The sequence below is a fragment of the Cytobacillus luteolus genome, assembly GCF_017873715.1.
Lineage (GTDB): Bacteria > Bacillota > Bacilli > Bacillales > Bacillaceae_L > Bacillus_BV > Bacillus_BV luteola.
This window is the reverse complement of sequence record NZ_JAGGKM010000007.1, coordinates 173,015-229,945: the sequence shown is the minus strand read 5'-3', so window position 1 is coordinate 229,945 and position 56,931 is coordinate 173,015. Positions and strand designations below refer to the sequence as shown.

56 protein-coding genes (1 of these 56 running past the window's edge) are annotated in these 56,931 nt (G+C 38.8%); 7 read left to right on the top strand and 49 right to left on the bottom strand.

Annotated elements, in window-relative coordinates:
* Positions 1-1,034: 1,034 nt before the first annotated feature.
* Entirely contained in the window at positions 1,035-1,430 is a 396-nt protein-coding gene (locus J2Z26_RS19145) for a hypothetical protein (RefSeq protein WP_193535252.1), read from the bottom strand.
* Between the two features lie 55 nt (positions 1,431-1,485).
* Positions 1,486-2,031 carry a GNAT family N-acetyltransferase gene (locus J2Z26_RS19140; RefSeq protein ID WP_193535251.1) on the bottom strand — a complete coding sequence of 182 codons (546 nt, stop codon included), beginning with the start codon at positions 2,029-2,031 and terminating at the stop codon, positions 1,486-1,488.
* A gap of 166 nt (positions 2,032-2,197) precedes the next feature.
* Between J2Z26_RS19140 and J2Z26_RS19135 the strand changes: the two genes are divergently transcribed.
* A complete protein-coding gene (locus J2Z26_RS19135) occupies positions 2,198-2,596 on the top strand; it encodes a GNAT family N-acetyltransferase (protein WP_193535250.1) in 399 nt (132 codons plus the stop codon).
* Positions 2,597-2,632: 36 nt separating this feature from the next.
* Here the strand turns inward: J2Z26_RS19135 and J2Z26_RS19130 are convergent, their stop codons facing one another.
* The 25 genes from J2Z26_RS19130 to prfA form a co-directional block, all read right to left on the bottom strand.
* Positions 2,633-3,400, bottom strand: coding sequence for a DUF4931 domain-containing protein (locus J2Z26_RS19130; protein ID WP_193535249.1), 768 nt, complete (start codon positions 3,398-3,400; stop codon positions 2,633-2,635).
* A gap of 442 nt (positions 3,401-3,842) precedes the next feature.
* Positions 3,843-4,247: a F0F1 ATP synthase subunit epsilon gene (locus J2Z26_RS19125; RefSeq protein WP_193535248.1), complete on the bottom strand. Its 405-nt coding sequence runs from the start codon at positions 4,245-4,247 to the stop codon at positions 3,843-3,845.
* A gap of 24 nt (positions 4,248-4,271) precedes the next feature.
* Positions 4,272-5,684 (bottom strand): F0F1 ATP synthase subunit beta, encoded by a 1,413-nt coding sequence (gene atpD / locus J2Z26_RS19120; protein WP_193535247.1) that lies wholly within the window; start codon positions 5,682-5,684, stop codon positions 4,272-4,274.
* A 37-nt stretch (positions 5,685-5,721) separates the two neighbouring features.
* The gene (locus tag J2Z26_RS19115; protein WP_193535246.1) at positions 5,722-6,579 is read right to left on the bottom strand and encodes a F0F1 ATP synthase subunit gamma; all 858 of its coding nucleotides are present in this window, start codon (positions 6,577-6,579) and stop codon (positions 5,722-5,724) included.
* A gap of 113 nt (positions 6,580-6,692) precedes the next feature.
* A complete protein-coding gene (gene atpA / locus J2Z26_RS19110) occupies positions 6,693-8,201 on the bottom strand; it encodes a F0F1 ATP synthase subunit alpha (RefSeq protein WP_193535245.1) in 1,509 nt (502 codons plus the stop codon).
* Positions 8,202-8,216: 15 nt separating this feature from the next.
* Entirely contained in the window at positions 8,217-8,762 is a 546-nt protein-coding gene (locus tag J2Z26_RS19105) for a F0F1 ATP synthase subunit delta (protein WP_193535244.1), read from the bottom strand.
* On the bottom strand, positions 8,759-9,289 hold the full coding sequence (gene atpF, locus J2Z26_RS19100; protein WP_319638030.1) for a F0F1 ATP synthase subunit B: 531 nt from the start codon (positions 9,287-9,289) through the stop codon (positions 8,759-8,761). Before atpF ends, J2Z26_RS19105 begins: the two co-directional genes overlap by 4 nt.
* A 161-nt stretch (positions 9,290-9,450) precedes the next feature.
* A complete protein-coding gene (atpE, locus tag J2Z26_RS19095) occupies positions 9,451-9,663 on the bottom strand; it encodes a F0F1 ATP synthase subunit C (protein ID WP_193470725.1) in 213 nt (70 codons plus the stop codon).
* A gap of 89 nt (positions 9,664-9,752) precedes the next feature.
* On the bottom strand, positions 9,753-10,493 hold the full coding sequence (atpB, locus tag J2Z26_RS19090; protein WP_193535242.1) for a F0F1 ATP synthase subunit A: 741 nt from the start codon (positions 10,491-10,493) through the stop codon (positions 9,753-9,755).
* Between the two features lie 22 nt (positions 10,494-10,515).
* A complete protein-coding gene (locus J2Z26_RS19085) occupies positions 10,516-10,884 on the bottom strand; it encodes an ATP synthase subunit I (RefSeq protein ID WP_193535241.1) in 369 nt (122 codons plus the stop codon).
* Between the two features lie 3 nt (positions 10,885-10,887).
* Positions 10,888-11,109, bottom strand: a complete 222-nt coding sequence (locus J2Z26_RS19080; protein WP_193535240.1) for an AtpZ/AtpI family protein — start codon at positions 11,107-11,109, stop codon at positions 10,888-10,890.
* A 377-nt stretch (positions 11,110-11,486) separates the two neighbouring features.
* A complete protein-coding gene (locus J2Z26_RS22340; RefSeq protein WP_193535239.1) occupies positions 11,487-13,730 on the bottom strand; it encodes a S8 family serine peptidase in 2,244 nt (747 codons plus the stop codon).
* Between the two features lie 163 nt (positions 13,731-13,893).
* Positions 13,894-14,523 (bottom strand): uracil phosphoribosyltransferase, encoded by a 630-nt coding sequence (upp, locus tag J2Z26_RS19070; RefSeq protein ID WP_193470730.1) that lies wholly within the window; start codon positions 14,521-14,523, stop codon positions 13,894-13,896.
* A 396-nt stretch (positions 14,524-14,919) separates the two neighbouring features.
* Positions 14,920-16,161 carry a serine hydroxymethyltransferase gene (locus J2Z26_RS19065; protein ID WP_193535257.1) on the bottom strand — a complete coding sequence of 414 codons (1,242 nt, stop codon included), beginning with the start codon at positions 16,159-16,161 and terminating at the stop codon, positions 14,920-14,922.
* A gap of 95 nt (positions 16,162-16,256) precedes the next feature.
* Positions 16,257-16,730, bottom strand: a complete 474-nt coding sequence (locus tag J2Z26_RS19060; RefSeq protein WP_319638032.1) for an anti sigma factor C-terminal domain-containing protein — start codon at positions 16,728-16,730, stop codon at positions 16,257-16,259.
* A gap of 63 nt (positions 16,731-16,793) precedes the next feature.
* Entirely contained in the window at positions 16,794-17,366 is a 573-nt protein-coding gene (locus J2Z26_RS19055; protein ID WP_193535237.1) for a TIGR01440 family protein, read from the bottom strand.
* A 26-nt stretch (positions 17,367-17,392) separates the two neighbouring features.
* Positions 17,393-17,839 (bottom strand): ribose 5-phosphate isomerase B, encoded by a 447-nt coding sequence (gene rpiB / locus J2Z26_RS19050; RefSeq protein ID WP_193535236.1) that lies wholly within the window; start codon positions 17,837-17,839, stop codon positions 17,393-17,395.
* Positions 17,840-18,207: 368 nt separating this feature from the next.
* On the bottom strand, positions 18,208-19,497 hold the full coding sequence (locus J2Z26_RS19045) for a methyl-accepting chemotaxis protein (RefSeq protein ID WP_193535235.1): 1,290 nt from the start codon (positions 19,495-19,497) through the stop codon (positions 18,208-18,210).
* 38 nt (positions 19,498-19,535) lie between these two features.
* Positions 19,536-19,976 (bottom strand): low molecular weight protein arginine phosphatase, encoded by a 441-nt coding sequence (locus J2Z26_RS19040; protein WP_193535234.1) that lies wholly within the window; start codon positions 19,974-19,976, stop codon positions 19,536-19,538.
* A 154-nt stretch (positions 19,977-20,130) separates the two neighbouring features.
* Complete coding sequence (locus J2Z26_RS19035; RefSeq protein ID WP_193535233.1) at positions 20,131-20,691, bottom strand: manganese efflux pump MntP; 561 nt, start codon at positions 20,689-20,691, stop codon at positions 20,131-20,133.
* A 107-nt stretch (positions 20,692-20,798) separates the two neighbouring features.
* Positions 20,799-21,842: an L-threonylcarbamoyladenylate synthase gene (locus J2Z26_RS19030; protein WP_193535232.1), complete on the bottom strand. Its 1,044-nt coding sequence runs from the start codon at positions 21,840-21,842 to the stop codon at positions 20,799-20,801.
* 185 nt (positions 21,843-22,027) lie between these two features.
* Positions 22,028-22,477: a GNAT family N-acetyltransferase gene (locus J2Z26_RS19025; protein WP_193535231.1), complete on the bottom strand. Its 450-nt coding sequence runs from the start codon at positions 22,475-22,477 to the stop codon at positions 22,028-22,030.
* A 79-nt stretch (positions 22,478-22,556) separates the two neighbouring features.
* Positions 22,557-23,189, bottom strand: coding sequence for a stage II sporulation protein R (spoIIR, locus tag J2Z26_RS19020; protein WP_193535230.1), 633 nt, complete (start codon positions 23,187-23,189; stop codon positions 22,557-22,559).
* A 684-nt stretch (positions 23,190-23,873) separates the two neighbouring features.
* Complete coding sequence (prmC, locus tag J2Z26_RS19015; protein ID WP_193535229.1) at positions 23,874-24,740, bottom strand: peptide chain release factor N(5)-glutamine methyltransferase; 867 nt, start codon at positions 24,738-24,740, stop codon at positions 23,874-23,876.
* Entirely contained in the window at positions 24,740-25,807 is a 1,068-nt protein-coding gene (gene prfA, locus J2Z26_RS19010) for a peptide chain release factor 1 (protein WP_193535228.1), read from the bottom strand. Before prfA ends, prmC begins: the two co-directional genes overlap by 1 nt.
* A 252-nt stretch (positions 25,808-26,059) precedes the next feature.
* On the opposite strand from prfA, the gene J2Z26_RS19005 reads away from it, so the two are divergent.
* Complete coding sequence (locus J2Z26_RS19005; protein ID WP_406565546.1) at positions 26,060-26,578, top strand: MerR family transcriptional regulator; 519 nt, start codon at positions 26,060-26,062, stop codon at positions 26,576-26,578.
* Between the two features lie 28 nt (positions 26,579-26,606).
* Here J2Z26_RS19005 and J2Z26_RS19000 read toward each other — a convergent pair whose 3' ends face one another.
* Complete coding sequence (locus J2Z26_RS19000) at positions 26,607-27,053, bottom strand: hypothetical protein (protein ID WP_193535226.1); 447 nt, start codon at positions 27,051-27,053, stop codon at positions 26,607-26,609.
* Between the two features lie 160 nt (positions 27,054-27,213).
* Here J2Z26_RS19000 and J2Z26_RS18995 point away from each other — a divergent pair, with 160 nt between their 5' ends.
* Positions 27,214-27,627, top strand: coding sequence for a VanZ family protein (locus J2Z26_RS18995; RefSeq protein WP_227413657.1), 414 nt, complete (start codon positions 27,214-27,216; stop codon positions 27,625-27,627).
* 50 nt (positions 27,628-27,677) lie between these two features.
* Here the strand turns inward: J2Z26_RS18995 and J2Z26_RS18990 are convergent, their stop codons facing one another.
* The 8 genes from J2Z26_RS18990 to J2Z26_RS18955 all read right to left on the bottom strand — a co-directional run bounded on the left by J2Z26_RS18990 (position 27,678) and on the right by J2Z26_RS18955 (position 36,036).
* Complete coding sequence (locus tag J2Z26_RS18990) at positions 27,678-28,289, bottom strand: thymidine kinase (protein ID WP_193535224.1); 612 nt, start codon at positions 28,287-28,289, stop codon at positions 27,678-27,680.
* A 200-nt stretch (positions 28,290-28,489) separates the two neighbouring features.
* Positions 28,490-28,690, bottom strand: a complete 201-nt coding sequence (gene rpmE / locus J2Z26_RS18985) for a 50S ribosomal protein L31 (RefSeq protein WP_193535256.1) — start codon at positions 28,688-28,690, stop codon at positions 28,490-28,492.
* Positions 28,691-28,845: 155 nt separating this feature from the next.
* Complete coding sequence (rho, locus tag J2Z26_RS18980) at positions 28,846-30,129, bottom strand: transcription termination factor Rho (protein WP_193535223.1); 1,284 nt, start codon at positions 30,127-30,129, stop codon at positions 28,846-28,848.
* A 595-nt stretch (positions 30,130-30,724) separates the two neighbouring features.
* Positions 30,725-31,687 carry a class II fructose-bisphosphatase gene (glpX, locus tag J2Z26_RS18975; protein WP_193535222.1) on the bottom strand — a complete coding sequence of 321 codons (963 nt, stop codon included), beginning with the start codon at positions 31,685-31,687 and terminating at the stop codon, positions 30,725-30,727.
* Between the two features lie 99 nt (positions 31,688-31,786).
* Positions 31,787-33,073 carry a UDP-N-acetylglucosamine 1-carboxyvinyltransferase gene (locus J2Z26_RS18970; protein WP_193535221.1) on the bottom strand — a complete coding sequence of 429 codons (1,287 nt, stop codon included), beginning with the start codon at positions 33,071-33,073 and terminating at the stop codon, positions 31,787-31,789.
* Between the two features lie 445 nt (positions 33,074-33,518).
* The gene (fsa, locus tag J2Z26_RS18965; protein ID WP_193535220.1) at positions 33,519-34,163 is read right to left on the bottom strand and encodes a fructose-6-phosphate aldolase; all 645 of its coding nucleotides are present in this window, start codon (positions 34,161-34,163) and stop codon (positions 33,519-33,521) included.
* Between the two features lie 93 nt (positions 34,164-34,256).
* Positions 34,257-35,120, bottom strand: coding sequence for a class II fructose-bisphosphate aldolase (locus J2Z26_RS18960; RefSeq protein WP_193535219.1), 864 nt, complete (start codon positions 35,118-35,120; stop codon positions 34,257-34,259).
* Between the two features lie 547 nt (positions 35,121-35,667).
* The gene (locus tag J2Z26_RS18955) at positions 35,668-36,036 is read right to left on the bottom strand and encodes a response regulator (protein ID WP_193535218.1); all 369 of its coding nucleotides are present in this window, start codon (positions 36,034-36,036) and stop codon (positions 35,668-35,670) included.
* A 237-nt stretch (positions 36,037-36,273) separates the two neighbouring features.
* On the opposite strand from J2Z26_RS18955, the gene J2Z26_RS18950 reads away from it, so the two are divergent.
* Entirely contained in the window at positions 36,274-36,828 is a 555-nt protein-coding gene (locus J2Z26_RS18950; RefSeq protein WP_193535217.1) for a DUF2529 domain-containing protein, read from the top strand.
* Between the two features lie 42 nt (positions 36,829-36,870).
* Here the strand turns inward: J2Z26_RS18950 and J2Z26_RS18945 are convergent, their stop codons facing one another.
* The 9 genes from J2Z26_RS18945 to J2Z26_RS18905 all read right to left on the bottom strand — a co-directional run bounded on the left by J2Z26_RS18945 (position 36,871) and on the right by J2Z26_RS18905 (position 51,196).
* The gene (locus J2Z26_RS18945) at positions 36,871-38,478 is read right to left on the bottom strand and encodes a CTP synthase (protein WP_193535216.1); all 1,608 of its coding nucleotides are present in this window, start codon (positions 38,476-38,478) and stop codon (positions 36,871-36,873) included.
* Between the two features lie 229 nt (positions 38,479-38,707).
* Positions 38,708-39,319 carry a DNA-directed RNA polymerase subunit delta gene (rpoE, locus tag J2Z26_RS18940; protein ID WP_193535215.1) on the bottom strand — a complete coding sequence of 204 codons (612 nt, stop codon included), beginning with the start codon at positions 39,317-39,319 and terminating at the stop codon, positions 38,708-38,710.
* Between the two features lie 786 nt (positions 39,320-40,105).
* Complete coding sequence (gene icmF, locus J2Z26_RS18935; RefSeq protein WP_193535214.1) at positions 40,106-43,372, bottom strand: fused isobutyryl-CoA mutase/GTPase IcmF; 3,267 nt, start codon at positions 43,370-43,372, stop codon at positions 40,106-40,108.
* Between the two features lie 25 nt (positions 43,373-43,397).
* Positions 43,398-44,036 (bottom strand): TetR/AcrR family transcriptional regulator, encoded by a 639-nt coding sequence (locus tag J2Z26_RS18930; protein WP_193535213.1) that lies wholly within the window; start codon positions 44,034-44,036, stop codon positions 43,398-43,400.
* A 125-nt stretch (positions 44,037-44,161) separates the two neighbouring features.
* Positions 44,162-45,301: an acyl-CoA dehydrogenase gene (locus tag J2Z26_RS18925; RefSeq protein WP_193535212.1), complete on the bottom strand. Its 1,140-nt coding sequence runs from the start codon at positions 45,299-45,301 to the stop codon at positions 44,162-44,164.
* Between the two features lie 281 nt (positions 45,302-45,582).
* Positions 45,583-46,722, bottom strand: a complete 1,140-nt coding sequence (locus J2Z26_RS18920) for an acyl-CoA dehydrogenase (protein ID WP_193535211.1) — start codon at positions 46,720-46,722, stop codon at positions 45,583-45,585.
* A gap of 42 nt (positions 46,723-46,764) precedes the next feature.
* Complete coding sequence (locus J2Z26_RS18915; protein WP_193535210.1) at positions 46,765-47,616, bottom strand: 3-hydroxybutyryl-CoA dehydrogenase; 852 nt, start codon at positions 47,614-47,616, stop codon at positions 46,765-46,767.
* A gap of 67 nt (positions 47,617-47,683) precedes the next feature.
* Positions 47,684-48,862, bottom strand: a complete 1,179-nt coding sequence (locus J2Z26_RS18910) for an acetyl-CoA C-acetyltransferase (protein ID WP_193535209.1) — start codon at positions 48,860-48,862, stop codon at positions 47,684-47,686.
* Positions 48,863-49,075: 213 nt separating this feature from the next.
* Positions 49,076-51,196, bottom strand: a complete 2,121-nt coding sequence (locus tag J2Z26_RS18905; protein ID WP_193535208.1) for a (Fe-S)-binding protein — start codon at positions 51,194-51,196, stop codon at positions 49,076-49,078.
* Between the two features lie 223 nt (positions 51,197-51,419).
* Here J2Z26_RS18905 and cls point away from each other — a divergent pair, with 223 nt between their 5' ends.
* Positions 51,420-52,619 (top strand): cardiolipin synthase, encoded by a 1,200-nt coding sequence (cls, locus tag J2Z26_RS18900; RefSeq protein WP_193535207.1) that lies wholly within the window; start codon positions 51,420-51,422, stop codon positions 52,617-52,619.
* Positions 52,620-52,887: 268 nt separating this feature from the next.
* On the top strand, positions 52,888-53,841 hold the full coding sequence (gene uvsE, locus J2Z26_RS18895) for a UV DNA damage repair endonuclease UvsE (protein WP_193535206.1): 954 nt from the start codon (positions 52,888-52,890) through the stop codon (positions 53,839-53,841).
* A gap of 51 nt (positions 53,842-53,892) precedes the next feature.
* On the opposite strand, the gene J2Z26_RS18890 is transcribed toward uvsE, so the two are convergent.
* Positions 53,893-54,045: a hypothetical protein gene (locus J2Z26_RS18890; protein WP_193470764.1), complete on the bottom strand. Its 153-nt coding sequence runs from the start codon at positions 54,043-54,045 to the stop codon at positions 53,893-53,895.
* A gap of 134 nt (positions 54,046-54,179) precedes the next feature.
* Between J2Z26_RS18890 and J2Z26_RS18885 the strand changes: the two genes are divergently transcribed.
* Positions 54,180-54,731, top strand: coding sequence for a DUF3231 family protein (locus tag J2Z26_RS18885; RefSeq protein ID WP_193535205.1), 552 nt, complete (start codon positions 54,180-54,182; stop codon positions 54,729-54,731).
* Positions 54,732-54,760: 29 nt separating this feature from the next.
* Here J2Z26_RS18885 and J2Z26_RS18880 read toward each other — a convergent pair whose 3' ends face one another.
* The 3 genes from J2Z26_RS18880 to J2Z26_RS18870 all read right to left on the bottom strand — a co-directional run.
* Positions 54,761-54,931 carry a XapX domain-containing protein gene (locus J2Z26_RS18880; RefSeq protein WP_193535204.1) on the bottom strand — a complete coding sequence of 57 codons (171 nt, stop codon included), beginning with the start codon at positions 54,929-54,931 and terminating at the stop codon, positions 54,761-54,763.
* A gap of 119 nt (positions 54,932-55,050) precedes the next feature.
* Positions 55,051-56,721, bottom strand: coding sequence for an arginine--tRNA ligase (gene argS / locus J2Z26_RS18875; protein ID WP_193535203.1), 1,671 nt, complete (start codon positions 56,719-56,721; stop codon positions 55,051-55,053).
* Positions 56,718-56,931, bottom strand: partial view of a YwiB family protein gene (locus J2Z26_RS18870; protein WP_319638029.1) — the final stretch only. The gene runs 233 nt beyond the window's last position; the window shows 214 of its 447 coding nt (coding positions 234-447); the start codon falls outside the window, past its right edge; the stop codon is at positions 56,718-56,720. Before J2Z26_RS18870 ends, argS begins: the two co-directional genes overlap by 4 nt.

Here is a 56,931-nt window from a genome sequence, read left to right as displayed (position 1 = left end):
CGCTAGTTTCCTCAAGGGAGGCAAATTCCGGACCAGTATAGAAATGCACACCACTCTGTCGACACTTCGTCCCCCACACCACTAGCTAGATTGCGTGAGCAATCTAGCGTACCTACACCAAGGTGGAGAAAGAAAAGCGACTGGAAAAAACTCGTTTTTTCAAAGGAGTATTTATTCCTTTGCTTGTTTTCAGCGCCAGCTGAAAATGAGAAAACGCCAGTTTCCTCAAGGGAGGCAAATTCCGGCCTCATTCAGAAATGCACACCCCTCTGTCGACACTTCGTCCCCCACACCACTAGCTAGATTGCGCGAGCAATCTAGCGTAACTTCACCAAGGTGGAGAAAGAAAAGTGACTGGAAAAAACTCGCTTTTTTCAAAAGGAATGTTTATTCCTTTGCTTGTTTTCAGCGCCAGCTGAAAATGAGAAAACGCCAGTTTTCTCAAGGGAGGCAAATTCCGGCAACATACAGAAATGCACACCATACTGTCGACACATGGCCCCCACCCTACTAGCTAGATTGCGCCAGCAATCTAGCGTACCAACACCAAGGTGGAGCATAAAAAGTCCTCCCCCACCTAAGAAACGAAGTTTCCAAACTGACACTCACGAACTATCTACCTACCACAAACCACAAAACCAGACTCAGATTCCGCTATTCCTACAAAACACCACTGATTCAATCCCAATAACGGACTCACAGACCGTTAAACACCAAAAATCATCCCAATCCGGCACCATTTCCACCAAATAACGTCCTCTCAGTCCACTTTCCACCCCAAACAGCCTCTTTTTCCATAAATAACGGAATCTGAGTCCAGTTTCCTCACCCATACCCAGACACTCCACCTCCACCAACAATAGTAAAAAATTAATTTAAATTCAATGACAATTATCACACTCTTCCTAGACTTATGAAATTCTTGAGAAAAACCATTTAGGGGATAAAAATGTAGTAATACTAGGGGGAAAAATGGGGGTTAACATATAACTAAAAAAAGCGCACAGACAAAAACCTCTCCTGAGCACTTCGACTTATACAGTTTTTCTTGTAAACATAAACAAAATAACTAATAACCCTAAAATAATAATAGCTATATGTGGTACTGCATAAATCCAGTGTGCTACAAAATCACTTGCTGGACTTCCATCAGATATACCACTCCCACTAAACATGAACCACAGAATAACAGCCGGTATTTGGATAAGCAATAATAAGAATGCAAAAACCGTTTTAATCAAGTTAGAAGTTTTCGTTGTGGATTTATTCATCCTAAAGTAGATCATGATTCCGCCTAATACAGCAGCAAAGAACCCCCAATCAGATACTTCTGCTTCGGTTGGTCCAAATACACCAAGTACATATGTAAATCCTGTAATGATTGCTAATGCACCTACAAAAATTTCTAATTTAGCAGTATTAATTACCAATGATACCCCTCCTATACAACTTACTTTAACACACCCATAACATTATTTTCCATTTTTATTTACGAAAAGAAATCCTATGAAACTTACCAATTTCATCAAAGATGTCTTCACCCTTAATTGTCACATCGTCCCCTTCTAACAGAAGATACATCCCTTTATAAGTTTCAGGCACCCACTTATATCTGTGTACATAGTTCGTTAACATAAAACCACATTTCTTCCAAAAGAGAATCCGCTCTAAATTCTCCACCGTTTCCTCACACTCTACCTCAATAAAAATTCTATTGATCTTCTTTTCATTTACTGCCCACTCCCCAATATAATTTACTAAATTACTTCCATAACCTCGTTGTTTGTAACTGCTACCCACAGCCAAGTAATCAATAATTAGTGAATTCTCACCTTTTAAATGACCAGTTATCGCCAGTGCTACCACTCTAGTTTCTACAAACATTACATGGAGCTGGGCAATACCCCTATCAAACATATTACGAATAATCTTTTCAGATTTTGCATCCTTATTTCCAAAAGCTTCATTATATATTCTTTTCGCTTGCTGCCACAGAACGTCATCCCAAGTTTCTACTGTAAAAATGTTCAAAGAGCTCACCTACATAGATTCGTTTTTAAAAGGAATTATCCAACTATTGTTGAATACCTTACAGATAACTATTATTTCCATAATAGGAGGCAAAAACAATGGGATTGCTATTTTATTAATAAATCCTTCTGATAAAAACTAGTTTAGATCAGAAAGGAGATTAGATATGATATACACAACTTCACTAGATAGTATTTCTTCGGAAATGCTTACAGGTTTTTTTGACGGGTGGCCGAACCCACCTTCCCAAGAGAAACATTTTCAGCTACTAAAAAACAGCTATAAAGTGGTTTTGGCTCTTGATGATAAACAAGTAGTAGGATTTATTACGGCAATAAGTGATGGAGTGCTCTCTGCTTATATACCACTTTTAGAGGTATTGCCAGCCTATAAAAATAAAGGGATTGGTAAGGAATTAGTTAGGCGTATGTTTGAGGAGTTACAAGATCACTATATGATCGATCTTATTTGTGATGATGAACTTCAACCCTATTATGAGAAATTCGGAATGAAAAAGGCTAAAGGTATGGTTGTTCGCAATTATGAATTTCAATCAGGACGCTAAGAAAAAAAGAACTCCATGTGTGAGTTCTTTTTTGCATTACTTATTAAAATAAATGTTACGTACCTTCTCAGCAACTTCATCAATGTTTCGCGCAACCTGGGGGATTGAATACCCAACAAACAAAGGTGATGTTGCAAACCTAGGAATCACCTTCACATAGATTTTTTCTTCAATATTATAAAAGAAAATATTATAACTATTACAGTTCGCACTGAAGTGATGTAAAACGTAATGGGTTGCAGTCTGTAAATAGTGCGTCAGTATCGATAAATCCTCAAGGTCCTCCATACATATATTGAATTCAAAGAACCCCATCCTTGGTTTCGTTGAGATATTAAACTCTACAGAATTTTTCTTGTGAATCTCTATCCCTTCAAATTGATTTAAAGAGACATGCTCCGTGTAATCCTGTTCTTCTAATCCAACAATTTGCATATGGGCATGATGGATTGACCCCCCAGAAAACGGACCATAGTTTTTAAAGAGTAAGACAGACTTATACTTACCACTATCAATCATCTCGTACCAATGCTTGATAGCAAAGCGTAGCAACTTCTCTATATGCTCTTTAGAGTAGGTAGAGAATTCATCTTCACAGTTATCAGTTTCAATCAATACTGTCTGAAACGTATTTTCTAGCGTAGGGTATTTGTTCATTAGAAGAATGATTGAGCCCTCTTCTGCTAGGATTTTCTCTAAATTATCTCTATCACAAAAGGGACAAGCTGCAGATCGATTCCGAATACTCTCCGGCTTTTGTCTGCCGATAGAAAGGTCAAAAACTAATGGTGAAATTGGGTTCATGATATCACTCCGTGCAAAAGTAAGAATTGGTATTACCTATTATATATAGTTTTGGTAGTAAAAACCTAATTAAAAGTATCGGATTGAGGGAAAAAGGGATATTTTTATGTAATACCTAGTGTAGAGACTTAATTTCCGTGGAGTTTCTTTAGTTTAAATTTCTAATTATTTGAAATACTTAACCCTTAACACGATTTACTTAACTTTAATCTAGATTTACTTAACATTTTCCCTTATATACTTAACAAATTCTCATAAATACTTAACCAAAAGTCAAATTTACTTAAATTTGACATAAATACACTTACGAATTACCAAACACTTCGACACTTCACCGCACCGGGGGTCAGGCCCCACAAGACACAATTCCCACTACAAAGTAAAAACCCCCACCGGAAGCGTCTAAGGCTCACGATGGGGGTTGTAAAAGTTGAAGATACGATTAGTATCTGTTTTCTGTTACATTTAAGCGGTTGATGGCACGTTTTAAAGCGAGCTCAGCACGTTTAAAATCAACATTGTCTTGTTTCGCTTGCAAGCGTTGTTCTGCACGCATTTTTGCTGATTTAGCGCGCTCGACATCGATGCGAGCAGGCGTTTCAGCAGCTTGTGCTAAGATCGTCACTTGGTCAGGACGTACTTCTAGAAAGCCTCCACTAACAGCCACAAGATCAGTGTTGCTTCCATTTTTAAATCGGACTGCACCAACTTGAAGTGGAGCAACCATAGGAATGTGTCCTGGTAGGATACCAAGCTCACCATTTTGAGCTTTAGCACTTACCATTTCTACGTCAGCTTCATAAACTGGGCCATCAGGGGTAACGACATTGACTTTTACTGTCTTCATTATAAACCCTCCTACGTCCGTTTATTAAGCCATTTGAGCAGCTTTTTCAACTACTTCTTCAATACGTCCTACTAAACGGAATGCGTCCTCTGGAAGGTCGTCATATTTACCGTCAAGGATTTCTTTAAAGCCTTTAACTGTTTCTTTAACAGGTACGTAAGAACCTTTTTGTCCCGTAAACTGTTCTGCTACATGGAAGTTTTGAGATAAGAAGAATTGGATACGACGTGCACGTTGTACCGTTAATTTATCCTCTTCTGAAAGCTCATCCATACCTAGAATAGCGATAATATCTTGTAACTCTTTATAACGTTGAAGCGTTTGTTGTACTGAACGAGCTACATTATAGTGCTCTTCACCAACGATCTCAGGAGATAGCGCACGAGATGTAGACGCTAATGGATCCACCGCAGGGTAGATACCCATCTCTGAAAGCTTACGCTCAAGGTTTGTTGTTGCATCTAAGTGAGCAAACGTTGTTGCTGGAGCCGGGTCAGTATAGTCATCGGCTGGAACGTAGATTGCTTGGATAGATGTAACAGAACCAACGTTAGTTGATGTGATACGCTCTTGAAGACGCCCCATCTCAGTTGCAAGTGTAGGTTGGTAACCTACCGCTGATGGCATACGACCTAATAGCGCTGAAACCTCAGAACCTGCTTGTGTGAAACGGAAGATGTTATCGATGAAGAATAACACGTCTTGTCCTTGCTCATCACGGAAGTATTCTGCCATTGTAAGACCAGTAAGAGCAACACGCATACGTGCTCCTGGTGGCTCATTCATCTGTCCGAATACCATTGCTGTTTTCTTGATAACGCCTGAATCAGTCATTTCATGATAAAGGTCATTACCTTCACGAGTACGCTCACCTACACCAGCGAATACAGAGATACCACCGTGCTCTTGAGCGATGTTATTGATAAGTTCTTGGATAAGAACCGTTTTACCTACACCCGCACCACCGAATAGACCGATTTTTCCACCTTTGATATAAGGTGCAAGAAGGTCTACTACTTTGATACCAGTTTCAAGAATTTCTACGTCTGTAGAAAGTTGATCAAATGTTGGAGCCTCTCTGTGGATAGAGTCACGACGTACTCCTGCAGGAATTTCCTCATCTAAGTCAATATTTTCACCTAGTACGTTAAATACACGACCTAAAGTTACATCACCAACTGGAACTGAAATCGGAGCACCAGTGTCCGTAACCTCAATGTTACGTACTAGACCATCTGTAGATGACATCGCTACAGTACGAACTGTGTCATCACCAAGATGAATTGCAACTTCAAGAGTTAAGTTAATATCAACTTCGTTTTCGTTGCGTGCTTTATGATTAATCACAAGGGCGTTGTAAATTTCAGGAAGATGTCCGCTATCAAACGTTACGTCTACAACCGGACCCATGATTTGGGTAACGCGTCCTTTTGTCATCGTTTTCCCTCCTAACTTGCTTTTCGAAAAGAATTTTTTATTCTAATGCCGCAGCTCCACCAACAATCTCGGTAATTTCTTGCGTGATTGCAGCCTGACGTGCACGGTTATAAGAAAGAGTAAGTGAGTTGATAAGCTCTTTCGCATTATCAGTTGCATTTTTCATCGCTGTCATACGAGCAGCGTGCTCACTTGCTTTTCCATCTAAAAGTGCGCCGTAGATGAGACTTTCAGCATACTGAGGAAGTAATACTTCAAGAATTTCGCCTTGTGATGGCTCAAATTCATAAGAAGTTAGCTGTTTCTCAGTGTTAATGTTTGTTAATGGTAAAAGCTTTTTCTCTGTTACTTCATGTTGAATCGCACTAATGAAATGATTGTAATATAAGTAGATCTCATCAAATGTTTCATCAGCAAACATGCTAACCGCTTTGTTCGCAATATCCTTAATATCAGCGAAAGAAGGTTGATCTCCTAAACCAGCGATGTCTAAAATAACGTGCGCTCCACGTTTTCTGAAGAAGTCACGTCCGACACGCCCAATCGCAATGATTGAATACTCATCTGTGCTTTTATGGCGCTTCTGAATGGTTTGATAAGCTGCACGAAGTATATTACTGTTATACGCACCTGCTAAACCACGGTCTGATGTAATAACCAAATAACCTGTTCTTTTCACTGGTCGTTTGACTAACATTGGGTGACTAACATCTGTGCTTCCAAGTGCGATACTAGCTACTACCTCTTGAATCTTTTCCATATAAGGGACGAATGCTTTTGCATTTTGCTCAGCACGGCTGAATTTAGATGCAGATACCATTTCCATCGCCTTAGTGATCTGGCTAGTTTTCTTAGTAGAGGTAATTCTATTTTTTATATCACGTAATGATGCCAAAGGTTCTCACCACCTTTTTCTCAAAAAGTCATTCGATTATGGGAATAACCGAGTTAATTTTACTATATGTTCATGCTAATCGGCGAAACGCCGTTCGCCGATTAGAGGTTTTATTATTCTGTAACAGCAAATGTTTTCTTAAAGTCGTTGATTGCTGCTTGCATATCAGCATCTTCTGGAAGTTTTCCAGTTGATTTGATTGTAGTAAGAATTTCTTTGCGGTTATGCTCTAACCACATATAGAATTCTGACTCAAAACGAGTGATATCTTCTACAGGAATTTCATCTAAGAATCCGCGTGTAAGTGCATAAAGAATCGAAACTTGCTTTTCAACTGCAATAGGCTTGTTTAATCCTTGTTTTAGTACTTCTACAGTACGTGCACCACGGTTAAGTTTTGCTTGAGTCGCTTTGTCTAGGTCTGAACCGAATTGAGCGAATGCTTCTAACTCACGGTAAGAAGCTAAGTCAAGACGTAATGTACCAGATACCTTTTTCATTGCGTTAATTTGAGCAGATCCTCCTACACGTGATACCGATAAACCTGCGTTTACTGCAGGACGTACACCTGAGAAGAAAAGATCTGATTGTAAGAAAATTTGTCCGTCAGTGATCGAGATAACGTTTGTAGGAATATATGCAGATACGTCACCAGCTTGTGTTTCAATAAACGGTAAAGCTGTTAATGATCCGCCACCTTTTGCATCACTTAATTTAGCTGCACGCTCAAGTAAGCGACTGTGTAGGTAGAATACATCCCCTGGATATGCTTCACGACCTGGAGGACGGCGAAGTAGTAATGAAAGTTCACGGTATGCAGACGCTTGTTTTGTTAAGTCATCATAGATAACTAAAACGTGCTTACCGTTGTACATGAATTCCTCACCCATTGTTACCCCAGCATAAGGAGCTAAGAATAATAATGGAGCAGGTTGTGATGCAGAAGCTGTTACAACGATTGTGTAATCTAATGCACCGTTTTTACGTAAAGTTTCTACAACTCCACGTACCGTTGATTCTTTTTGTCCAATTGCAACATAGATACAAATCATATCCTCATTCTTTTGGTTAAGGATTGTATCAATCGCAACTGCTGTTTTACCAGTTTGACGGTCACCGATGATTAACTCACGTTGACCACGACCGATTGGAATTAATGAGTCGATCGCTTTAATACCAGTTTGTAATGGCTCATGTACTGATTTACGGTCCATTACTCCTGGTGCTGGGCTTTCGATTGGACGAGTTTTAGTTGTTTCAATTGGACCTAATCCATCTACTGGTTGACCAAGTGGGTTAACTACACGTCCGATTAATGCTTCACCTACAGGAACCTCCATGATACGGCCTGTACGACGAACCTCGTCACCTTCACGAATGTCAGTGAAAGGTCCAAGTATTACGATACCTACGTTGTTTGCTTCTAAGTTTTGTGCCATTCCCATGACACCGTTCGAAAATTCAACAAGTTCTCCAGCCATGACATTGTCGAGGCCATGAGCACGCGCAATACCGTCACCTACTTGGATAACCGTACCCACATCACTCACTTTAATTTCAGACTGATAATTTTCGATTTGCTTTTTAATCAGCGCACTAATTTCTTCAGCTTTGATGCTCATGAATTTCACCCCTATCTACGATCTTTTCGCAATAAGTTCACGCTCTAAGCGTGCTAATTTTCCACTTACACTACCATCATATATACGATTTCCAATTCGAAGCTTTACGCCTCCAATTAGAGCTTTGTCTACGATATTTTCAATGCGTAAAGCACTTTTGCCAACTTTCACTGCGAAAGAAGAAGAAATTGCATTCTTTTCATCTTCAGTTAGAGGACGAACAGAGTACACCTTCGCGTCTTCAATGCCGCGAGCTTCGTTAGCTATTTTGATAAAGTCTTCAACCATATTAATCACAATGTTAATGCGATGACGGTCTAATAAAATCATTAATGTGTTAAGTACAGGTGTTGAAAGACCTGTAAAAGCATCATTAATCATGCTTTTTTTACGTTCTAAAGCTAATTTAGGATTTTGTAAAATAGCGAATAGCTCTGTGTTTTCAGAGAATACTTGTTTCACCGTACGAAGTTCACCTTCAAACTGATTTAAAGCATTTTGTTCGTTCGCTATTTGAAAAAGAGCTACTGCGTATCGTTTTGCTACGATTCCTATGCTCATCGCCCTTCTCCTACCTCTTTAATGTACTCATTAATTAGCTTCTCTTGGTCTTGTTCATTTAGTTCTTTCTCAATCACTTTTGAAGCTACTAATACAGATAATGAAGCAACTTGCTCACGTAAAGCTAAAACTGCGCGCTCTTTTTCTTGTTCGATTTCTTTCTTCGCAGATTCTTTTAAACGTTCTGCCTCAGTACGAGCAGTTTGGATGATATCATTCTTCTGCTCTTCACCTAATTTTCTAGCATTTTCAATTAGCTCAGAAGCTTCTTGACGTGATTGTTTCATCATTTCGCGTTGCTCTGCAGCAAGTTTCTTTGCTTCTACATGATTTTGCTCTGCAGTTTTAATCTCATTTGCAATATGCTCTTCACGTTGTTTCATGATGCCCATAATAGGACCCCATGCAAACTTACGAAGCAATGCTAACAAGACTAAGAATATTACCAACTGAAAAATGATGTCACCAGTATTCAAGTATGAGTCGCCGCCAGCAGCAGCTCCTAAAACGAATATATTTGTTAACACAGCTCGATTCACTCCCTTCAAGAGTCACTAGAGTGAGACAAACGTCTCATTACAACATATATTTAAAGCTTTGTTTAGTTCATCACATAAAGCAATGGCGAAGGTTCTCACCCGAGACAACTTCGCCACTATTTGAAATAGTAATATAAGTCAAGAAATTATTATTGTCCCATTACCATGAACGCAACTACTACCGCGATGATAGGAATCGCCTCTACTAATGCAACCCCGATGAACATTGTAGTTTGAAGAGCTCCACGTGCTTCTGGTTGACGTGCAATCCCTTCAACTGTTTTACTTACGATCATTCCATTACCAAAACCTGCACCTAGTGCTGCTAAACCAATTGCGATTGCTGCTGCTAATGCACCCATTATTAATTTCCTCCTTTAATTTGTATAAATAATAAATAGATAAAATGTTTGGATGTCCAAAAACTTTCATTTTGGACAAGGCATTTATTTTAATGGTCGTGACTCACTTTGTGTGCCATATAAACCATTGTTAACATAACAAAGATAAATGCTTGAATTGAACCGATAAAGATACTGAATCCTTGCCATACTAGCATCGGCAATGCCGCTACTAACGTACCAATGATTCCACTTGCAACGCCTTGAGCATAGCCGTTTGTTGCTAAACCAGCTAATAGCCCTAATAGAATTTCACCCGCAAAAATATTCCCGTAGAGACGAAGACCAAGTGTTAAAGTGTTTGCAAACTCTTCAACAATTTTTAGTGGGAATAAGAAAGGCATGGGTCTGAAAAAGTCTTTCCCATATTCAGCGGCACCTTTCATCTTGATACCATAATAATGTGTTAATGCTACGACCATTGCTGCTAATGTTAATGTAATTACAGGATCTGCAGTTGGTGATTTCCACCATAAGTTATGTTCTTCACCTATGATTACTGCAAACGGCAACCCTAACATATTTGAGACAAAGATATACAGTAACAATGTCAATCCTAATGTTAAAAAATGGCCTCCTGTTTTCCAGTCCATCGTACTTGAGATTATGCCTTTGACAAAATCAATAATCCATTCTACAAAGTTTTGCATCCCTGTAGGTTGGAGTGCTAAAGTACGAGTTCCTGCAACAGCAATTATGAATACAATTATACTTGCAACTGTAATCATTAAAATGTTTGATAGGTTAAAATAAAGTCCTAAAAACTCAATTGTAGGAGCTCCGTGACCCAACAGTATTCACCTCTCTTCCAAGCTACTTACGTAAGTTTTGCAAAAAGAAATCTATCATAATGACAATGTATATTGTCATTAATCCCAATACAGTGCTAACTAAGTGTAAATGATCAGGGAATTCTAAAACAATTAAAACGGCTAATGCACCGGACGCCAGTCTTGAAAACGTTCCTAGTGATCCAACCCTTTTCCCTTCTTCCACTGCCTTACTAAAACGATTACTCTTTCGAACCATAACTATTAAATTATACAAACTTAAGGTTGTCCCAAGAATTAACCCTAGGAAAATTGGTTGATAAGCTGTAAAGCCCCAGCCTAAAACATAAATAGACATCAGGAAAAATATGTACTTATAGTATCTCTTAGACATTTGAGATAAGTTTTCCATCATTTAATCTCCTGATAAGTAGTGGTTGACCAAGCGGAGCATGGCATAAATACCTGCCGCAAGTCCTAGTAGAAGGCCGATAATTAGAAATAGTGGTTCGGTATTAAATGTCCTGTCAATCCATCTTCCCAAAAAGATTCCTATTAATATGGAACCTACTAGCTGCGAAGTAATACCAGACATTAATGCGATCGCTTGTAAAGGGTGTTTTTGCTTTTGACGCATTCGCACGTTCCTCACTTTTGCGTGGGAATGGATTGTTAGTAGACTTTGAAAATGTTACTTCATCTAAAAGATGATAGTGGAGTGGAGAATTGTCGAAAAATATTGATTAATGATAGCAAAGTTTTCATATAAAATAACTTTGAAAACCCTATCATTTATACCCTTGATTAGCATACAATAGGCACCTATCAATGTCAATGCGTTTACAGTGAAAAAGTTCACATTCATCATTCGACATTATATGCTATGCTTAATGATTTACAAGGTGCAGATAGTGTTAAACTCAACGTCTTTTGCACCTTGTAAACGCTACGGGGTGTGTCAGGTTATGTTTTTACAAGATATTCTTTCACAAAATGTTCACAAAATCTACGTTTCTACGGCCGAATGATATTCTTATCAATTATAATATCAGCTTCAATCGTATCTTCCTGTCCATCCTTATTTGCAAAGACAATTGCCTTGTAAACTCCCTTTAACTTGATTTCTTCTTCTGTAAATTCCTTTTCTAGTAAGCCTCTTGAAACTTCTCTTTTCCAATCTAAAAAGGTGATGAATTGTAAGGTATCTGGGTCATACAACGCAATTCCGTATTCATCAGCACCTCTAGGTAGATATAACTCATACTTAAAGGTACCTGGTGTATCACCAGCCCCAAACTGAAAGCCCATTACCCTTGGGTAGTTTGGTTCATCAATGACAAACATATAAGGAATCTTCGTTTTGTTACTAGCTTCTAGAATCTCCAACTCACCATAATGTAAACCAGGACCAATTACAGATGGTGTGATGTCGAGCGTTATCTCAACTTCTTTCTTCTCTTTTCCGTTAACATAAACTGTATGAGGCAACTGCCACTGAAGACCATTCTGATTTTTCGGGGTATTGAAATGATAGGACTTTCTTTTACCCGTTTGATTGTCTAATGTAATCTTGATTCTTTTTTCTTTTCTATTGTCATGCTTTTGAAAAAGACCAAAAGCTAGTGAGCTAGGATAGACAAGTGACTCAGCCTCAATTGCCTCTTTTAACTGAATACGACCAGCACCTTGTTCATTTGGCATGTACTCCTTATTGTTGTCGTCCTTCAATTTCTTTGCAGTATTCATTAGTGCGGCCTTAATTTGGTCAGGTGACCAATCAGGATGTGCTTGTTTTATTAATGCGCATGCACCAGCCACATGTGGTGCAGCCATGCTTGTACCCTGAAGCGCCATATAGCCATTAGGTACTGTACTATCAATTGCAACTCCCGGTGCCACTACATCAGGTTTTATTTCCCACGTCTCAGTAACAGGACCACGTGAGCTAAAATCTGCTAAAACATCTTCTTGTTTGCGATACTCCGTTCGAATATAGTGGTTTTTTTCCGATTCAAGCTTCTTTTTTAACCAAAGTCCATCCTCCATTGAAAGAGATGCGACTGGGAGATTGAGACCAACCTCTAAGCTACCAGCAAATGACCCTTTTACATTATTGTAAATCAGAACACCTATTGCTCCTTTGGATAGTGCGTTCAAGGTTTTTTCGGTAAAGGTTAACTCTCCTCTTTCCATTAAAACCACTTTGCCTTTCACATTCTTAAGCTCCTCTGGTCTTCCAATACCTGCAGTAACAATTTCATATTGCTTTTTAAAGTTCCAAGTTTTCGAATTTTGCATTGGTATTAAGTCAATTTCTTTTTTACTAGAACCAAATTTCAAAAAAGGAATTTCAATGGGCGGTGTTGATGCTCCAACTGATATTGCCTTAGAGGACGTACCAGGTGACCCTACCGTCCATACCTCTGGACCCGAGTTTCCACTAGAGGTTACTGCAACAATCCCATTTTCAACTGCTTTATCAAGTGCAACACTCGTTGGCCAGTCTGGACCATTTATTGAGTTGCCCAATGATAGATTGATGACATCAACCTTGTCCTTAATCGCTTGCTCGATGGCAGCGATGACTTGCTCTGATGTACCAACACCACCAGGACCTAGTGCACGATAAGCAATAATTTCTGCGTCTGGAGCAACACCTTTTAATTTTCCATTCGCTGCAATAATACCGGCAACATGTGTTCCATGTAACGTTTGCAGTCCTGCTTGTCCCTTCGTTTCCATTGGATCTTTATCTCCGTCGACAAGGTCTGATCCACCATGGTAACTATTTTTCAAATCCGGATGCTTGTAATCTATTCCTGTATCAATGACACCAACTTTTATCCCTTGACCAGTGATACGATGATCTGCTTGATCAAAAAGCCCCCTGATTTCGTCTCCTCCTATAAAAGGTACACTTTCATCTAATGAAACTTTATACGTTGTAACAGGAAACGACTGTTTAATACCCATTTCTCTTTTGAGTTTTTCAATATCACGGCGAGGCCCTTTAGCTGACACCCCATAGAATACCGTGTCATATACTCTGTTAACTTGTATGGAGGGATACCTCTTCTTTGTTTTCTCAAGCAATAATGACAGGTCATCTTTATCAGTCATAAGAATAGAGTGTATCGTTTCAGTTGGTGATTCTTGCGGAAGAGTTGGTCGCTGTGGAAATATAGTTGTTGCTTGAACTCCAAGCGCATTTGGCCCAAAAAGTAGTAATAACGCCACTAAAATGATTCGAATACTCATCTCCATCCTACCACCTCAAACCTAGCCTTACTCAATCACCCCACTTTTATGCGAAGTATGCGGGGCCTGACCCCCAGTACACTAACGCATTAACGCAATGGGGGTCAGGCCCCACAAGACACAAAAAAGTCCAATCCACAAGAATGGATTGGACTAAGAAGGTTTATTTCGTTCCGAATAAGCGGTCACCAGCGTCACCTAAGCCAGGTACGATGTAGCCGTGGTCATTTAACTTTTCATCAAGTGCTGCGATATAGATATCGATTTCCGGGTGTGCTTCTTTAATTGCATCTACGCCTTCTGGAGCAGCAATTAAGCACATGAACTTAATGTTTTTTGCACCGCGTTTTTTTAGAGAGTTGATCGCTTCTACTGCTGATCCACCAGTTGCTAACATAGGATCAACAACGATAAAGTCACGCTCTTCAACATCAGAAGGTAGTTTTACATAGTATTCAACCGGCTGTAATGTTTCAGGGTCACGGTATAAGCCAATGTGTCCTACTTTTGCAGCAGGGATTAATTTTAGGATTCCGTCAACCATCCCTAATCCAGCGCGAAGGATTGGTATGATTCCAAGTTTTTTACCTGCAAGCACTTTTGACTTTGCCACTTCAACTGGTGTTTCTACTTCTACTTCTTGAAGTGGTAGGTCTCGTGTGATTTCAAATGCCATTAAGCTTGCAACTTCATCAACTAGTTCGCGGAATTCTTTTGTTCCTGTTGAGATGTCACGTATGTATGTAAGTTTATGCTGTATTAACGGGTGATCAAATACGTATACTTTTCCCATTGCTATCTCTCCTTTTTGTGCGTTGCATTTTAGACGTTCTTAACACCTCAATCGATTTTACAGAAAAAGTGGGACATGTTCAAGGTAGGATTTAAAATTTACGTTATTGTTCATAAAATAAGGCTCTTTTCTCAAATACCGTTGTTTTTCACATTGAACATTGACCGTTCCTTTGCGCTGCAGACATTTGCTTTCCGCGGGGAGGAAGTCGAGCCTCCTCGGCGCATGCGCCTGTGGGGTCTCGACCTTTCCTCAACTTCTGAGCAGGAGTCAAATGCCTTTCGCTCCAATCCACTCATGCTTATAATACAGTCAGGAGCAACAAATTTTACGAAAAGAACCTAAAACAAAAAGAGGATCCAAACATTTTCTGTCTGACCCTCTTAGTGTGAGTAATTATAGTTCTTTATATAATGTGAATTTCGCAGTTAATGTTTCAACACGTTGTTTTGCTTCAGCAAGTTTTGCTTCGTCTTCGTGATTTTTTAGAGTGAATGCAATGATTGAAGCGATTTCAGTCATTTCGTCTAGTCCGAAGCCACGACTTGTTACTGCTGCTGTTCCGATTCGAAGGCCGCTTGTTACAAATGGGCTTTCTGGGTCAAATGGGATTGTGTTTTTATTAGTTGTGATCCCGATTTCATCTAGAACATGTTCTGCTACTTTACCAGTGATTCCTAATGAACGAACATCAATTAACAGTAAGTGATTATCCGTTCCATCTGAAACGATGTTTAAGCCTTCATTTTTCAAGCCTTCTGCTAAAGAGTTTGCATTATCAATAACAGCTTGTGCATACGCTTTGAATTCAGGTTGAAGTGCTTCTCCAAATGCAACAGCTTTTGCAGCGATTACGTGCATTAATGGGCCACCTTGAATTCCTGGGAAGATTGATTTATCAATTTTCTTTGCGTATTCTTCCTTACAAAGAATCATTCCACCACGTGGACCACGAAGTGTTTTATGTGTTGTCGTTGTTACGAAGTCCGCAAATGGTACAGGGTTCTGGTGAAGACCCGCTGCAACTAAACCAGCAATGTGCGCCATGTCTACCATTAGGTATGCGCCAACCTCATCTGCAATTTCTTTAAAACGTTTAAAATCAATCGCACGTGGATATGCACTAGCACCCGCTACGATTAATTTAGGTTTATGTAATCTTGCTTTTTCAAGTACATCATCATAATTAATACGGTGAGTATCAGGATCAACTCCGTATTCAACGAAATTATATTGAATTCCACTAAAGTTAACTGGGCTACCGTGCGTTAAATGTCCACCGTGAGATAGATTCATTCCGAGTACTGTATCACCCTGATTTAAAATCGTGAAATAAACAGCCATATTTGCTTGAGCACCAGAGTGTGGTTGAACGTTTACATGCTCTGCACCGAAAATTTCTTTTGCTCGGTCGCGCGCAATATTTTCTACAACATCAACATGCTCACAGCCGCCATAATAACGACGTCCAGGATATCCTTCTGCATACTTATTTGTAAGAACGGAACCTTGAGCTTCCATTACAGCTTCACTTACAAAGTTCTCTGATGCAATAAGCTCAATTTTGGTACGTTGTCTACCTAATTCATCTTGAATAGCTGCAAAAACGCTTTCATCTTGCTGCGATAAATGTTTCATTGACATTGTATCCCCCTTTGTCACCTAAATTGTAACCTTATTAAAAACCTTTCTCCATTTTAGCACTTTCGCTTTGAGAGAGGAAGTGATAGTTTCTACTCCTCTCTCGGAACCCAATTCCAGTATTCAAAATCCCCAAGTGTCGGACTTTGAATCTCCTTTACATCTCTTAATTTTATGAGCTCCTTCACCGGACCCGTTACGACAGCACCATATACTTTAAAACCATGTTCTTTTATATAGTCATATCGTTCCTCAAGATAATAGAGTCCCAGGGAATCTTCTCGGTAACTTTTACTTTCCTCATTAATTAGCTTTTCCATATTTGATAGCATAAACTCTTGATTCGTCTCAACCGTGTTTTGCGCTAACCTACTATAAAATTCTGAGTTATAGTCTTCATCTGTGGCTCTAGCACTCGATAATCCTATACCAGCAATGGATAAAAAACTTCCTCCTGCAATCGAGTGACCCGATTCAAATTCTTTCATTTCACCAGTATACAGTGGCATCCAAACAACATCTAAATCAAAGGGCGCTCGCCCTCCCTTCCCATCATTAAAACGAATGACTAAAGAAAATGTTACACTTTAATTTTTAAAAATAAAAAATCCCCACAAGTGTGAGGATTACTAACAAGTTTTATTTTCAACCTTCTCACTGTAAACCGCTCGCTCGCCGCCAATTAATTTAGGTCGAGTTTTGGCGAGTGTCACATGGGCGTGACCTAGGTTTCGAATGGAGCTTCGAATTGGAACAGCTACATGTTTTAGATGCATTCCGATAAAAGTATCACCTATATCGATACCTGCATCTGCTTTAATAAATTCAACAACTACCGGCTTTGTAAATTGACTGTATGCATAGGTAGCCATTGCTCCCCCTGCCGTTCTGGCTGGGATGACAGAAACGATTTCGAAGTTTCTTTTTTGAGCCGTTTCTTTCTCTACAATCAGTGCCCGGTTTAAATGTTCGCAGCATTGAAAAGCAAGCCCGACACCAGTGCTCTCCTTTAGAGCTTTGAATTCATTAAAAATCATTTCAGCCACTTCAAACGTCCCAGCTGTTCCAATTTTCTCACCCATCACTTCACTCGTGCTGCATCCGATTACTACAATATCTTCTTCCGAAAGTGTGACTTGTTTACGGAAATCCTCAAGTATTTGTTGCAACTGAATTTTCCATTGCTTTAAATCCTCTGACATTACCCGTTCCACCTTTCATCTTAAAACTACTTTACTGTATTCTCATAGTCCATCATTTTGTTCACACGTTTTTCATGTCTTCCACCTTCAAATTCAGTGGTTAACCATACTTTTGCAATGTCTCTTGCTAAACCTGGGCCGATTACACGCTCACCCATGGCTAGGACATTGCTATCATTATGTTCACGAGTTGCTTTGGCACTAAATGTATCATGTACTAGTGCACAGCGGATTCCTTTTACTTTGTTTGCTGCGATACTCATTCCAATTCCTGTTCCGCAAACTAGGATCCCACGGTCTACTTCACCATTTGCTACTTTTTCTGCTACTGGTACTGCATAGTCTGGGTAGTCGACAGATGTATTGCATTCACAGCCTAAATCTATGTATTCTATGTTCATTTCTTTCATTAAGCTTTTAATTTCTTCACGGATATTGATTCCACCGTGATCTGATGCGATTGCTACTTTCATTTTAACACCCTCCGTTTTGTTTTTTTTGGCTCTCTTATCAAATATGTAAGGATTTCCCTTGGAACTTTGACCGTTCCTTTGCGCTACAGGCACTTGCTTTCCGCGGGGAACTATGAAAAAGCCCAACTGCCGGCTTTTTCAAGGGCGAATTCCCATCGGGGAGGAAGTCGAGCCTCCTCGACCTTTCCTCTACTTCCCGCAGGAGTCAAGTGCCTTCCGCTTCAATCCACTCTAAAACAAATAATATGTAATAACAACATACCGGAAAAGAGCCTATTATAATTACTTCCATCATAATCTATTCTCCCCCTATTGTAACCTAGAGAAAAGTAAAAAACCCCTACAATGTAGAGGTTAGGGTTAATATCTTAGTATGAGAAGCGTTCGATTGTTTGTTTTAGTTTTTCTGCTTGGTTTGCTAGTTCGCCTGCAAGTTTTTCGACGTCGCCCATGACTGTTGCTTGTTCTTGAGTAGATGCTGTTACTTCTTCTGCGCCAGCAGATGTTTCTTCGGCAATGGCTGCTACTTCTTGTGATTGTCTTGCTGTATCACGGATACTGTCCATTTGACGTTCTACTAATACTGCAATCTGTTTAACAGCACCGGCCACTTCATTTACTGATTCAGTCATTTCAACTATGGCATTATTTGTGGTTGCACCTTTTTTCGACTCTTGGTTTGCCACTTCCACTTGCTCAGTAATTTGAGAAACTACATTCTCAACTTCTCTTTGAATATTTTTAATCAATTCAGTAATTCCTTGAACCGCTTTGGAGCTTTGATCTGCAAGTGTACGTACTTCTTCAGCAACAACTGCAAATCCTTTTCCATGCTCACCAGCTCTTGCAGCTTCAATTGAAGCATTTAGTGCTAGAAGATTAGTTTGACCTGCAATATCACCAACTAGTGAAATTATATTTTCTACTTTCTTTGCATTTTCTTCTAAGCGTCGAACTGCTTGTAAAGAAACCTGATTATCTTCAGCTAACTTTGTAATACCTTCAACTAATGAACGAACAATTCCTGAACTTTCATGAAGTGTTTCTACCATTTCTGATGATAGTTTTTCTGATGTTTGTGCCTTTTCCTGAACTTCTTCAGCAATTTTAATTACATCTTCCACAGACTCAGCCGTTTCTTGAATAGACACTGCTGAACTATCAGCACCTCTTGAAATTTCTGTTATTGTTCTCGAAATGTTATCAGCCTGATCAGATGCTAAGCTTGAAGCCTTCGAGATTTCTACTACTTTTGCATTCGTATTTTCAAAGTTTTCCTCAATATTGCTAACCATCTCACGTAGGTTATGAAGCATTTTGTTAAAAGCCAGGCCTAATGAACGGATTTCATCATCTGATTTTGAAACGATTACATCTTCATCAATCTGACCATTTGCTGCTTTAATCGCGATTCTTTCAACCTGCTGCAATGGCTTTGTAATGAATCCTGCAGCAAAATAGGCTAGAACCCCAGACCAAAAGATACCCATCAGTAGAGTGATAATCGTAAATAACTGTTCATTCACGATATGTTCTACATACCCTTGTAAAAAGTAAATAAAGACCGCACTTGTTGTATAAGTGACAATTGCTAATAACGTAATAAATGTTACTAGCTTTAATCGTAAACCAAATTTATATCGCTTTTTTTCTTCCACCCTGTTTTCCCCCTGAACCCTATTTGTTAGTTTGTTAGCTATTTTTTATTTAATTTCCTAATTAATTTTTCAATTAACTGGTTAAGCTCCTCATACGTTTGACGATAAATAGTTACCGGTCCACCAAATGGGTCTACTACATCCGCTTGTACGTCTTCTACAAATTCTTTTAACGAAAAAGTTTTTTCGATCGCATCTGGGAAGCGCTCAGCAATTAAGAACTTATGCTGAGTCGTCATTGTAAAAATATATGTAGCCCAGTCAATCTGCTCTCTTGTAAGCATGGAAGACTGATGATCCAGTGGTATTCCTTCTTCATTTAGGACTTTTTTCGTATTTATAGAAGCTTCACTAGTATTATCGGCAAATACACCCGCAGATTTGACTGTCATTTCAGAAATTTGTTTACTCTTTAGAATCGCTTCTGCCATTGGGCTACGGCACGTATTCCCTGTGCAAACAAACAAAATATTGATCATCCGGGAAGCCTCCTTATGATTTGTAGGTTTATTTTCCCACGTTTCATTTATTATAAAACATATATTACGTTGGATATAGGGGGAAATAGCGAAAAGAGTCGAAACTTTGGTCTCGACTCACAAAATTGTCAAAAATTCTGTTTTTTTCGTTTTTTTAAAATGGCAGTAAAAGTTTAATCCCAAAGGCTAATAAGATACTACCACCTAATGCCTCACTATAGGAGCCAAACCAGCCTTGTACACGTCTTCCGAGCAATAGACCTATCCAAGTAAGGATCATACTAACTACCCCAAACATGAGAATCGTTACAATAGTTCTAGCGCCATAGATTCCAAGGCTCAAGCCAACAGAGAAGCTGTCCAAGCTAACACTAAGCGCAAATATAAATAATCCAAATCCGACTGGGGTGATCATTCGCTGATCATCATCTTTAAAGGATGCAAGGATCATTTGGAAACCTAAAATTAACAATAGAATTCCACCAGCTATAGTTGCAATCATCCCAAATTTTTCAGATAAAAATCGTCCTATTGTCATCCCCACTAAGGGCATCCAAACATGGAATAAACCAATTGTGATACCTATGTAAAATATTTGCTTTAGTCGAAGTTGGATTAGACCCATTCCAAGTCCTACCGAGAATGCATCCATTCCTAATGCCAATGCCATCACAAATAAAGTTAAAAACTCTCCAATTACCGAAGCTACACTCATCATCTACCTCCCTTAGGACTTGTCTGATACACTTTATGCAAGTCCAGTAGTAAATAGACTAAGTGAACATGAAAAAGTGAATTCTATTAGAATCCACTTTACTCACCTTATTCACTTATAACTTGATTACCTGCTGCTTTTAATAATCGATTCATGATCGCTTGGCCTACTCCAACTTGCGGAAACCATTCACTGTATATAAAATCTACATTCGTCATATCAAATGTCCGTAAAACATCATACAATTTGCTAGCAACACTCTGTAAGTCTGATCTCATACCACAATCAAGAACTGCATCTGCCTTATAGTAATGTTTATTTTCTTCAGTAGTTAGAACTCCTACCCTTAAGCCCTCTTCAGTTTTCTTATCCACAAGAGTTTGAATAAATTGGGGACTTCCCTCAACAATAACTAGAGGTGCAATTGGTGCATAGTGAATGTACTTCATTCCTGGTGACTTAGGGGCTTGTCCTTCTACAAGAAGAGCACGATCCAATCTAACCTCGCCTATAACTTCTTCTAACTGTTCCTTCGTCACACCACCTGGCCTTAAGATAACAGGAATTTTCTCTGTACAGTCCAACACAGTTGATTCAAGTCCAACCCCTGTTGCTCCACCATCAATGATTCCAGCTATTCTGCCTTCTAAATCATCAATAACATGCTTCGCGCTTGTTGGGCTTGGCTTTCCAGAAAGGTTTGCACTCGGTGCTGCAAGTGGTAGGTCTGCTGCTTTAAGTAAGGCAAGTGCAATTGGGTGGTCAGGCATACGGACTGCAACTGTTTCTAATCCTGCGGTTACCTTTTCACCTACTGATTGATCTTTTTTCTTTAAAACAAGTGTTAAAGGACCTGGCCAAAAATGAGTGACCAAGGTTTGAACCATGTCTGGAATATCCACAGCTATATTCGTAAGTTGATCCTTTGTTGCTATATGTACGATTAAGGGATTGTCACTAGGACGCCCTTTTGCTTCAAAAATTTTAGCTACTGCCTCATCAGAAAGTGCATTTGCACCTAATCCATAAACAGTTTCAGTTGGAAAGGCTACCACTTCGTTATCTTTTAGAATCTTGGCAGCTTCCTGAATCTGTGGAAAACTCTCTATATTCCCTTCAAAGTTATTCACAGTCCATATTTTTGTATTCATTTCGGTCCCCTCCTGAAGCGAAAGGCTAATTATTGCTAAAAAAGCCTACAATCAATAGTTATTTCTCTCAGAAAGTATAAGTTAATCACTAAAATAAAACAAGCCTTATCCACAGATTGTGGATAAGACCTTCATAATAGTGGATAACTTTGTGGATTTTAAAAATAGCTTAAACTCTTAATCTACTAAGCAATACTAGATTTCATAAATATTGAGTTATCCACATCTTCTAGTAAGTATTGTAGATGTTGCGACTCTTTTAAGTGTTCTGGTAGTTGCTCTGCCTCAACTTTACCAAATCCAAGCATCGTAAAGAATTCAACAGATGCATGTTTGTTTGTTGCTAGATATAAGTTTTCTAGCTCTTTCTCTTTTGCTAATGCTGAAATTCCCTTAAATAAAGAAAGAATTTGCGTTTGGTCAAGTTTTGGTGACATCACTAATGAACGAAGTAATCCATCCTTCATTAGTCTTTCAATTCCAAGTGTTGCTACTAGATTTCCTTTTGAATCTTCCATTAGAATGAAGTTATCCACAATTGTGTCCACTCCATCTGCATTTACATTGGCTTGTCCTAAAAATTCCTTTAATCGATTTATATCATTTTCATTAGCTACTCTAATTTCTACTAACATTAAAATTCCACCTCATTTATTAGATTTCTATTACCTAATCTATGAGATGGAATAATAATTAGAACATTTTCTATTAAATTTAACTAAATAATGATGTGAAGAATTCAACTAAGAAGAATTTTACCTTCACTTCTTCTTTTTCTTTCGTAGCTGTTTCTTTCTCTTCCTTCTCTTGATCATCTGCTATTTGTGGATCAACTGCTTCTCCGTTTGAAAAATCTAAGAAACATAAAGGAGGAAATAACACGCACCACCAGTTTGCTCCTTGTGCTTCACCTAGTGTAATAAGGATTGCTTCATATTGTCCTGCCGGGTAAATAAAGTTGCCATAAAGCTTAGTTGGGAATTCAACATTATTTTGAAAATCTACTGTATATGCTTGATCTATTCCTTCTTCTATTAACGTTTGCTCCACGATTTGTTCTATATCACTTAAACGGCTTTTGATTAGTTGTCTTGCCGCATCGATTGAAGTTAGTTCTGCTACCCATTTTGTAATTTCTGCATTTACTTCATCGCGAATCTTTCTTTTTAACTCTTGGTCTTTGCTAGAGTCACTATTTGCTAGAATGCGAAGTCGAATGGCTTCTTCTGGGATTACAACAGGCTCATTTGCTGCTGCCTGAGCTGATAATTGATCTTGATAGATTCCTACGTTTGCTCCGATTAATAATAAAAGAATATATATAATGATTGCGTTTTGTTTTTTCATGTTAACTAGCACCGCCCCTTCACTAAGACAGTCTAGACAACAGATTCTATTCTTAAACTAGTAAATTAAAAAAATCTAGTAAACTTTTAAAATTTATTTTTTAGCTCTTTTAAAATAGGGGGGATTTGCATACTGAAGTTTATGTGACCTCTGTTTGACGATTTTGTTTTTGGGAGGGCTGATAAATTGGTTTATGTGACCTTTGTTTTGCAATTTTCCTCTTCGGAGGTTTCATAAATTGATTTATGTGACCTTTGTTTTGCAATTTTCCTCTTCGGAGGGTTCATAAATTGATTTATGTGACCTCTGTTTGCCAGTTTTGCTCTTTGGAGGGCTCATAAATTGATTTATGTGACCTCTGTTCGCCAGTTTTGCTCTTTGGAGGGCTCATAAATTGATTTATGTGACCTAAGTTTTGCAATTTTCCTCTTTAGAGGGTTCATAAATTGATTTATGTAACCTCTGTTTGCCAGTTTTGCTCTTTGGAGGGCTCATAAATTGATTTACGTGACCTAAGTTTTGCAATTTTCCTCTTTAGAGGGTTCATAAATTGATTTATGTAACATCTGTTTGCCAGTTTTCCTCTTTAGAGGGCTCATAAATTGGGTTAACTTGAACTCGCTTAAACAATCTCTGGTGAATGGCTATTAACATAAAGATGCCCCCTATCTGGAGGCACACTCTCTAAAACCCTATCTCCGCAAATACCATTCGGTCTTTACCATTGATGTCATTTACAACTTGGACCTTTGCTGCGGGAAAAGTTGTAGTTAGTAAGTCAGCTACTGGTTGACCTTGTCCTACGCCTACCTCAAATGCTACTAATCCTTTTTCAATCAACACTTGTGGAATCTCGTCCATAAATCGTCGGTAAAAGTCTAGTCCGTCTGACCCACCAACCAAAGCGCGGATCGGTTCATGGTCTTTTACAATAGTGGAAAGTGTTTCAATTTCATAATCAGGAATATACGGAGGATTTGAGACAACAATGTCGACTTTCTTTCCCCCTTCAATTAACGGCCCTAGTAAATCTCCTTCATAAAATTCCACTTTAGCACCAAGGCGCACGGCATTTTTCTTCGCAACTTTAATGGATTCTGCCGCTATATCTACCGTGGATACGTCAAAGTTTAAGTTCTCCAGAGCAAGTGTAATTGCAATGGCTCCACTTCCCGTTCCAACGTCAACAACTGAAACCTTGGCATCCCCAAACAAAGTCTTTGCACGTTTTAGTACACCTTCTACTAACTCTTCTGTCTCTGGACGAGGAATCAGAACTTCTTTATTCACTTTAAAAGTTCTACCATAAAATTCTTCATAGCCAATAATATATTGTACAGGTATGCCAGTAATGTGTTTTTTAACATCTTCCATAAAACACTCTACAACATCAGCATCCAAATCATCTCGCAAACTCGCTAGCAGTTGTGACCTGTTCATTTTCAAATGATGACAAAGTAATAGCTCCCCAACATTTTCGTCACGATTTTCTTCCCGTAAACAAGAAGAAGCCCAGTTTAGGGCTTCATACACTTTAGTGATACTCTTCATTACTCAGCTTGCTCCATACGTTGTGCTTGGTCTTCCATAATTAGCGCATTAAACACTTCATCAAGCTTTCCTTGAAGGATTTGATCAAGCTTTTGAATCGTTAAACCAATACGGTGGTCGGTTACACGGTTTTGCGGGAAGTTATACGTACGAATCCTTTCAGAACGGTCTCCTGTTCCTACAGCTAGCTTACGGTTTTGATCATACTCGGCTTGAATTTCACTGTTGATTTTATCGTAAACACGAGCGCGAAGTACTTTCATCGCTTTTTCTTTATTTTTAATCTGTGATTTTTCGTCCTGACATGTAACAACAGTATTTGTCGGGATATGTGTTAAACGTACAGCAGACATCGTTGTATTTACACTCTGTCCACCTGCTCCACTTGATGCATACGTATCAGTACGGATATCCTTCTCATGAATTTCTACCTCAACCTCTTCTGCTTCAGGTAATACAGCAACCGTCGCAGTAGATGTATGAATACGACCACCTGATTCAGTTTCAGGTACACGTTGAACGCGGTGAGCCCCGTTTTCAAACTTCAACTTTGAATAAGCACCTTTACCGGTGATCATGAAAATAATTTCCTTATATCCACCAACACCAGTTGAGTTTGCATCCATTACTTCCGTTCTCCAGCCATTTGCTTCAGCATAGCGGCTATACATACGGTACAGGTCACCAGCAAATAAAGCTGCTTCGTCTCCACCTGCTGCTCCACGAATCTCCATAATAACGTTTTTGTCATCATTAGGGTCCTTCGGTAAAAGTAATACACGTAGTTTTTCACTTAGCTCTTCTTGCTGAGATTGTAACTCAGAAAGTTCTTCTTTTACCATCTCACGCATATCTGCATCTAATTTATCATCAAGCATTGCTTTTGCGTCATCAAGTTGTTCTTTCACTGTTTTATATTCTCTAAAAGCCATAACAGTATCTTGTATATCTGATTGTTCCTTTGAATATTCACGTAATTTTGCCGTGTTACTAATAATATCCGGATCACTTAATAATTGGTTTAGTTTTTCATAGCGAGCTTCTACAGCTTCTAAACGATCAAACACAGTTTTCACCTCAATTTTAGTCCATAACATTCTAATTATAGTATAGGTTAACCACAGCGTCAAAGCAAATTCACAGTGACTTATCGACATGCTTTTTAATCGGTTGTAGTATTCCTTCTTTCTTTGCCGAATACCAACTAGTTTTGTCAGCCTTGAAGGATAAAGGATTTAAGAATAGAAACTTTACTATATCTTATTTAGATAAAGGAGAAGAGGAACGTTTTATTCAGTCATGGTATGAAAAATTAAGGAGTGATTAGGTTGAATACAACTACTGTCGCTAAGAAGCTTGGGGTTTCAACGAAGAGAATTCATAAGTGGATTAAGCATTTCAATCTATCTTGCAAGAAAAACGAGAATGGACATTACTTCTTTGATGACGCTAACTTTGCTTTACTTTCTACCATTTGTGAACAGATGAAACAGGGAGTTCCTCTTACTGAAATGAAAATAAGTTTACCAAGAAAGGGGATACAAAACGCTGTGACTTCACCAATAACTGATGAGCAGTATACAAGACTGCTTGAGCGCATAGAACGTAATGAACGTAAGATTGAGGAAAAGGCAAGCGAAGTGGTTTCCTATCAACTGCTTCAGCAACGCCGCGAAATTGAAGAGCTTAATGAAAAGATTTCTAAATTAGAAAAACAGGTACAAGCACTTGGTCAAGAGAGAGAAGGTAGAAAGGATATTCCTTTAATACTCGATGAAGGTCCAAGAAAGGTAAAAAAACCAGCAAAACGACGTAGTATCGTCAGTTTATTTTTATAAAAATAAAAAGTGGGTATCCCCCACTTTTTTAGTCTCCATCATGTATTCTTAGATGTATATCGTACCTTGGCATGGCCTTTATCAATCTACGATGAAGGTCTTTTTTTACTTCTTTACGTTCTTTGCCCTCATAATGCTTTGTAGTATGGACTGTCACAAATGCATCTCGCCCATTTACAATAACAGCACCTGGTGTGAATTCAGTATACTGCTGAATCACTTGAACGATTTTTTCTTGGTCATCACCTATGTCTAGTCGATCCTCAGTTAAATCAAGGAAATTAGGATTTAAATTTGTAGTATAATCCTCATCCCTTAAATTCCTCTCATAAAATCCATCTTCATTATCGTTTAAAATTTGCGCACCATCACCATTATGCCTTTGGGACTTAAACTCGCTGTAATTATGATTTCCAGCAGTACATCCTGCTAACACAATTGCAGTAAGCAGAAAAGGTAGAAATTGTTTTATCAATTAAAAACACCTCCTGCCTTTATATTCCCCTGACTCCATGCTTTTATCCAATTATCACTATTACGATTAGGGGATTTATTTATATACTTCAATTTGGTACAATTACCTTTTCAATGTGTAAGTACAACCATACATAATTACAATTTAAAGGATGTTTACCTTGATTAAACAAAGACTACTTAAGGCCATTTTTTATGGCTATTTATTATTGTTACTCTACTGGATGTTTCTAGGTTTCTCTCGCGTAACTAGTGAAGAATATATGTATAATCTCACACCTTTTGATACAGTAAAAAAGTATATCTTGTATTATGATCACTTTCCTTTTACAACTTGGATTATAAATTTGGCTGGTAATGTTGGTGTATTTGTCCCCTTCGGACTACTACTTCCAGCAATTTACCCCCTCCTAAAAAAGATTGTTCCGTTTTTTGCAGTCTTTGTTGTTGGAATAACTTGCATTGAATTTTTGCAAATGGTGAGCAAACGAGGAAGCTTTGATGTTGATGATATCATTCTGAATACTGTTGGCGCACTAATAGGATTCTGTATATACCGCATAAAAAGGGCCTGACCTCCACCACGTTAAAGCATTAACGCAGTGGGGGTCAGGCCCCAAGTTTTTTAATAGGAAAGTTGTGAAATGGTTTGGTTTGCAGGTTTTCCTGGTACTTCGTGATGATGACGACATCTTGGTTCATATGATTCAGATGCTCCAACAAGAATGATTGGATCATTGTAAGATGCTGGATTGCCATCTATGAGTCTTTGTGTACGACTAGCTGGTGAGCCACAAACCGTACAAACTGCTTGAAGCTTAGTTACCGATTCAGCTATAGCCATAAGCTGTGGAACTTGTCCAAATGGCTCGCCTCGGAAATCTTGATCTAGGCCAGCTACAATAACACGATGTCCTTGATTTGCTAGCATTTGCACAACCTCAAAAATTCCATTATCGAAGAATTGAATCTCATCAATTGCCACAACATCCGTTTCTGCAGAAACAGCTTTAAGAATATGAACGGAAGATTCTACTGGTTTTGCAATGACCGCAGTTCCGTTATGGGAAACAACCGATTCTTCACTGTATCGATTGTCAATTGCAGGTTTAAATACTTGTACTTCTTGTTTTGCGAATTGTGCACGACGTACCCGGCGGATTAACTCCTCAGATTTCCCTGAGAACATACTTCCACAAATTAGTTCGAGCCAGCCACTTTGGTTCATGATATACATATGAACGGCCTCCCCTTCCTCGGCTAATTTTATTACTGGTGTTTCCCCCATATGTAACTAGGGTCTCTATATAAAAGCTTGCGCTTCTGTTAACTTCTTTAGGTATGATATTTAAATAATAATAGCTAAGTAATCAGTCATTTTTCAGAAAAAAAAACAGGCAAGATAATGAAGAACTTGCCTGTCTTTTTAAACGGTTATTATTTAATACCGTATTTTTTGTTGAATTTATCTACACGTCCACCTGCATCCGCGAACTTCTGACGGCCTGTATAGAATGGGTGACATTCAGAACAAACCTCAACTTTAACTTCGTTCAATACTGAACCAGTTTCAAATTCGTTTCCACAAGCACATTTCACCATAACTTTTTTGTAGTTTGGATGAATTCCTGTTTTCATTCTTCTCATCTCCTTCCGCCCTGAATCATCTGAAACAGAGTATAGATTCTAGAATAGTTAAGGAGACCCTTTTTCTTCTTAGAATCACATATGAAGAAATTATAACAAGGGTTGGTCCGTTTTGCAACTTAATCCTAAAGTTAATATTAGGAAAGTTATTGTGTTCTTTTTGGTGTTGTTGTTGCTGTCTTTTTCTCAATTGTTAATAAGTCAAAGAATTCAGCATTTGTTTTCGTTTGTTTTAGCTTACGAATTAACTTTTCTGCAAAATCAGGTGAATCAGACATTGTCTTACGAATTGCCCAAAGCTTGTCTAAATGATCTTTCGGAATTAGTAATTCTTCTTTTCTCGTACCAGAGCGACGAATATCAATTGCAGGGAAAATACGTCTTTCTGAAAGTGCACGATCTAAGTGTAACTCAAGGTTACCTGTTCCTTTGAATTCCTCATAAATCACATCGTCCATCCTAGAACCAGTATCTACTAAGGCTGTGGCTAAAATGGTTAAGCTTCCACCCTCTTCGATGTTACGGGCTGCACCGAAAAAGCGTTTTGGACGATGGAAAGCTGCAGGGTCAATTCCCCCAGAAAGTGTTCGTCCACTTGGAGGAATGACAAGGTTATATGCACGCGCTAGACGTGTAATACTATCCATTAAAATAATTACATCTTTTTTATGCTCAACTAAACGCATCGCTCTTTCTAATACAAGCTCTGCCACTTTAATATGGTTTTCAGGCACTTCATCAAAAGTTGAACTTACAACATCTCCTGCTACAGAACGTTCAATATCCGTAACTTCCTCTGGGCGCTCATCAATTAGTAGAACAATTAATTCGGCTTCTGGATTATTTGTCGTAATGCTGTTTGCAATTTCTTTTAAAAGCATTGTTTTTCCTGCTTTAGGTGGGGCAACAATTAATCCACGTTGACCAAATCCAACAGGAGCAATCAAATCCATAATTCTCGTTGATAAATGATTTGGAGCTGTTTCTAAAATGATTTGTCGATCAGGATATAATGGAGTTAAGCCAGGGAAATGCACACGTTCTTTTGCAGATTCTGGGTCATCACCGTTTACAGCTTCTACATGTAGCAATCCATAATATCTTTCATTTTCTTTAGGTGGGCGGACCTTACCGGACACCTTATCTCCATTTCTTAAATCAAATCTGCGTATTTGCGAGGCAGAGATATAAATATCTTCAGAGCTCGGAGAATAGTTGATTGGTCTTAAGAATCCGAAGCCTTCAGACGGAATAATTTCTAGTACACCTTCCATGAATAGAAGACCATCTTGTTCTGCTCTAGCTTTTAAAATGGCAAAAATTAATTCTTTTTTCGATAATTTACTGTAGTATGAAACTTTATATTCTTTTGCTAATTCATAAAGTTCCTTTAGCTTCATATTTTCTAAACTTGATATTGTAATACTCATTAGGACACCACTCTTTATTTTTTTGTTTCTATCTACACTGAAAACTAGTTGGATAACTAGTGTTAACCAACTTCCCCCATACATGATTCTATTTTTTCGAGAAATGTTATGGATGGTTTATTGTTTGAAAATACCTAGGAATTCCTTAATAGAAGATAGTGAAGGATAGCTTGAAGTTGTTCTCGCAGTTCATTCTTTTTAGTTTAAAAGTTAATTTTGATATGGTTAATTAACAATAATTAATTGTACCCTCTTTTTCTATTTTTAATCAACTGTTTTTTAAAAAGCCTGTTTATTCAAAGGTTATCAGAGCAGATTTAATCAACTCTGATATCACTTTGAACATTGTCCGTTCCTTTTCGCTACAGGCACTTGCTTTCCGCGGGGAATTATGAAAAAGCCCAAGTGCCGGCTTTTTCAAGGGCGAATTCCCATCGGAGAGGAAGTCGAGCCTCCTCGACGTTCCGTCTGCGGGGTCGCGACCTTTCCTCTACTTCCCGCAGGAGTCAAGTGCCTTTCGCTCCAATACACTCATCGTTATATATAAGTGTATTCATATATAAAATCGTTTTGAAAAAAGCTTTTTATAGTATTACTAACGTATAACTAGATTCGGTTTTTTCTTTAGGCTGTGGCGGCCGTCGATGAATCGGACGGTGCCTGATTTTGCTCTCATGACGATGGAGTGGGTTGTGCCTGTAGAGCCTTTGAATTGTACGCCTCTTAGAAGCTCTCCGTCTGTTACTCCTGTTGCTGCGAAGATGGCGTCATCGCCTTTTACAAGGTCCTCCATTAGAAGGATCTTGTTTACATCAAGTCCCATTTTTATACAGCGCTCTAATTCTTCATCGCTTTGTGGAATGAGCTTACCTTGAATTTCTCCACCTAAACATTTAAGAGCTACTGCTGCTAAAACGCCTTCAGGTGCTCCACCTGAACCAAATAAAATATCAACACCTGTATGATCAAAAGCTGTATTAATTGCTCCAGCAACATCTCCATCGTTAATCAACTTAATACGTGCTCCTGCTTCTCGCAATTGAGCAATAATATGTTCATGACGTGGACGATTTAGAACAGTCGCTACGATATCTTCAATATCTTTGTTCTTCGCTTTCGCAACAGCTTTTAAATTATCCAAAACCGAAGCATTTATATCAATAAGACCAACTGCCTCTGGTCCAACTGCGATTTTATCCATATACATGTCCGGTGCGTTTAATAGATTACCGTGGTCTGCAACCGCTAGTACAGCTAACGCATTCCAACCTCCAGATGCAACAATGTTTGTCCCTTCAAGTGGGTCAACTGCTACATCAACGCGTGGGCCATAGCCTGTCCCTAATTTTTCACCGATATAGAGCATAGGTGCTTCATCCATTTCCCCTTCACCTATTACTACTGTCCCCTTCATCGGTACTGTATCAAAGACATCTCGCATTGCGGAAGTGGCAGCACCGTCTGCCTCGTCCTTTAATCCTCGACCCATCCAACGTGCCGAAGCAAGTGCAGCGCCTTCTGTGACACGCACCAATTCCATCGACAAACTTCTTTCCATACTGAATTTCCTCCCCCCGTTAACTGCAAACGATTACAAACTCTATTCTACCTTAAAACTCCCACTTTTTCGAGAAGTGGGAGCAAAGTTATTTTCTATTTATGAATTTTGTAGTTGCTCTATTTCTTCTTCAGACATTTTTTCACGCCAAATAGTCGCACCTAATCCTGTCAATTTTTCAACAAGATTACTGTAACCACGGTCTATATGATCGAGTCCAGTTACCTCAGTAACACCCTCTGCCATTAAACCAGCCACCACTAGGGCTGCACCTGCACGTAGGTCACTAGCCTTGACCTTCGCTCCCTGTAATTTTACAGGACCACTGACAATTGCAGAACGGCCTTCGACTTTAATTTGGGCATTCATTCTGCGCAACTCATCGATATGCTTAAAACGAGCTCCATAGATTGTATCAGTAACTACACCGGTTCCTGTTGCCTTTGTAAGAAGAGATGTAAAAGGTTGCTGTAAATCAGTTGCGAACCCTGGATATACCAAGGTTTTTATATCTACAGCTTTTAGATTTTTGGTGCCACTAACGATAACTTGGTCATCTTTCGTCTCAACCTGAACACCCATTTCCCTAAACTTCGCGATTAGAGATTCAAGATGTAGAGGAATAACGTTATCAATGACAACTCTTTCTCCCATTGCTGCGCCGATAATCATATAAGTACCTGCTTCAATTCGGTCAGGAATAATTGTGTGTTGACATCCTCTTAACTCATCAACTCCATCAATACGAATTACATCTGTTCCTGCACCTTTAATTTTTGCACCCATACTTGATAATAATGTAGCTACATCAATGATTTCTGGTTCTTTTGCAGCATTTTCTATGATTGTCCGACCCTTTGCTCGTACAGCTGCTAACATAATATTGATTGTTGCACCAACACTTACAACGTCTAGGTATATTCTTGCACCTTTTAGTTCATCGGCCCGTAAGTAAATAGCTCCTTGCTCATTTGTTACTTTTGCACCAAGAGCCTCAAATCCTTTTATATGTTGATCGATTGGACGTGGTCCTAAGTGACATCCACCAGGAAGTCCAATTACTGCCTTTTTAAAACGGCCTAACATGGCCCCCATTAAATAATAGGAAGCTCTTAATTTTTTTACTTTTCCATTTGGTAGTGGCATTGAAACTATGTTTGTAGGATCAACGATGATTTCGTTTTCGTTTAACGTAACACTACCGCCAATTTCCTCAAGCAAACTACTTAGCATTTGAACGTCTGATATGTCAGGTAAACCCTCAATTTTGACTGGAGATTCTGCTAGAATCGTTGCTGGAATTAAAGCAACAGCACTATTTTTAGCACCACTGATTCTTACCGTTCCATTTAAAGGATAACCGCCTGCGATTTTTAATTTTTCCATGATAGTCTCCCTTCTAGCGAAGATGACCGTTGATAGACCCTAACTATACGATAGTTGGATCTGCTAAGTATGTATTATATACTTACCACTCTTCACTTTTATTGGAATTTTATGCCAGCACAAATAAACATTACTGTACGAGTATTAATTCCTAGTTTACACGAAAAAGTGAAAATCATGTATTAAAAAGAAAACTTTTTCATATTTTTGTTCTTTAGTCCTATTTTTTACATATATCGTTTAGGGTAAAAAACTGGCTAGTGTTAATACATAGGCGTTATTTGCTAAAATCTACTCGCTTTCCGCGGGCAGTGCGGGGAGCCTCCTCGTCGCTGTTGCTCCTGCGGGGTCTCCCCTGCCCAGCACTCCCGCAGGAGTCTCGTAGATTTTAGCAAATAACGGTTCATCTTAATCTTGTTTTAAAGATTACAGTGAAAAAAATATTTTATTTATTACGATTGTTCCAGTCTTCTAGGAATTTTTCGATTCCTTGGTCTGTTAGTGGGTGGTTGAATAGTTGTAGGATGACTTTGTATGGTACTGTTGCGATATGCGCGCCTCTTAGTGCTGCTTCAGTGATGTGTAATGGGTGTCTGATAGATGCAGCAATGATTTCTGAGTCGATTCCGTGTACTGTGAAGATTTCTGATATTGTTGAGATTAGGTCTAAGCCGTTGTGGCCGATATCGTCTAATCTGCCTAAGAATGGTGAAACGTATGATGCACCTGCACGGGCAGCTAGTAATGCTTGGTTCGCAGTGAAAATAAGGGTTACATTTGTCTTGATTCCTTTTTCCTTGAATACTTTCACAGCTTTTAATCCGTCTGGAGTCATTGGGACTTTTATCGTAATGTTCGGAGCAATTTTCGCAAGTTCTAGTCCTTCAGAGATCATGCCCTCCCAATCAGTTGCAATTACTTCTGCACTAACTGAACCTGATACTACCTCTGTGATTTCCCTTAGACGATCTTCAAATGTGATATCTTCTTTTGCTACTAAGCTTGGATTTGTTGTTACACCTGAAAGAACGCCTAGCGCATGTGCTTCTTTAATTTCATGTAGATTTGCTGTGTCGATAAAAAATTTCATTGTATTTTTCCTCCTTAGTATTAATTGTTATGTAAATGAAAATAAAGCCACCACTGTTTGAGAGGCGGCTTTATAGAAATATCGTTTTGTTAATTATGCTTTTTGAGCAGAACCAAATTCACGCATTTTGCCTTTTACAGTTTCTCTAATTGCATCTCTAGCTGGGCCTAAGAATTTACGTGGATCGTATTCATTCGGCTTTTCAGCTAAAACTTCACGAATAACTTTCGCAGATGAAATTTGATTTTCTGTATTTACATTAATTTTTGCAGTACCTAATGAAATGGCTTTTTGGATGTCTTTTGTTGGAATTCCTGTTCCTCCGTGTAACACTAGAGGAATACCTGTTAATTCCATAACTTCCTTCATGCGATCAAATCCTAAGTTCGGTTCACCTTTGTAAGGCCCATGTACTGAACCTAATGCTGGTGCAAAGCAATCTACACCTGTTTCGCGAACTAGTTGATCACACTCTGATGGAATTGCATATGCTGCTTCTGCATCGTCAACGATTAAGTCATCTTCTTGACCACCAATACGACCAAGTTCTGCTTCTACAGATACACCATGAATGTGTGCTAATTCAACTACTTTTTTAGTGATTGCGATATTTTCTTCAAGTGGATGGTGAGACCCGTCTATCATAACTGATGTAAATCCAGCATGAATTGCCTCAGCACATTTTTCAAAACTTGAACCATGGTCTAGGTGGATTGCAACTGGAACTGTCACTTTATAATCCTCCATAAGTGCTTTAACCATAGCAACAACTGTTTTGAAACCGCCCATATAACGAGCTGCCCCTTCAGATACACCACAGATAACTGGTGAGTTTTCCTCTTGAGCTGCTTGTAAAATTGCTTGAGTAAATTCTAGGTTATTTAGATTGAATTGACCAACTGCATATCCCTCTGCTTTTGCTTTGTTAAGCATTTCTGTCATTGAAACTAAAGGCATGACTTTATCCTCCTTATGTACGTATACTTACCTGTTCCCAAAGTTCCTATTTAGTAGGATTACCCTTGACGATAAATGATATGTATCTTTAAAGAGGTAGTTGATAATTACCTCTTAAGGTAAAAACTTTAGGTTATTTACAGTACATAGCATATCAACTAAAAAAAGAATGCGCAATAACTATAAAAACGCTCTAAATCATTGAAACCACGCTATTCTTATGTGTAAGCTCTTACATTGATTTATGAATTTTTTGCGACATCAGTTTTAAGTTACCTTGATAATAGTTTGTTAAATGGCTCATAGGTGTTATTCGCTAGAATCCACTCGCTTTCCGCGGGAGGAATATTGAAAAAGCCATACTGCCGGCTTTTTCAAAGGACGATTCCTCTTCGGGCAGTCCGGGAGCCTCCTCGGCGCTTTGCGCCTGTGGGGTCTCCCGTTGACGTGCTACTCCCGCAGGAGTCTCGTCGATTCTAGCGAATAACCAACTCAACATATGTTAATTTGCTTCATATACTTTAAAGTTTGTATGTAGCTAGTAAAACTATGACCCAACCTTAACATGCTTTTTAACAGCTGCACGAATTTCGTCAATGTCGAAAGGTTTTGCGAAGTGAGTAATGGCTCCTAGATCTTTCGCTTCTTGAATCATGTCTAGCTCGCCATAGGCAGTCATAATAATTACTCGAATTTCCTGATTAATTGCTTTTAATCGCTTTAAAATTTCAATTCCATCCATTCCAGGAATTTTCATATCAAGTAAAACAAGATCAGGAGAATGCTTCTCTACGATATCAATAGCCTGATATCCATTAGCCGCTTGAAATGTTGTATATCCTTCTTTTTGAAATACTTCATTTAGTAAGATACGAATTCCATACTGATCGTCCACAATTAAAATTTTCTCCGTCATCTGTCACAACACCTCTAAAGTTTATTTTATTATTAATAAGAATTTCATTGTTTAAGTAAAAACGGTGATACATCATATTTTCATTAGCATTATCTATCATCTTTGTATTCTACTAAACCTTCTCACATTCCTCCTTTTTTTGACAAGAGGTTATCGACAAATTACTTCCTAATTCGTTTTTTTTCGATTTATTTATATAATAGAGGTAGAAAATGTGAAGAAAGGAGTCGAATTATTATGTTGAAAATTTTCACAACACAGCTTCAAGGCTTGTTTACAAAAATACATGACAAAGAACTATTGTCGATTGAGGATGGAGCAAGACTATTAGCACAAGCTGCCATTGGCGAAGGTATCATTTACATACACGGTTTTGCTGAAATGGAGGCCGTTACTCTTGAAGCCACAATCGGACAGGAGCCAATGATATCCGCAGCACGACTTATAGACGATACTAAACAGATGGCTGAAGTTAGTCCTGTCGATCGAGTTCTGCTTGTCACCCGTTTTTCAACAGATGAGGATGCAATTGAATTGGCACAAACCCTTACAACTAAGGGGATTGAAGTTGTTGCAATCTCTGCTCTAGTACCGAATAGTGAAGGTCCATCTCTAGATAAAATTGTGGATATTTATATTGATTCAAAGTTAGGTAAACCGCTCATTCCAGATGATGATGGCAACCGTTTTGGTTTTCCTTCCATCATCACAGCACTTTATGCCTACTATGGGCTAGCCTTTTCTATTAAAGAGATGGTTGAAGAATACTTGGAAGAAGAGGAAGAAGAATAAAGTAAAAAATCCTAGTGCAGCCTGTGCACTAGGATTTTCAATTTAAAGTTGCTCTGAATGAACCAGTGAAGCACGGATAAATTCACGGAACAAAGGCTGTGGTCTTGTTGGGCGTGATTTGAACTCTGGGTGGAATTGTGATGCTACAAACCAAGGGTGGTCCTTAAGTTCAATAATTTCAACTAATCGACCATCTGGGCTTGTACCAGAGAAAATAAATCCTTTTGCTTCCATAGCTTGACGATAATAGTTGTTAAACTCATAGCGATGGCGGTGACGCTCATACACCACTTCATCTTGATAAGCTTCAAACGCTTTTGTACCTTCTTCTAGTTTGCAAGGGAATACCCCAAGACGAAGTGTCCCGCCTAGATCTTCAATATCCTTTTGCTCAGGTAAAAGGTCAATAATTGGGTTTGTCGTCTCAGGATTGATTTCTGCAGAATGGGCATCTTTTAATCCAAGAACATTACGAGCAAATTCTACAGAAGCTAATTGCATTCCTAAACAAATTCCTAGTAAAGGAATCTTATTTTCACGAGCATACGTCATTGTAGCAATTTTACCTTCAATTCCACGGTCTCCAAATCCACCTGGAACTAATATTCCATCTACATCAGAAAGTAATTCTCCAGCATTTTCATAAGAGATTTCTTCTGAATTAATCCATTTAATTGAAATGTCTGCATCAAATGCATAACCAGCATGGCGCATTGCTTCCACTACAGAAATATAAGCGTCCTGTAATTCAACATATTTACCAACAAGAGCAATTCTTGTTTTCTTAGAAAGATTCGTTACTTTAGTAACAAGTTCTTTCCATTCAGTCATATCTGCTTCTCCGCATGTTAGTTTTAAGTGTTCACATGTGATTTGATCCAGATGTTGATCTTGTAAGGCTAGAGGAATGCTATAAAGTGTTTCCGCATCACGAGACTCAATTACTGCTTTCTTATCAATATCACAGAATAGGGCAATCTTATCTTTCATATCTTGGGTAATTGGCATTTCTGTACGAACAACAATTACATTTGGCTGAATACCTAAACTACGTAATTCTTTTACACTATGCTGTGTTGGCTTTGTTTTCATTTCTCCAGCAGCTTTGATATAAGGAATCAGTGTACAGTGAATGTACATTACATTTTCACGGCCAATGTCACTTTTGATTTGGCGAATTGCTTCTAAGTAAGGTAATGATTCAATATCACCCACTGTACCACCAATTTCTGTAATAACAACATCTGCATTTGTCTCACGGCCAGCTCTGTATACACGTTCTTTAATTTCATTTGTGATATGAGGAATTACCTGTACTGTTCCACCTAAGTAATCTCCACGACGTTCCTTCTTCAAAACAGTCGAATAAATTTTACCAGTTGTCACATTGTTGTACTTTGTTAAATTAATATCGATAAAACGCTCATAGTGACCTAAGTCTAAATCCGTTTCTGCACCATCATCAGTAACGAAAACTTCACCATGTTGGTATGGACTCATTGTCCCTGGGTCTACGTTAATGTATGGGTCAAACTTTTGAATCGTAACACTTAATCCTCTATTTTTTAATAAACGACCTAATGAAGCTGCTACAATTCCTTTACCTAAAGACGATACAACACCGCCTGTTACAAAAATATACTTTGTCATTGTTTTTCCCCCTCGGTTTCTATGTACTATTTAAAGTTTGCACAAAATAATGTAAAAACATTTCAAGTAATTTGAAGATGCTAGTAGGGGAATCGGATAAACTAAAAAAGCTCCCACTTACCAAGCAAGGTAAGGGGAGCGGTTCATTTACATAATGATAGTTCTTTTTTAAAGAGCCCAAAAAGTATTCTACATAGTTACTTTTGAAAAGTCAAGACAGTTTTGAAACTTACTTATCGTCTTCTTCGTCTTCAAAATCATCTAGATCAAGATCTTCATCTTCTTCATCTAAATCTTCGTCATCGTCTAAGTCGTCGTCAAGATCGTCATCAAGCTCATCTAGATCATCATCAATCAGATCATCGTCATCATCGTCGTCATCGTCATCATCATCGTCTACTTCGTAATCATCATCTGTATCATCATCGTCATCTGAATCATCGTCGAAGTCGTCGATGTCATCAAACTCTAAGTCTTCTTCATCAAGCTCATCGAAGTCTACTAAGTCTAAATCTTCATCATCATCTTTCTTCTTGCCTTTTTTCTTCTTAGGCTTGGCTACAACATGAACCTCTTCATCTACTTGTTCATATGGATACCAGCTTCTTAAGCCCCAACGATTTTCTCCAAGACTTAGGAAACGACCATCAAAATTTAGGTCTGTATAGAATTGTGAAACCCTTGCTTGGATTTCCTCTTCTGATTTATTTAGCACTTTTTTGATTTCTGCTACTAAATCATTGAATGCAATTGCTTCTTTGCGGCTGTGGAAAATTTCTAATGCTGCTTCAAGCATAGACATTTCTTTAAGTTCCTCTGGTGAGTATTGATCTAAACTCATCCGTGCACTCCCTTTCTATGTATATAACGTTTATAAGCGGTGTCGTTATGTATGTAGACATATGATGTCCTAAAGCATAATCCTAAACAGGAAGATACTCCCTCCTAGAATACATACCATTCATTATAAACAAAATCAACCAGTTTATGCTAGGTTAATGTGAGGAATGTGGTGAAATTCTTTTAAAAACACCATTTATATGGTCTATACAAATAAATGGTCGCCCAAACCACTCGCTTTCCGCGGGCAGTTCGTGAGCCTCCTCGCTCGTTCCTTCGCTGCGGGGTCTCACGTCCACTGTGCATCCCGCAGGAGTCTCGTGGTTTGGACTCCCATTTATAACTAAGAAATCAATGATGACTTTTTCAAGTACAACTAGGTTGAAGAACTTCCCTGAAATACTACAATTCATTTAGTGACAATGTTCCAAAGTAGTTCACTATAAAGAAATCTAGTTCAATGTTGCTATTAATACAATTGCTATTCACACTTTATTGTTGCTTCAAACTTTATTTAACACCAGAGTGGATTGGAGCGGAAGGCAGTTGACTCCTGCGGAAGTTGAGGGATATCCCGTGAGACCCCACAGGCGCATAGCGCCGAGGAGGCTCACATCCCTCCCCGATGGGAATCCGCCCTTGAAAAAGCCGGCAGTTGGGCTTTTTCATAATTCCCCGCGGAAAGCAACTGCCTGCAGCGCAAAGGAACGGTCAAGGTTTTGTGTTAATAACAATAGTTTTTAAAAGAGTTTAAAAAGGGACAGAATTCTGCCCCTTTTGTGTGTTCTTACATATTTCTACGGTACTGTCCGCCTACTTCATATAGCGCTTGTGTAATTTGGCCTAGGCTGGCAACTTTTACAGTTTCCATAAGTTCTTCGAAAATGTTTCCGTTGTTCATGGCTGTTTGCTTAAGCTTTTTCAGTGCTTCTTCTACAGCATCTTTATTGCGTTCTTGGAAGCTCTTCAGGTTTTGAATTTGTAGCTCTTTTTCGTCTTGGGTAGCACGAGCTAATTCAATTTCATTTAACTCTTCCTCTGAAGGAGGGTTTGGATTTAGATACGTGTTTACTCCGATAATCGGAAGCTCACCTGTATGCTTTTTCATCTCATAGTACATGGATTCATCTTGAATTTTCCCACGTTGGTATTGTGTTTCCATTGCCCCTAACACGCCACCACGGTCATTGATACGTTCAAACTCTTGAAGCACCATTTCCTCTACAAGATCCGTTAGCTCTTCCACAATGAAAGAACCTTGTAATGGGTTTTCATTTTTCGTTAAGCCATGCTCTTTTGTAATGATCATTTGAATCGCCATTGCACGACGAACTGATTCTTCAGTTGGTGTTGTAATAGCCTCATCATACGCATTTGTATGAAGTGAGTTACAGTTATCATGTAAAGCCATCAGTGCTTGAAGTGTTGTGCGAATATCATTAAAGTCAATTTCCTGAGCATGAAGGGAACGACCTGATGTTTGAACATGGTATTTCAGCTTTTGGCTTCGCTCATTTGCACCATATTTATCTCTCATCACCGTTGCCCAAATTCTTCTTGCTACACGGCCGATAACTGTGTATTCAGGATCAAGTCCATTGCTGAAGAAGAAACTTAAGTTTGGTGCAAAATCATCAATGTTCATGCCACGACTTAAATAGTACTCTACATACGTGAATCCATTTGACAGTGTGAATGCTAGTTGTGAAATTGGGTTCGCTCCCGCTTCTGCAATATGATAGCCAGAAATGGAAACAGAGTAATAGTTTCTCACTTTACTGTTAATGAAGTATTCCTGGATATCCCCCATCATTCGCAATGCAAATTCAGTTGAGAAGATACATGTGTTTTGACCTTGGTCCTCTTTTAAAATATCAGCTTGAACCGTACCACGAACTGTTTGAAGTGTTTTTGCTTTTACTTCAATGTATTCTTCTACTGTTAAAATTCGCCCAAGTTCTGCTTCACGTTTTTCAATTTGCTGTGAAATCGCTGTGTTCATGAACATCGCTAAAATAATTGGCGCTGGTCCATTAATTGTCATAGATACAGAGGTAGAAGGTGCACACAGATCAAATCCGCTATATAGCTTTTTCATATCATCTAATGTACAAACACTTACTCCACTTTCCCCAACCTTACCATAAATATCTGGACGATATGCTGGGTCTTCACCGTATAGTGTTACTGAGTCGAATGCTGTACTTAAACGTTTTGCATCATCATCCTTAGATAGGTAATGGAAACGACGGTTTGTTCTGTCAGGTGTTCCTTCACCAGCAAACTGACGTTTCGGGTCTTCTCCTTCACGTTTGAAAGGAAAAACTCCAGCAGTATAAGGGAATGAACCTGGTACATTTTCTTTATATACCCAGCGTAAAATTTCACCAAGGTCTTTATATTTCGGTAAAACAACCTTCGGAATGCTTAACCCAGATAAAGATTTTGTCTGTAAAATCGTCACGATTTCTTTGTCACGAATTTTTGTAACAAACTTCTCTTTTGAGTACATATCTTTTAGCTGTTCCCACGAATCTAAAATTCTCTTTGATTCAGGAGTTAACTTCTCTTCATAGCTTGCTTTTAATGCTTGAAGTGATTCAAGGGCAGCTTCACTATTAGCAAGTTCTTGTAAACTCTCAATCGTTCCGTTGATTTGGAAAAGTTTACGCGCCACTTCCACCTGCTGCTCCGCTTGTTTATGATACTTTCTTACCGTGTCAGAGATTTCACGTAGATAGTATCGGCGATCATTTGGAATAATGACATTTTGCTTTTCAACTTCCGCTGAACGTTCAAACGGTGTCGTCCAAGTTGTACCTGCTTTTTCGTTAATTAAATCTACTAAATTTGCAAAAAGTGCGTTTATACCCGGGTCGTTAAATTGACTAGCAATCGTCCCGAACACCGGCATTTCTGAATAATCCTTTTCAAATAACAAACGGCTACGTTGATATTGCTTTTGAACCTGACGCTTCGCATCCTCTGAGCCTTTACGCTCAAACTTATTAATAACAATAAGGTCAGCAAAATCAATCATATCGATTTTCTCAAGCTGAGAAGGCGCACCGAATTCACTTGTCATCACATACATCGAGATATCACAAATCTCTGTAATTTCAGCGTCACCTTGCCCTATTCCACTTGTCTCAATAATGACTAAATCAAAACCTGCAGCTTTTGTTACTGCGATAGCATCTTTTATCGCTAACGATAACTCAGTCTTTGAGTTACGAGTCGCTAAACTTCTCATATAGACACGTGGATTGAAGATTGCATTCATACGAATACGGTCACCTAAAAGTGCTCCACCTGTCTTTTGCTTTGTAGGGTCAACTGATAATATCGCAACCTTTTTATCAGGAATTTCATTTAGGAAGCGACGGATTAACTCATCCGTTAATGAGCTTTTCCCAGCTCCACCTGTTCCAGTGATTCCGACAACAGGGACGTTTTTAACAAGTTCTTTTACCTTTTCCATCACTGTTTCAGCAGTAGCAGCTGCTTCATTCGTTACACCAATCTGATTTTCTGCAACAGTAATTAGCTTAGCAACAGATTGATAGTCAACCTTTTGTAATTTTTCGATATGTTCAGTAACATCCTCAGGTGCTGTAGAGAAATCACATTCTTTGATCATCATTTCAATCATACCTTCTAGACCGTACTTACGACCGTCCTCTGGAGAGAAGATACGAGCAATTCCATATTCATGTAATTCTTTAATTTCACGTGGAATGATTACTCCGCCACCACCACCGTAGATGCGAATATGTGAAGCACCGCGCTCTTTTAAAAGATCATACATGTATTTAAAATATTCAACGTGTCCACCTTGGTAAGACGATATCGCAATTCCTTGGACATCCTCTTGGATTGCAGCATTTACCACTTCTTCAACAGAGCGGTTATGCCCCAAGTGGATTACTTCAGCTCCATTAGCTTGGATAATTCGGCGCATGATGTTAATTGACGCATCGTGTCCATCAAATAAACTAGAAGCCGTCACAAAACGAATGTGATGCTTTGGACGATATTTTTCAACTGTACTCAATGTAAATTCACCCTTTCGAAGGTTATTACTTTTTCACTACCACTTCTTTATGAATGCCGTTTAAGAGAAGTGTGGTTTGGAGCTCAATGTATTCATCGAGTGTGTATATTTTTTGAAGTGCCCAGCGACGGAAGCCCCACATTTGGCCTTGAACAAAGATGTTATGGGCAATGAGCTTTACTTCATGCTCCTCTAACTCCAGTTCACCTGAAGCCACACAGCCATTGATTACACTTTCAAACATTGCAACCATTTCAATTTCCTTTTTTAACACATAGGGAAGTGCGTCCTTTGTCAGCGACTTTGCTTCCTGATACATAACTAATACTTCATCCTGCATCTCGTTGACCACTCTAAAATAATGAGCCACAGCAAGCTTAAGGCTTTCAATACTTCCTTGTTTTGTATCAATATCCTGTTGCATTCTTTCACGAACTTGGTCATATATGCTATCACAAACAAGATAGAGAACATCTTCCTTTGTACGTATATATTCATAAAGGGTACCAATACTGAAGCCGGATGCTTTGGCGATTTCTCTTGTTGTTGTTCGGTGAAACCCTTTTTCCTTAAACAAATTAACAGCGCCCTTAATCATCTGATCTCGCCTTTTTTTAATCAGACGCTCATCCTTAACAGATGCAGGCACCTCACGCTTCTTCATGTCACCCACCCCTAAACAAACAGAGCCCTAACCCCTCGCACTTTAGCGCATTACCACACCGGGGGCCTGACCCCCGGTGCTTTAACGCGGTACTACGTTTGGGGTCAGGCCCCCTATTTATTAGTTTATTTTGTAATCATTCTTGAGATGACTAGGCGTTGGATTTCTTGTGTGCCTTCGTAGATTTGTGTGATTTTTGCATCACGCATGTAGCGCTCTACTGGGTAATCCTTTGTATAACCATAACCGCCGAATACTTGAACAGCTTCTGTTGTTACTTTCATTGCAGTGTCACCAGCTAATAGCTTCGACATGGCTGATTCTTTACCATATGGTAAGCCTTCTGATTCTAACCAAGCAGCTTGATAGGTTAATAGACGAGATGCTTCAATACTAGTAGCCATATCAGCAAGTTTAAAGCCTACACCTTGTTGTGCGGCAATTGGCTTACCAAATTGAACACGTTCTTTCGCGTATTCAACAGCAGCATCTAACGCACCTTGAGCAATCCCTACTGCTTGAGCTGCGATACCGTTACGACCACCGTCTAATGTCATCATCGCAACTTTGAACCCTTCGCCTTCTTCTCCAAGTAAGTTCTCTTTTGGTACACGGCAATCTTCGAACATGATTTCAGTTGTAGGAGATGAACGTATTCCTAGCTTGCTTTCCTTTTTACCTACAGAGAAGCCTGGAGTGTCACTTTCTACGATAAATGCAGATGTTCCTTTATGCTTAGAAGTAGGGTCAGTTAGGGCAAATACAACATAGATATCAGCAATTCCTCCATTTGTAATGAAGATCTTAGAGCCATTTAATACATAGTGGTCGCCATCAAGTCTAGCTGTTGTTTTCATTCCACCAGCATCTGATCCTGAACCTGGCTCTGTTAAGCCGTAAGCACCAATTTTTTTACCTTCTGCCATAGGGCGTAGGTATTTTTGTTTTTGCTCTTCGTTACCAAACTTAAAGATTGGCCAGCCTGCTAAAGATGTGTGAGCAGATAGAGTTACTCCTGTAGATGCACATACACGAGAAAGTTCTTCAACTGCGATACAGTATGCTAGATAGTCACTGCCAATTCCGCCGTACTCTTCAGGCCAAGGAATCCCTGTTAGTCCTAGTTCAGCCATTTTGTCAAAGATTTCACGGTCAAAGCGTTCTTCTTCATCACGCTCAGCTGCAGTTGGTGCTACTTCATTTTTTGCGAAATCGCGTACCATTTTACGAATCATTTCATGTTCTTCTGATAATTTGAAGTTCATTTTGTAGTTCCCCCATTATATCTATTAATTTTTATTCATTTTAATCCTGCCCGTTACTTTGCGCTGCAGGCACTTGCTTTCCGCGGGGAATCATGAAAAAGCCCAACTGCCGGCTTTTTCAAGGGCGGATTCCCATCGGGGAGGAAGGCGATCCTCCTCGACGTCCCGTCTGTGGGGTCTCGACCTTTTCTCTACTTCTGAGCAGGAGTCAAGTGCCTTCCGCTCCAATCCACTCAGATATCATTATGGAGAATGCGCTAAATTCCTATTAAACAACAAACTTACTTACAAAGATGTTTACTAATAACTAAGCGCTGGATTTCGCTTGTTCCTTCATAGATTTCGCAGATTTTTGCATCACGGAAGAAGCGTTCGACTGGGTAATCTTTTGTGTAACCATATCCCCCATAGACTTGGATTGCTTCTGTTGTAACTTCCATTGCTGTTTTTGAAGCAAATAGCTTTGCCATGGATGCTTCTTTTCCACACGGTAGCCCATTTGTGCGTAGGTATGCTGCTTGATAGACTAGTAGTTTTGATGCTTCTACACTTGTAGCCATATCTGCAAGTTTAAAGCCCACTCCTTGTTGAGCAGCTATTGGTTTCCCAAACTGTACTCTCTCTTTTGCATAACCTACTGCATGCTCTAGAGCAGCTTCAGCTATCCCTAAAGATTGAGCCGCAATACCTATACGACCCACATCTAAATTGGCTAGGGCAATTTTTAACCCTTCCCCTTCTTCACCTAATAGGTTTTCAGCTGGTACCTTTGCATCCTCAAAGGTTAACTGCACCGTTCTTGAACCATGAAGGCCCATTTTATGCTCATCTTTTCCAATGATGAAGCCTGGAGTATCTTTTTCAACGATAAATGCTGAAATCCCCTTGCTGCCCAATTCATCAGGATTTGTTCGAGCAAAAACAATATACGTATCGGCTTCTCCACCGTTTGTAATGAAAACCTTTGAACCGTTTAAAATATAGTGATCACCTTGCTTTACGGCTTTTGTTTTTAAGCTACCTGCATCTGACCCAGCACTTGGCTCAGTTAAAGCAAAGGCACCTAAATATTCACCTGAAGCAAGTTTCGGTATATACTTTTGCTTTTGTGCTTCATTTCCAAAATAAAGAATTGGATTTGTTCCTACTGATGTGTGTACTGATAAAATAACTCCAATTGTTGCGCTCACTTTCGAAAGCTCATGGATTGCGATGATGTAGGAAGTAAAGTCCATTTCAGAACCACCCAAGCTTTCAGGAGCTGTAATTCCCATTAAGCCTAAGTCAGCCATCTTTGCTAGAATCTCTCTAGGAAACTCTCCGTTTTCCATACTTTCAATATGTGGTGCAATTTCAGTTTGAGCAAAATCACGAACCATTTTTCGCATCATTTCTTGCTCTTGTGTGAAGCGGAAATCCATTTGTATTCCCCTTTCTAACGTGTCATGTAGACTCATGCTGTTTTATTCGTAAACATAAAATCCTCGACCAGATTTCTTACCTAACCAACCGGCTTTTACATACTTTCGTAGTAATGGACATGGACGATATTTGTCATCTCCAAATCCTTCATGTAATGTCTCCATGATATATAGACATGTATCAAGACCAATAAAGTCGGCTAAAGTTAATGGACCCATTGGATGATTCATTCCTAGCTTCATAACTTCATCAATGGCCTCAGGAGTTGCTACACCTTCATATACTGTAAAAATAGCTTCATTGATCATTGGCATTAAAATACGGTTTGAAACAAAGCCTGGGAAATCATTAACTTCTACCGGAACTTTGCTTAGCTTTTTCGTCATATCTTCAATTACTGCATACACTTCATCCGTTGTTGCAAGGCCACGAATAATTTCAACTAATTTCATGACTGGTACTGGATTCATGAAGTGCATTCCGATCACTTTCTCAGGACGATTCGTCGCTGCTGCAATTTCAGTAATCGGTAGTGATGATGTATTTGTTGCTAAAATGGCATCTGCTGGTGCAATTTTATCTAACTCAGCAAATAGCTTTGTTTTGATTTCCATATTTTCAATGGCTGCTTCAATGACTAAATCAATATCACTAGCATTCTGTAAATCTAGAGAAGGCGTAATTCGATTTAACGTCGCTGTCATGTCTTCTTCTGTCATACGTCCTTTTTCAACCTGGCGTGACAGGTTCTTCTTAATGATTCCAAAGCCTCTATCTAAAAATTCCTGCTTAATATCGTGAAGTTTCACTTGATAACCAGCCATTGCACACACTTGAGCTATACCTGAGCCCATTTGTCCTGCACCAATAACCATTACATTTTGTACGTTCATTGTTTCGTTACCTCCTGAATTTAGAATAGATCTCATTCGACAAGTGCGTGGCATTTGTCGAATGCCCTTACACCTGTATCATTATCGCATCGCCTTGCCCGCCACCCGAACAAATCGAAGCAATTCCAATCCCGCCGCCTCTGCGTTTTAATTCGTGAATAAGTGTAATGATGATACGTGCTCCACTTGCCCCGATTGGGTGTCCCAATGCAACTGCTCCACCATTTACATTTACTTTTTCAGGATCAAGACCAGCAATTTGCCCACTAGCTAAAGTTACTGCAGCAAACGCTTCGTTTACTTCAAACAAATCGATTTCATCGACTGTTTTACCAGTTTTCTTTAGTAACTCATTAATAACCAAGCCTGGAGTCTTAGGGAAGTCCTTTGCTTCAACTGCAATAGCTGCATGACCAAGTATCGTAGCTACCTTCTCTTTTCCTTCTTTCTGAGCTCTCTCTTCGCTCATTAAAACAAGAGCTGCTGCACCATCATTAATTCCAGGTGCATTTCCAGCTGTGATTGTTCCTTCAGGTCCGAATACAGGTGCAAGTTTAGCTAACTTTTCAACAGATGTATCCTTACGAGGTGCTTCATCCTGGTCAACCACCGTAATATCACCTTTACGGCCTTTCAACTCAACAGGAACAATCTCCTCTGCCAGCCTTCCAGCCTCAATCGCTGCTACAGCACGTTGATGGCTTGTATATGCCCACTCATCCTGTGCCTCACGTGATAATTCAAGCTCATCCGCTGTTCCGTTTCCATATGTCCCCATGTGAACTCCGTTAAAACTACACGTCAATCCATCGTGAACCATCAAATCAACAACATTGGCATCTCCCATACGAAGACCAAAGCGTGCTTTCGGTAAAATGTAAGGTGCATTACTCATCGATTCCATACCGCCTGCAACAATTACGTCTTCATCACCTGCACGGATAATTTGGTCTGCAAGTGTGACACTGCGAAGCCCTGATGCACATACCTTATTGATTGTTTCCGTTTTAACTTCCCAAGGAATTCCTGCTTTACGTGCCGCCTGACGAGAAGGAATTTGTCCTTGTCCGCCTTGTAAAACAGTACCTAGAATTACTTCACCTACATTAGCTGGGTCAACTCCTGCACGGTTAAGAGCCTCTTTTACCGCAATTCCGCCTAGGTCAGAAGCAGAAAGCGCGCTAAGAGCACCACCTAATTTTCCAAACGGAGTTCGTACACCACTTACAATCACTGTTTTCCCCATTAAAAAGCCTCCCTTTTAAAAAGTAATCGCTTTCAACAAATGCGACTGAACGCTCGCTCGATTTCACCTAATAAGAGAGGTGTACAATCTCTACATAATAAAGTTCGTACACCTCTTAGTCGCAAGTTCTACTAATCTATATTTCTATTTTACAGTAAAATTTGGAATATTTAAATTGAAATTGTAATTATGAATATAAAATCTTCTCGAAAATTATGAAGCAAGTTCTTTTGTTTCACCAACTACAGATTTTTCAAGTAGTTCAGCAATATCAAATGTGCCAACTTCTTCTTCAACTTCCTTCGCCTTCGTTCCATCACTTAACATCGTTAAGCAGTAAGGACAGCCTGAGCTGATAACACTTGGTTGAATCGCAAGTGCCTGTTCAGTTCTTGCCACATTGATACGACTTCCTGTGTCTTCTTCCATCCACATGAGCCCTCCACCAGCTCCACAGCACATTCCTGACTCGCGATTACGCTCCATCTCAATTAACGTTACACCTGGGATTGCTCTTAAAATATCACGTGGTTGTTCATACACTTCATTGTATCTACCTAAATAACAAGAATCGTGGTAAGTAATTGTTTCTTTTACTTCATATTTAGGAATAAGTTTTCCTTCCTTCACTAACTGAGCTAATACCTCAGTGTGATGGTACACTTCAGCTTTTAAGCCGAAATCAGGATACTCATTTTTAAAGATGTTGTAAGCATGTGGATCAATCGTTACAATCTTCTTCACTTCATTTTTCTCAAACTCATCGATGTTTCCTGTAGCAAGCTCTTGGAATAAGAACTCGTTACCTAAACGACGAGGTGTATCTCCTGAGTTTTTCTCTTTATTTCCTAAGATCGCAAACTTCACACCCGCTTCGTTTAATAACTTCGCAAATGATAATGCAATCTTTTGGCTTCGGTTATCGAATGCACCCATTGACCCAACCCAGAATAAATACTCAAACTCTTCACCAGCTTTTTTTAGCTCTTTAACAGTTGGAACAACTACATCTTCGCGAGCTTCACGCCAGTTTTCCTTTTCCTTACGGTTAAGTCCCCATGGATTTCCTTGGCGCTCAATGTTTGTCATTGCACGTTGAGCATCTGCATCCATTTTACCTTCAGTTAAAACTAAGTAACGACGTAGGTCGATAATTTTATCAACATGCTCATTCATAACTGGACATTGATCTTCACAGTTACGACAGGTCGTACATGCCCAAATCTCTTCTTCTGTGATAACATCACCAATTAAGCTTGGATTATATGCCATTTCAAGTGTTGCAGCTGATTCTTCTGCACCTTTTCCAGCAGAAGCAAGTGCCAATTGGTTACCTTTTGTATTTGAAAATGCAACTGTAGGTACCCAAGGAGCTCTCGATGTCACAACTGCACCTTTTTCTGTTAAATGATCACGTAATTTAACAATTAAATCCATCGGTGAAAGCATTTTTCCTGTACCAGTTGCTGGACACATGTTTGTACAGCGTCCACACTCAACACAGGCATATAAATCGATTAATTGTGTTTGTTTAAAATCTTCAATTTTACCAACACCAAACGTTTCTTGTGTTTCATCTTCGAAATTAATTGCATCAAGCTTACCAGGGTTTGATAAACGTCCAAAGAAAACGTTAACTGGTCCAGCAATTAAGTGAGCATGCTTTGATTGTGGTACATACACTAAGAATGTTAATAAGAAAAGTAAATGAATCCACCAAGCAATGTAGAATACTACAATGGAAGCAGTTTCACCAATCCAGGCTAAAATAAACGCAAATCCGGATGCAATAGGCTCGCTCCATGTTAAGTCATGTCCATGCCATACAAGTCCCATTCCATTTCCTAATAATACCGACAGCATTAGTCCACCAATAAATAGTAAAACTAACCCTGATTTAAACCCTCTTTTTAACCGAACTAATTTCTCAACATAACGACGGTGGAAAGCCCACACGACCGCAACTAAAATCATAAATGTTACGATTTCTTGGAAAAAAGTAAATGCGGGATACAATGGACCTAATGGTAGATGTGCTCCTGGCACTAAACCTTTAATAATGAAGTCAATTGCTCCAAATTGAACTAAGATAAAGCCATAAAAGAACATAACGTGGATAATTCCACTCTTTTTATCCTTTAAAAGCTTCTTCTGGCCGAATACGTTCACCCAGATTTTATCGAAGCGCTCTTTGAATTTGCGATCAAATTCGATTTTCTTACCGAGCTTGATATATTCCGTTCTTGTCTTAATCAAGTACGCAAACAAATAAACAGCGTAAGCGGTTACAGCCAAGAATGCAATGAAGTTAATAACTAATAATGTAGTACTCATGAAACTTTCCCCCTTCTAAAAATACTATAAAATTATTTCGCAATTTGTCCAATCGCTTTTGAACATTTAAAAACAAAATAATATTCTGACTTTATCTCTATAACTCCATTATATAATGAATGAGCATTCAGTCAACACATTTATATGAAAAACAACCTTATAAAATAATTTTGGAAGTATTCGTCTACACTAATAAAACCGAAAAGAAAGGAGTTACAATCATATGAATGTAATAGCTACTGTGTTCGCTGTATTAATGATTCTATTCTTGTGGCTCCGAATTGATTACAAGCTTGGCCGAAAAAAACATTTATCGATCGTTAATAAGCGTGAATTTCCTGAGCGTAAAAGTAATCTCAAGCTTTTTACTGAAGGGAACAGCCTGTTTACGGATCTCTTTAATGAGATTGAGAATGCAAAAGAACATATTCATATCCTGTTTTATATTGTAAAAGATGATAAAATCAGTCGGGAATTTCTTACTCGTCTTAAAAAGAAAGCACAAGAAGGAGTAGAGGTACGATTACTGGTCGATTGGGTTGGCAATAAAATCTCAAAAGAAATGAAGGTAGACTTAAAAAAGAGTGGAGTTCAATTATTTGAATGTCACATCCCTAGGTTTCCTTATTTGTTTTACTCTTTGAATGCTAGAAATCATCGAAAAGTAACAGTAATTGATGGCAAAATTGGTTATCTAGGTGGCTATAACGTTGGGAAAGAATATCTCGGTAATGACTCAAAATTTGGTTTTTGGCGAGATTATCACTTAAAAATTGAAGGAAAAGGTGTACAAGATTTACAAATGCAATTTTTATATGATTGGAAGGACAGAACTACTATTGATTTAACTCAAAACCCAAATTATTTTCCACCACTAATCGAAGGCCAAAGCTATATGAAGCTCGTCCCAACAGATGGAGCATACCTACAAAGTCACTTTTTAGAACTATTAAATACTGCAAAAAAAGAAGTCAAGATAGGTTCACCGTATTTTATTCCTGGCTCAAAACTGTCAAATGCGATATTATATGCATTAAAACGGGGAGTAAAAGTGACAATCCTTTTACCTAGAAAGGCTGATCACTTATTTGTTAAAGAAGCTGCCGTCCCATATTTTCAACCACTTTTAAAAGCAGGCGCAAAAATTTATTTTTATGAAAAAGGCTTTTACCATGCAAAGGTGTTTATTATTGATGATGTTATCTGTGATATTGGCACCGCAAATTTTGATAAGCGTAGCCTTTATTTAAACCATGAAATAAACTGCTACATTTATGATAAAACAGTTATTCAGGAGGTTAAGGCACAGTTTAGCGAGGATTTAGCCTTCTCTACTGAAATCACCCTAGAAAGCCTACAAAACCGCTCTATCTTCCAAAAATGGAAAGAATCATTCTCAACCCTTATATCAGCTTTTCTATAACAGGTCCCTCCTTCTTTGGGAAGGACCTTATTACTTTTTTAGAGGCACCTTTTGCAATGATTGTTGCTTTTAAATATAGTTATATTTAGAGTGGATTGGAGCGGAAGGCACTTGACTCCTGCGGGAAGTAGAGGAAAGGTCGAGACCCCGCAGACGGAACGTCGAGGAGGCTCGACTTCCTCCCCGCGGAAAGCAAGTGCCTGCAGCGGAAAGGAACGGTCTATGTTCATATTACGAAAAGAACGTTTTAAAAAAGGAGGGAACATGTTTGAGAATAAGATTAGGCTATGTATCACATGCATTATCACTATGGGAATGCTCACCCGCAAAGACCATGACTTTTACAAGATATCAGCAGCTTGAAGAAATTGAAAGAATTCAAAAACTCAAAGAAATCACGGCACATAATTTGCGTAGCACATTACGAATGATTTACTACAACATCGCCCATGATATTCACGTCTATAGAATGTCTTCATCCATTGTACCTTTAGCTACCCATCCCGAAGTCATGTGGGATTATCGATCTGTTTTTAAAAAACAACTAAAGGAAATCGGGACTGCTGTAAAAAAAAGTAAAATGCGTGTAAGCTTTCACCCGAACCAATTTACATTATTTACAAGTGACAAGGAACATATTACAGACAATGCAGTTATTGATATGCAGTACCATTATGACCTTTTAGATGGAATGGGCCTAGCGGATATCTCAAATATTAATATCCATGTTGGAGGAGCCTACGGTGACAAGATTACTGCAATTGAGAGATTTCATCAAAACATTGTAAAGTTACCAGATCATATAAAAAAGAGAATGACGTTGGAGAATGACGACAAGACGTACACAACGGAAGAAACTCTTAAGGTTTGTAAAAAAGAACAGATTCCACTCGTATTTGATTATCATCACCACCAAGCAAATCTTGGCTCAACTGACCTTTCGGAGCTATTACCTGAGGTTTTTTCAACTTGGGATCATTTTGGCATTATTCCTAAGGTTCATATTTCTTCACCCAAGTCTGAAAAAGAATTTAGAAGTCATGCTGACTACGTGGACGCAGAGTTCATCTTACCTTTTCTTCATCTTGCACGTGAAGTAGGTCAAGATTTTGATATTATGATTGAAGCAAAGCAAAAAGATAAAGCCTGCCTCAAACTTACTGAAGACCTTTCTAAAATTAGAGGTGTTAAGCGTATCGATGGCGGCACGATCGAATGGTAAAAGGTGTTCCTCAAGGTAAATTTTTTTTACCTCTTGGAACACCTTTTATTATTAATCCTCCATAAAAATACGAGCGTAATACATTGACTCATCATCTAAATCATGTTCTTTTTCCATTGATTCTAAATCATTCTGGCGCTTATCATCCGCGATTTGAAAGGAGCCTGAGATATTTGGTACTTTACCTTGTTTATTCTTGTCCACTCTACTCTTCCCCCCTCTCCTACTGTCCGTAGTATTTTCTGAACATAATGAGTGCATTCATAAACTACTAAATTTTTTCATACACAGATTGTTATTGGGGCACATTAAAACTAAATGGAAGGAGTGGAAAATAAATGGGAAACCCGATAGAGGCTGTCTGGAATTTACTTAAAACTCGACTAGATGTTGAGCCAAAATCACCCTTGCATGTAATTGAAGTAGGTGATGTATGGAAGTACCTCGCTGCACTTGAGGAATTTATTCGGTATGAGGAAATAGGTCTGAATACAACAGTTGATGATGAGATAAAAGAGGTATTAACTGACGCAATAAAACAATGTGAATCACAAGCAAAACGCCTTAGTGATTTCTTGACAAAGGAAGGAATTCCGCTTCCTAATACTGCAGCAGCTAAACCTGTCTCAGACCCAAACTCTGTGCCATTAGGCGTCAAATTAACAGATGATGAAATTGCAAATGGTTTGGCATTCAAATTTGTAAACTTAATGATGTTATGTGGGAAAGGGCAAGGAGACTGTCTTCGAAACGACCTTGGGCTAATTTGGGTAGAGTTTTATACTGAATCCCTTACCTTTGGAACTACACTAAAAACATTAATGAGAAAACGCGGCTGGCTCAAGGTACCACCCTACTATTATCCACCAGGAAATACATATAGCAGCTAAATAAAAAAACCACCAATATGGCGGTTTTTTTATTTTGTAAACATCGGTGCAACCATTTGAAATAATTTAAACCCTAGATAAACCCCTACTATCCCGGTTACCCCAGCAAGAGCAGGTGGAGCAGGTATAGGTAGCTTTAAAAGGGCAAATAAAAAACCTACAATAATTCCTGTAATAAGTGATAATATAACTTCTTTCATTAATTAGTAAACCTCCAATAATTAGAGTTCATTTTATTTTGACCAATAAAATAATTCTCTACTCAAAAAACATCTGGTTTTTAGGAAAAGTCCCAACACCAGATGCTTCTTGTCACACCTTACATTTTTTCAGGAGCAGAAACTCCGATTAGCGCTAGTGAGTTTTGTAATGTAATTTGTACTGCTTTCATTAGTGCTAAACGAGCTTTTGTACGATCCATATTTTCTGTATCTAGCACCTTCTCCGCATTATAGAAGCTATGAAGAGTAGAAGCCAATTCGTTAATATAATTTGTGATTCGATGTGGTAAACGCTTTTCGGCAGCTTCTGAAACCGCAGCCGGGAACTCGCCAAGCTTTTTCAATAAATCTACTTCTTTTTCAGAACTAATCAGAGCTAGTTCCAATTCACCATCAAGCTTCACACCCATTTCTTGACCTTGACGAAGCATACTACAAATACGAGCATGTGCATATTGTGCGTAGTAAACCGGATTTTCATTTGACTGTGAAACTGCTAAGTCCAGATCAAAGTCAAGATGTGTATCTGAACTTCTCATTGCGAAGAAATAACGCACCGCATCTAAACCTACTTCTTCTATTAAATCACGCATCGTTACTGCTTTCCCCGTACGTTTACTCATCTTCATCTTTTCACCGTCTTTATAAAGATGAACAAGTTGGATAATTTCAACCTCTAATGTATCTGCTCCATAGCCTAATGCTTGAATAGCCGCTTTCATACGAGGAATGTACCCATGATGGTCTGCACCCCAAATGTTGATTAGCTTTTCAAATCCTCTCTTCAGCTTGTCCTGATGATAGGCAATGTCTGGTGTTAAATACGTATAAGAGCCATCATTTTTAATTAACACACGGTCTTTATCATCTCCGAATGTCGTAGAACGGAACCAAGTTGCACCTTCTTCTTCATAGATATGTCCTTTATCACGAAGAGCTGCTAATGCATCATCAATCTTACCGTTATGATAAAGTGAAGTTTCTGAGTACCACTCATCAAATTCAACTCTAAATTCCTTTAAGTCATGTTGAAGCTTTGCCATCTCATATTTAAGACCGTATTCACGGAAAAATGCGAGACGCTCTTCTTCTGATACATCAGAATACTTATCGCCAAACTCTTCAACAAGCTTTCTACCAATTCCAACTATATCTTCTCCATGATAGCCATCCTCTGGCATTGGGAAGTCTTGACCAAGAGCTTGGAAATAGCGAGCTTGAACCGATAATGCTAAATTGTTAATCTGATTTCCCGCATCATTGATGTAGTATTCACGTGAAACCTCATAACCTGCCTTAGCTAAAATGTTACATAATGTATCACCAACAGCTGCACCACGAGCATGTCCTAAATGAAGGTCTCCTGTAGGGTTTGCAGAAACAAACTCTAGTTGAACTTTTTGGTTGTTTCCTATATTGGTTTCTCCATAAGCCTGACCAGCCTCTAGGACGGTCGGAACTAAATCAGTTAGATAACCATTGTTCATATAAAAATTGATAAAACCAGGTCCTGCAATTTCGATTTTTTCTATAGAAGCCTTTGATTTATCAAAGTTCTCAACAATGCTTTCTGCAATCATACGTGGAGCTTTTTTCGCCACTCTTGCTAGTTGCATAGCCATATTCGTAGCATAGTCCCCATGTGCTTTTTCCTTTGGTAATTCTAAAATAACATCCGGAACTTGATCTTCTACTGCTAGACCCGCCTTCACAACAGCATCTTTTATTTCGGCTTTTAATTTCTCTTTAACTTGATCAACGATATTCACCTTGCTTTTTCCTCCTCATATGTAATTGTCATCGCATATCTACCAACCTGATCTCCTTGCATTTGTAGCTTATAAGCAAGAAAGAGTTTTCCTTTGAGAGAATGCTTTGATGGCGTATATTCTATATTATTTGTATCGGTAAGTAGCTCAAACACACCATGTGGGCTTTCATAGCTTCCGATTGCTTTTTTGCCTTTTGTGAAGACTTGT

Coding starts and splice junctions, on each gene's coding strand:
- J2Z26_RS19135 (WP_193535250.1), top strand. CDS start 2,198: ATGATATACACAACTTCACTAGATAGTATTTCTTCGGAAATGCTTACA.
- J2Z26_RS19130 (WP_193535249.1), bottom strand. CDS start 3,400: ATGAACCCAATTTCACCATTAGTTTTTGACCTTTCTATCGGCAGACAA.
- J2Z26_RS19125 (WP_193535248.1), bottom strand. CDS start 4,247: ATGAAGACAGTAAAAGTCAATGTCGTTACCCCTGATGGCCCAGTTTAT.
- atpD (WP_193535247.1), bottom strand. CDS start 5,684: ATGACAAAAGGACGCGTTACCCAAATCATGGGTCCGGTTGTAGACGTA.
- atpA (WP_193535245.1), bottom strand. CDS start 8,201: ATGAGCATCAAAGCTGAAGAAATTAGTGCGCTGATTAAAAAGCAAATC.
- J2Z26_RS19105 (WP_193535244.1), bottom strand. CDS start 8,762: ATGAGCATAGGAATCGTAGCAAAACGATACGCAGTAGCTCTTTTTCAA.
- atpE (WP_193470725.1), bottom strand. CDS start 9,663: ATGGGTGCATTAGCAGCAGCAATCGCAATTGGTTTAGCAGCACTAGGT.
- J2Z26_RS19085 (WP_193535241.1), bottom strand. CDS start 10,884: ATGGAAAACTTATCTCAAATGTCTAAGAGATACTATAAGTACATATTT.
- J2Z26_RS19080 (WP_193535240.1), bottom strand. CDS start 11,109: ATGCGTCAAAAGCAAAAACACCCTTTACAAGCGATCGCATTAATGTCT.
- J2Z26_RS22340 (WP_193535239.1), bottom strand. CDS start 13,730: ATGAGTATTCGAATCATTTTAGTGGCGTTATTACTACTTTTTGGGCCA.
- upp (WP_193470730.1), bottom strand. CDS start 14,523: ATGGGAAAAGTATACGTATTTGATCACCCGTTAATACAGCATAAACTT.
- J2Z26_RS19065 (WP_193535257.1), bottom strand. CDS start 16,161: ATGAAACATTTATCGCAGCAAGATGAAAGCGTTTTTGCAGCTATTCAA.
- J2Z26_RS19055 (WP_193535237.1), bottom strand. CDS start 17,366: ATGTCAGAGGATTTAAAGCAATGGAAAATTCAGTTGCAACAAATACTT.
- rpiB (WP_193535236.1), bottom strand. CDS start 17,839: ATGAAAGTAGCAATCGCATCAGATCACGGTGGAATCAATATCCGTGAA.
- J2Z26_RS19040 (WP_193535234.1), bottom strand. CDS start 19,976: ATGATCAATATTTTGTTTGTTTGCACAGGGAATACGTGCCGTAGCCCA.
- J2Z26_RS19035 (WP_193535233.1), bottom strand. CDS start 20,691: ATGAGTGTAGCTTCGGTAATTGGAGAGTTTTTAACTTTATTTGTGATG.
- J2Z26_RS19030 (WP_193535232.1), bottom strand. CDS start 21,842: ATGAATACAAAAATATGGACTGTGAATAACTTTGAAGGGAATATAGAG.
- J2Z26_RS19025 (WP_193535231.1), bottom strand. CDS start 22,477: ATGTTAGTAGAAATTAGAGTAGCTAATGAAAATGATATAAATCGATTA.
- spoIIR (WP_193535230.1), bottom strand. CDS start 23,189: ATGAAAAAACAAAACGCAATCATTATATATATTCTTTTATTATTAATC.
- prmC (WP_193535229.1), bottom strand. CDS start 24,740: ATGAAGAGTATCACTAAAGTGTATGAAGCCCTAAACTGGGCTTCTTCT.
- J2Z26_RS18990 (WP_193535224.1), bottom strand. CDS start 28,289: ATGTATATCATGAACCAAAGTGGCTGGCTCGAACTAATTTGTGGAAGT.
- rpmE (WP_193535256.1), bottom strand. CDS start 28,690: ATGAAAACAGGAATTCATCCAAACTACAAAAAAGTTATGGTGAAATGT.
- rho (WP_193535223.1), bottom strand. CDS start 30,129: ATGAGTATTACAATATCAAGTTTAGAAAATATGAAGCTAAAGGAACTT.
- glpX (WP_193535222.1), bottom strand. CDS start 31,687: ATGGAAAGAAGTTTGTCGATGGAATTGGTGCGTGTCACAGAAGGCGCT.
- J2Z26_RS18970 (WP_193535221.1), bottom strand. CDS start 33,073: ATGGAAAAATTAAAAATCGCAGGCGGTTATCCTTTAAATGGAACGGTA.
- fsa (WP_193535220.1), bottom strand. CDS start 34,163: ATGAAATTTTTTATCGACACAGCAAATCTACATGAAATTAAAGAAGCA.
- J2Z26_RS18960 (WP_193535219.1), bottom strand. CDS start 35,120: ATGCCTTTAGTTTCAATGACAGAAATGCTTAACAAAGCAAAAGCAGAG.
- J2Z26_RS18955 (WP_193535218.1), bottom strand. CDS start 36,036: ATGACGGAGAAAATTTTAATTGTGGACGATCAGTATGGAATTCGTATC.
- J2Z26_RS18950 (WP_193535217.1), top strand. CDS start 36,274: ATGTTGAAAATTTTCACAACACAGCTTCAAGGCTTGTTTACAAAAATA.
- J2Z26_RS18945 (WP_193535216.1), bottom strand. CDS start 38,478: ATGACAAAGTATATTTTTGTAACAGGCGGTGTTGTATCGTCTTTAGGT.
- rpoE (WP_193535215.1), bottom strand. CDS start 39,319: ATGAGTTTAGATCAATACTCACCAGAGGAACTTAAAGAAATGTCTATG.
- J2Z26_RS18930 (WP_193535213.1), bottom strand. CDS start 44,036: ATGAAGAAGCGTGAGGTGCCTGCATCTGTTAAGGATGAGCGTCTGATT.
- J2Z26_RS18925 (WP_193535212.1), bottom strand. CDS start 45,301: ATGAACTTCAAATTATCAGAAGAACATGAAATGATTCGTAAAATGGTA.
- J2Z26_RS18920 (WP_193535211.1), bottom strand. CDS start 46,722: ATGGATTTCCGCTTCACACAAGAGCAAGAAATGATGCGAAAAATGGTT.
- J2Z26_RS18915 (WP_193535210.1), bottom strand. CDS start 47,616: ATGAACGTACAAAATGTAATGGTTATTGGTGCAGGACAAATGGGCTCA.
- J2Z26_RS18910 (WP_193535209.1), bottom strand. CDS start 48,862: ATGGGGAAAACAGTGATTGTAAGTGGTGTACGAACTCCGTTTGGAAAA.
- J2Z26_RS18905 (WP_193535208.1), bottom strand. CDS start 51,196: ATGAGTACTACATTATTAGTTATTAACTTCATTGCATTCTTGGCTGTA.
- cls (WP_193535207.1), top strand. CDS start 51,420: ATGAATGTAATAGCTACTGTGTTCGCTGTATTAATGATTCTATTCTTG.
- J2Z26_RS18885 (WP_193535205.1), top strand. CDS start 54,180: ATGGGAAACCCGATAGAGGCTGTCTGGAATTTACTTAAAACTCGACTA.
- J2Z26_RS18880 (WP_193535204.1), bottom strand. CDS start 54,931: ATGAAAGAAGTTATATTATCACTTATTACAGGAATTATTGTAGGTTTT.